This is a genomic window from Pseudomonas sp. GXZC (assembly GCF_026967615.1).
GTDB lineage: Bacteria > Pseudomonadota > Gammaproteobacteria > Pseudomonadales > Pseudomonadaceae > Aquipseudomonas > Aquipseudomonas azotoformans_A.
This window is the reverse complement of record NZ_CP114115.1, coordinates 3,881,396-3,937,202: the sequence shown is the minus strand read 5'-3', so window position 1 is coordinate 3,937,202 and position 55,807 is coordinate 3,881,396. Positions and strand designations below refer to the sequence as shown.

Genomic DNA, 55,807 nt, shown 5'->3' with positions numbered 1-55,807 from the left:
GTTGCGCAGCGCGCTGAACGCCACGTTCTTGGTGAGGATCGCCAGCGCGCCCTTGGACGCCGCATAGGCGCTGAGAAAGGATTGCCCGCCATGCCCGGTGACGCTCTGGATATTCACCACCGCGCCTTCCACACCGTTGCTGATCATCAGCTTCAGCGCTTCCTGCATCAGGAAGAACGGTGCCCGCACATTCACCGCCATCAGTCGATCAAACAGCTCCGGCGAGGTGTCAAGAATGGTGCCGCGGTCCGACATGCCAGCGCAGTTCACCAGCCCATGCAAGGTGCCGAAGTGGGTGCGTGCCGCGTCGACGATCGCGCGGCAATCCTCGACCTTCTCAAGGTCCGCCTCGACAAAAAACGCCTGGCAATCCAGCTGTGCCAGCAGCCGTACCTGCTCTTCGCCTTGGGCGCGACGGCGTCCGCAGATGATCAACCCGGCGGCGCCGCGCTCGGCCAGGGTGCGCGCCACCGCTGCGCCAAGGCCCTGGGTGCTGCCGGTGACGACAAAATATTGGCCGTTGAACGACGTGGCGAGATCGGTGTTAGGCATGCAGTTCTCCAGGATTTTTTGTTGTTGTTCATCGCCTGGCTCGACGCCGGGCAAAACTGAGACTAGCATTGCGAAACCTCAGTAACGCCCAAAAAACACCTCAAAAACACCTCAGGCGAAACCCCATGCTCGAACGCGCCAAACACTTCTCCATCAAGCAACTCGCCACCCAGGCAGGAGTGAGCAAAGCCACGGTCGACCGTGTGCTGCATTTGCGCGGCAGCGTGCACGCCCAGACCCGGCGGCGTATCGAGCAGGCGCTGGATGAGTTGGAGTCCCAGGAGAAAAACGGCCTGGCGGTGGGGCGCACCTTTCATGTCGACGTGATCATGCACACGCCCAAGCGCTTCAGCGCGGCCGTGCAGGCGGCGATTACCGCGCAACTGGGTAGCCTGGCGCCGTTCCGGATCGCCCCGCGTTTTCACCTGTTCGAAGAGATCGAGCCCCAGGCTATGCACGACCAGTTGCTGCGCTGCCTGGACACCGGCAGCCAGGGCGTGGTGCTCAAGGCGGCGGATGAGCCGGCGGTGAACCTGGCGGTCAAGCAACTGATCGCGGCGGGTATTCCGGTGGTGACGTTGGTCACGGACCTGCCGCAAAGCGAGCGCATCGGCTACGTCGGCATGGACAACCGTACTGCCGGCCAGACCGCCGCCTACCTGATGGCGCGCTGGCTGCCGGCGCTGCCCCAGGACGTGGCGGTGGTGATCGGCAGCGAGCTGTTCCGTGGCGAAGAAGAACGCGAGATGGGCTTTCGCGCCTGGCTGCGCGGGCGTGCTGCGCATTTGCGGGTGCTGGATGTCAGTGGCGGCTATGGGGTTTACGACCGCACCTTCGAGCGGGTTACCCAGGCGCTGCAACAGCATCCCGAATTGAAGGCGGTGTACAGCGTCGGCGGCGGCAATCGCGCGATTGTCGATGCCTTTGCCGCCCAGGGCCGGCCGCTGGAGGTCTTTATCGGCCACGACCTCGACGAAGAAAACCGCCAGTTGCTGCGCGAAGAAAAAGTCGCGGCGATCATCGATCACAACCTGCAGATCGATGCGCGGCACCTGTTCCTGCACATCTTGCAGTACCACCGGCTATGGAAGGCCGGGCCGATTGCGCCCTCCCAGGTGCAGATCGTCACACCGTTCAACCTGCCGGATTAAGTACTCCCTCAATAACAACATCAGGAGTTCGACCATGCTGAGAATCGCCGTTCTGGGTGCCGGGCGCATCGCCAAGATCCACGCCGCCAACGTCGCCGCCCATCCCCATGCCACGCTGGTACTGGTGGCCGACCCCTGGCGCGAAGGCGTCGATGCGCTGAGCACGCAATTGGGTTGCGAGGCCGCCTACGATTGCGCCGCCGTGCTGACGCGCAAAGACATCGACGCCGTGGTGATCGGCACGCCTACCGACACGCATATCGACCTGCTCCTGGCGGCGGTGGCCGCAGGCAAGGCGGTACTGTGCGAAAAACCCATCGACCTGGATATCGCCAAGGCTCGCAGCGCCGCCCAAGCCGTGGAGCGCCAAGGCGGCAAGGTGATGCTCGGCTTCAACCGCCGCTTCGACCCCGACATGCTGCGCCTGCGCCAAGCCCTCGACGCCGGGCAGATCGGCGCGGTGCGCCAGGTCATCATCACCAGCCGCGACCCCGGCCTGGCGCCGCGTGACTACCTGGCCCATTCCGGCGGCATCCTGCGCGACATGACCATCCACGACTTCGATACCGCCCGCCACCTGCTCGGCGAAGAACCAGTGGAAGTCAGCGCCATCGCCAGCCGCCTGGTGGACCCGAGCCTGGCCGAGATCGACGACTACGACAGCGTGATGGTGCTGCTGCGCACCGCCTCCGGCAAGCAATGCCACATCAACTGCTGCCGCCAGGCGGTGTACGGCTACGACCAGCGCGTGGAAGTGTCCGGCGCCAACGGCGTGCTGCTCACCGACAACCACCGCCCGAGCACCTTGCGCCATTGGAGCGCCGAACACACCGAGGCGCTGGAGCCGTTGCAGCACTTTTTCCTGGAACGCTATGCAGATGCGTATCGCAATGAGCTGACGCAGTTCATCGATGCATTGAACAGCGGCAAGGCACTGCCCACCAGCATGCGCGATGGGCTGTATGCGTTGCATTTGGCGGACTGTGCGTTGGAGTCGGTGAAGACCGGGCGCAGCGTGGCGGTCAGTTACGACCTTTAGCCGTAGGAACTGGCGCCGGTCCGGTCGACCAGGCGAATGCTGTCGCGCCCGCCACGCTTGGTTTCATACAGCGTGGTATCGCCTTGCTCGATCAACGCCGTGAGGCTGGGTGGCGGCTGGTCGAACAGGGTGGCGCCGATGCTCAGGGTCACCGGCGCCGGCGTGGTAAAGGTCTGCGAGGCCAGTTGATGGAACTGGTCGCGCAGGCTGCTGCCCAGTTCGACGATCTGTTCGGTGGACGCCGGGTTCAGCAGGATCACGAATTCATCCCCGCCCAGGCGTGCTGCCAGCGCGCCTTGGGGCACCACACTACGAATCATCTCGCTCAAGGCAATCAGCAAACGGTCGCCAGCGGTGTGGCCGTAGAGGTCGTTGACCGACTTGAAGTTGTCGATGTCGATCAGCAGCAACGCACCGGGTTGCGCTGGCGACACCTGGGCCAGCAGGCGCGGTGCGCGCAGGTCGAGGGCGCGGCGGTTGTACAGGGCGGTCAGTGGGTCGCGGGCAGCGAGGCGGGCGATCTGTTGTTCGCGGCGGTAGCGTTCGGAACCGGTCATCGACAATGCGATCAGCATGATCGCCATGGCGCCTTCCACCAGGGAAATCTGGATGATCTCGCCTTTGAACGCGGCGAGGTCGATCAAGGTGCCAGGGATCAGCACCGACAGCGCCTTGGCCACATAGAACGCGCCATGAATCAGCAGCACATAACGCAACTGCACCGCGCCGATGCTCAGGGATTTGCCATGGGGCCGCAGCAAAAAGCTGGCGCGCAGGGTTGGCAACGCCACCAGCAGCGACTGCACCGCCAGCATGGCTTTGGACCAGGAAGGGTCGGCCGGCAGCATCAGCATGCCCAGCCAGACCACCAGCATCAGCAACCACAGCAGCGACAGCCGCGTTTGGGTGAACCGCGCTACGCCCAGCAGAAACAGGAAGTGCGCGGTCACCAACAAGCCGTTGGCGAACCAGATGCCTATCGTCAGGTAACCATTAAGGCGCAGCAGGGCCAGGGTGGAACCGACGGTGATGGTGGCGAAACCGGCGCTCCAGCACAGCAGCGAGGGTTCGCGCACGCTGCGCCATTCAACGGCCAGGTACAGGGCGGCAGCAGCTGCCAGGGCAACGGTAAGTGCCAAAATCGTAGGAGGGTCGAGCGTCATTTCTTGCCGGGTCTGCCTGGTGTGCGTTTAGAACCGGGATTGTAAGCGCACACGCAGGTTTTTCAGAGCATTCCGTGTGATGGCACACGGCCAGGCGATGATCGGCAGGTCAGGCGCCCTTGGTCGAGGGCAGCAAGATCGTTAGGATGCCCACCAGCGGCAGGAACGAACACAGCTTGTAGACGTACTCGATACCGTGGGTATCCGCGAGCAAACCGAGCAACGCTGCACCAATCCCGCTGAACCCGAACATCAGACCGAAGAAGATCCCGGCGATCATGCCCACGTTACCCGGCACCAATTCCTGGGCATACACCACGATGGCCGAGAAGGCCGACGCGATGATGAACCCGATCACCACGCTCAACACTGCCGTCCAGAACAGGTCGACGTAGGGCAGGGCCAGGGTGAACGGCGCGGCACCGAGGATGGAGAACCAGATGACTTTCTTGCGCCCGATCTTGTCGCCGATCGGGCCACCCGCGAAGGTGCCGACGGCCACGGCGCCGAGGAACAGGAACAGGTACATCTGCGAGCTTGCAACCGACAGTTGGAATTTTTCGATCAGGTAGAAGGTGAAGTAGCTGGTCAGGCTGGTCATGTACCAGTATTTGGAGAACACCAGCACGGCCAGCACCACCAAGGCAAAGGTCACGCGGCCTTTGGACAAACCATGGGTGGCTTTGCCGCCTTGCTTGAGCTTGAACAGGTTGAGGTGGTGGCGATACCAGCGGCTCAGACCGTAGAGCACCAGGATGGCGAACACGGCGAACAGCCCAAACCAGGCGATATGGCTCTGACCGTAGGGAATGATAATCGCGGCCGCCAGCAAGGGGCCGAAAGCGCTGCCGGTGTTGCCGCCGACCTGGAAGGTCGATTGCGCCAGGCCGTAGCGACCGCCCGAAGCCAAGCGCGCAACGCGGGAGGTTTCCGGGTGGAAGGTCGACGAGCCGACGCCCACCAGGCCTGCTGCGAGCAGAATCGCCGGGAAGGTGCCGACAAACGCCAGCATCAGAATGCCGATCAAGGTGCAGACCATGCCCGCCGGCAACAGCCACGGTTTGGGATGACGGTCGGTGTGATAGCCGATCCACGGTTGCAGCAGGGATGCGGTCAGCTGGAACGTCAGGGTGATCAGGCCTACCTGGGTAAATGACAGGCCGTAGTTGGCCTTGAGCATCGGGTAGATCGACGGCAGCACGGCCTGGATCAGGTCATTGATCAAATGCGCCAGGGCGCAGGCGCCGAGGACGCGCATGACCAACGGGCTGGCTTGGGGTGTGGTGGTTGCAGCGGCGGGTGACGCGGTGAGGGTCGACATGCAGGCATTCCATACAAGGCAGCTAATCAGAGGCGGCAACTTCTTAAGGTCGCCATCCATTACAAAATGATTCGGCGTTCATGCTAGATTCGTCGCGAATGCCTGTCTCGCGTAATTCGGGCGGCAACCATCGCAAAAAGGGCGAAATGATCAAACCACTGAACGAATTCCTCCAGGAAATCAACGAAGGCGCCTGGGCGGTCATCAGTTCCGCCACGGATTACCCGGAAAACTGGGTGATCCCCGACCACAGCCACGAAAAGCACCAACTGCTCTACGCCATCGAAGGCGTGATGGTGGTGTACTCGGCGCTCAACCAATGGACGGTGCCGCCCAATCGCGGGATCTGGATGCCCGCCGGGCAGGTGCATTCCCTGCGGTGCGTGGGCACGTTGAAGATGCGCAGCGTGTTTGTGCGCCCGGATCGCTTCCCAAACATGCCGGGCGAGCCGAAAACGGTGAGTATCTCGCCGTTGCTGAGCGAGCTGATCAAGGCTTCAGTCAGCCTGAAACCACCCTATGCCGAGGATTCACGGGATGCGCGGATCATGCACCTGATCCTCGACGAACTGGCCATCCTACCGGCCCTGCCATTGTCCTTGCCGCAACCTTCCGACCCGCGCTTGCAGCGCATCTGCCTCGCGTTGCAGGAAGAGCCCGGCGATGCCTCCACGGTCGCCCACTGGAGCGAGCGCTTGAATCTGGACCAGAAAACCATCCAGCGCCTGTTCCGCAAGGAAACCGGCATGACCTTCGGCCAGTGGCGCCAGCAGGCGCGGCTGCTGCTGGCCTTGGAGAGGATTGCGGTGGGGGAGAAGGTGATCGATATCGCCCTGGAGCTGGGTTATGAAAGCCCGAGCGCCTTTACCAGCATGTTCAAGAAACAGTTCGGCAAGACGCCGAGTCATTTCTTCAGGTAGGGCTACTGATCCGTGGAGGTCAGGTTGGCGTAGAAAATACAGCCGATCAGCCGTGCGAACAGGCTGAGGGTTTCCGGCAGGTTGGGGTCGTCAAACAGCATGGCGCGCGAGTCCAGCGCACACAACGCGCCGTACAAACGGCCATCGGGCAGAAAGATTGGTGCACCGGCGTAGCTTTCGATCTCGTATTGCTTGACCACCGGGCGCGTGGCAAAACGGCCGTTCTTGCTGATTTCGGGGATGAACAGCGCCTGGGGATTGATGCAGAACTCGCTGCACAGAGTGGTTTCCAGGTCGAGTACATCGTGGACGTTGATGCCCATTTGCAGCGGGTCGTAAACTGAGCACACCACCCATTCCAGGTCGGTGAACTTGGCGATACCGGCGAAGCGCATCCCGGTCAGGCGCGTGACCAGGTGCAGGATGCTGGTGGTGGCTTCGATTTCGGCGATGGCGGCGCGTTCATCTGCGCTGAGTAACGAGGCTGCGGTAACGCTTGGAACCATACGTGAACACTCCTATGGCGTGGCGGCCTCGGCCGCCACGCAGGGTCAGGGCTTAGTTGATACGGGGATGCTGCTCGACCAGGTTTTTGCGCTTGGCTTCCAGTTCGGCAATTTCGGCATCGATGTCTTCGATCTTCTGCTCGATATTGTCGTGGTGTTCCTGCAGCAATTCCTTGGCTTCTTCCATGTCCGAAGCGGCCGGCGCTGCGCCGCGCAGTGGCTTGTTGGCGGTTTCCTTCATGGTCAGGCCGGTGATCAGGCCGACCACGGCAAACACCATCAGGTAGTAGGCGGGCATGTACAGGTCGTTGGTGCTTTCTACCAGCCAGGCCACGGCGGTCGGGGTTACGCCGGCGATCAGCACCGACACGTTGAACGCACTGGCCAACGCGCTGTAGCGCAGGTGCGTCGGGAACATGGCGGGCAACGTCGAAGCCATCACGCCGATGAAGAAGTTGAGGATCACGGCGAGGATCAGCAGGCCCGCGAAGATCAGGCCGATCTTGCCGCTGGTGATCAACATGAACGCCGGGATGGACAGGAACAGCAGGCCGATACTGCCAGCGATGATGAACGGCTTACGGCCGATCTTATCGCTGATAAAACCAATGAACGGCTGCACGAACAGCATGCCGACCATGATCGCGATGATGATCAGCACGCCGCTGTTTTCTTTGTAGTGCAGGTTGTGCGACAGGTAGCTCGGCATGTAGGTGAGCAGCATGTAGTAGGTCACGTTGGTCGCCGCCACGATGCCGATGCAGGTCAGCAGGCTGCGCCAGTGCTTGGTCGCCACTTCCTTGAACGAAACTTTCGGGCCGTGGGTCAGGCCTTCGCGGTCGCCTTGCTCCATTTTGTCCATGTGCTGCTGGAAGGCTGGGGTTTCCTCCAACGCATGACGCAGGTACAGGCCGATAATGCCCAGGGGCAGGGCGAGGAAGAACGGCAGGCGCCAGCCCCATGACTCAAAGTCGGCTTCGCCCAAAATGCTTGAGATCAGCACCACCACGCCCGCGCCCAGCACGAAGCCGGCGATGGAACCGAAGTCCAGCCAACTGCCGAGGAAGCCGCGCTTGCGGTCCGGGGCGTATTCGGCGACGAAGATCGAGGCACCGGTGTATTCGCCACCCACCGAGAAACCCTGGGCCATTTTGCACAGCAACAACAAAATCGGTGCCCATATGCCAATCGAGGCATAGGACGGGATCAGGCCGATGGCAAAAGTGCTCAAGGACATGATCACGATGGTCGCGGCGAGGACCTTTTGCCGCCCGTATTTATCGCCCAGTGCGCCGAAGAACAGGCCACCCAGGGGACGGATCAGAAATGGCACCGAGAACGTACCGAGTGCAGCGATCATTTGTACGCTGGGCGAGGCGTCGGGGAAGAACACCTTGCCGAGCACATAGGCGACAAAGCCGTAGACGCCAAAGTCGAACCACTCCATGGCATTACCCAGGGCGGCGGCGGTGATTGCCTTGCGCACCTTGGTGTCGTCGACAATGGTGATGTCTTTCAATCCGATGGGCTTGACGCTTTTCTTACGTAATTTCATGCGGGACACTCTAAAGCAGAACAGGGGAGGTGCCATCGTTGCGATGGCACCGCTCTGTCAGTTCAGATACAAGCGGACATGAAATAATTCACCACTATTTGTGTTTTTTTGCAGATGGCTTGAACTTTACAGATTCACAGGGGAGTAATTCGCATGTCCGCCGTCGCCTCACGTTTGACCTACCGCCGACCACACGCGAGTGACGTGCAGCGATTGTTCGCGATCTACGGCGATCCGCAGACCAATCTGTTCAACCCCGCCGGCCCGCTGGCCAGCCTGGAGGTTGCGCAACGCCTGCTCGATCACTGGCTTGCACAGTGGGCATCCCAAGGCTACGGCTGGTGGGCGATCGCACGCGTCGAAGCGCCGGATCACATCATCGGCTTTGGCGGCATCGCGCCGATGGACTACCTGACCCAAAGACGCATCAACCTGGGTTACCGGTTTGCGGTGCAAGCCTGGGGGCAGGGCTACGCCACCGAGTTGGGCCGTGATGCATTAAAGCTGGCCTTCGAAACACTTGGCTTGCCCGAAGTGTTCGGGTTGGTACGGCCGGATCACGCGGCATCCATTCGCGTGCTGGAAAAGATTGGCATGCAGCCTTTCGGTACGCTCGATGATGTGCCGGGCAAGGCACCCAGCCTGGTACTACGCGCCCGTCATCCTACAACTACTTTTGCCTGACACTTCACATACCCGTGCAATACCTCGATAAACGGCAATCTTTCAGATTGACAGCGTTCTGGCGTCCCGATATAAAAGTGACAGTTGTACGACGACATATGACGTTACATATGTCCTACCTAACAAAAATAAAAAGTGATGCCATGAACTTGAACGAGCCCATCAACGCACACCGCGTTGGCCAAGCGGTAGGCAACTATCGCTGGACCATCTGCGCGATGCTGTTTTTCGCGACCACCGTCAACTACCTTGATCGCCAGGTGCTCAGCTTGCTGGCGCCGCAGCTGTCTACGCAATTTGGCTGGAGCAACACCGACTACGCGAACATTGCGGCGGTGTTCCAGTTTGTCTACGCGATCTCCATGTTGTTTGCCGGGCGCTTTGTCGACAAGATCGGCACCAAGGCGGCCTATGTAGTGGCGATTGGCATTTGGTCCACGGGCGCCATCATGCATGCGTTCTCGGTGCCGATGGGCGAGGGCATCGCGGCCATCAGCGGGGCGATTGGCCTGGCGGTGATCCCGGTGTCGATTGCCGGCTTCATGCTGTCCCGTGCGGTACTGGCGATTGGTGAGGCGGGCAACTTCCCGATTGCGATCAAGGCGACCGCCGAATACTTCCCGAAGAAAGAGCGCTCGCTGGCCACCGGTATCTTCAACTCCGGCGCCAACGTCGGTGCAATCCTGGCACCGATCTGCGTGCCGTTGATTGCCGGTTTGTGGGGGTGGGAAGCGGCGTTTATCGTGATTGGCGGGTTGGGTTTCGTGTGGGTGGCGGTGTGGATCGCGCTCTACAAGAAACCGGATGAGCAAAAACGCCTGTCGCCTGAAGAACTGGCGTATATCCGCAGCGACCAGACGGTGCAGCCTTTCACCCCTGCACCTGCTGGCGCCGTGGAGAAGAAAGTTTCGTGGTTCAAGCTGCTCACTTATCCCCAGACCTGGGCGTTTGCCTTCGGCAAGTTCATGACCGACGGCGTGTGGTGGTTCTTCCTGTTCTGGCTGCCCACTTACTTGGCGGCGCAATACGGCATGAAAGGCGCCGATATCGTCATGCCGCTGGCGGTGCTGTACAGCATGACCATGGTGGGCAGTATCGGCGGCGGCTGGTTCCCCAGCTACTTCATGGCACGCGGCGATGCGCCCTACGATGGCCGCATGAAAGCCATGCTGGTGATCGCGCTGTTCCCGCTGGTGGTGTTGCTGGCGCAGCCATTGGGCTATATCAGCTTCTGGGTGCCGGTATTGCTGATCGGCGTGGGCGCCTCGGCGCACCAGGCGTGGTCATGCAACATCTTCACCACCGTGTCGGACATGTTCCCGCAGAAAACCGTGGCCTCGGTGGTCGGTATCGGCGGCATGGCCGGCGGCCTGGGTGGCGTGGTCATGACCAAGATCGGCGGTTGGGTGTTCGACTACTACAAGTCCGTCGGCGACATCCACACCGGCTACATGATCATGTTCGCCATCTGCGCGCTGGCGTACCTGGTGGCCTGGAGCGTGATGAAGACGCTGGTGCCGCGTCACAAGGAAATCACTGACCTGTAAGGTCCAACGTCCCGCGCCGCAACGGCGCGGGACCGCTTTACAGCGTGAGCGCCCAGGTCTGGCTGACCAGGGATTTGCCGAAGCTGTCTATGGTTTCTTCCTCGATCAACTCGAACCCGGCTTTCTGATAAAGCCTGCGCGCATCGCTGAGGATGTCCACTGTCCACAGCTGCATGCGTTGGTAGCCGACCTGCCGGGCAAAACGTACGCACTCATCCACCAGCCGTTGGCCGATGCCCATGCCGCGCGCACTGGCGTCCACGTAGAGCATGCGCAGCTGGGCCGTGTTGTCGCCGTGGCGGATCACGAACACCGAGCCCACCACGTCGCCGTCCTTTTCCGCGATCCAGCAACGCTCGCAGGTTGGATCAAACGCCCTCAGGTACTTGGCGACCGTCTCCGCTACTAATGCTTCGAACTCCCAGTTCCAACCATATTCACGGGCATACAACGCGGTCTGTTGTTGCACCACCACGCCCATGTCGCCTGGCTGCGGGTCGCGTAGCAGATAGCTGGGCGTCGTGCCTTGCAGCAGGGCCTGGATGCGCTTCATGGCGTCGGTGAGTTGCCGCTGTTGGGGTTCCGGCAGGTTGTCGAGCAGGGCGATGACTTCGCTTTGGGTCTGCTGTTCCAGGGGCGCCAGCACTGCACGGCCATGGTCGGTGAGGTGCAGTTGCACCGCGCGGGCGTCGGTGGCGGAGCGGACTTTCTGGATCAGGCCCTTCTTTTCGAAACCACTGGTCAATCGGCTCAGGTAACCCGCGTCGAGGCTGAGCATCTGGCACAGGTCGGCGCTGGTGAGATCGCCACGGGTAGACAACTCGTACATCACGCGGATTTCGGTGAGCGAGTAGTCGCTTTGCAGCAGGTGTTCCTGCAGCACGCCGATCTGGTGGGTGTAGAAGCGATTGAAGCCGCGCACGATGCCAGCGCGTTCGACAAGCAGGGGAGTGGACATGCGGGAATGCTCGAATGGTTGCCTGAAGCAATTATATTGTTGCTTCAGGCAACCATGTCAAACATTTTGCTTAGCGGTTACGCGTCACCCGCCAAAGGGTATTGGCCAGGTCATCGGCAATGATCAGCGCACCTTTGGGGTCCACCGTTACACCGACTGGGCGCCCACGGGTCTTGCCGTCGTCACCCCGAAAGCCGGTGGCAAAGTCGATCGGCTCACCGGACGGCTTGCCATTGCTGAACGGCACGAAGATCACCTTGTAGCCCACCGGGTTGTCGCGGTTCCAACTGCCGTGCTCACCGACGAATACGCCATCAGCGAACTGCTCGCCCATTTCGGGGATGGAGAAGTCCACGCCGAGCGCTGCCACATGGGAGCCCAGGCTGTAATCCGGCTTGATCGCGGCGGCGACCTTGGCCGGGTTCTGCGGTTGGGCGCGCGGGTCGACATTCTGGCCCCAGTAGCTGTAGGGCCAGCCGTAGAACGCACCTTCACGCACCGAGGTCAGGTAGTCCGGCACCAGGTCGGGGCCCAGTTCGTCGCGTTCGTTGACCACGGTCCACAGTTGCCCGGTGTCCGGTTGGATGGTCAGCGCCGTCGGGTTACGCAGGCCTGTGGCATACGGCTTGTGCGCGCCGGTGGCGGCGTCGATCTGCCAGACCATCGCGCGGTCGATCTCCACTTCCATGCCCCGTTCGGTCACGTTGCTGTTGGAGCCGATACCCACGTAAAGCTGGCTGCCGTCGGCACTCACCGCCAGGGACTTGGTCCAGTGGTGGTTGATCTGCGCCGGCAGGTCCGTGACTTTGGTGGGCGGGCCAGCGGCCTTGGTCTGGCCGTCGGCGTAGTCGAAACTCACCAGCGCATCCTGGTTGGCCACGTAGAGCTTGCCGTTGGCAAACGCCAGGCCGTACGGCGCGTTGAGGTTGTCGGCGAACACCGTCTTGAGTTCATAGGTGCCGTCGCCGTCGGCGTCACGCAGCAAGGTCAGGCGGTTGCCGCCCTTGACCTTGGTGTTGCCCTCGGCCTTGATCAGGCTGGCGATCACATCCTTGGGTTTGAGCTTGGCCGCGCTGCCGCCACGGCCTTCGGCGACGAGGATGTCACCGTTGGGCAGCACCAGGGTCTGGCGCGGGATCGCGAGGTCAGTGGCAATCGCCGTGACGCTGTAGCCTTGCGGCACCTTAGGTTTCTGATCGCCCCAGGGTGCGGGCTCGGCAATCTTCATGCTCGGCAACAGGCTGCTTTGTTGTTCCGGCAGCTTGGGGTCGGGGCCACGGGCCTGGGTCTTGTCGCCTTCACCGCCGCAGGCGGTGAGCAGCAGGGCGGCGCTCAATAGCGTCAATGTGCTCGACGTTTTCATTTAACACCTCCCGCGCGCAGGCCGGTCCAAGTGGCCGCCAGCGTCAGCAGCAAGACAATCGCCGACAGGATCAAGCCGCCGGGCATCGACGCGTAGGCGTCCTTGGCGTGTTGGAAGGCATTGACCAGGCCGAGTATCCAGGTGGCCAACAGCAGTAGGACATAACGCGTGGGTTGCCCGGCCTTGCGCTCGGCACGGAGCAGGTTGACCAGCGCAAACAAAAACGCGAAGCCGGCGAACACCAGCGCGCCGGCAATCAGCCAGGCCGAGAAGTTGGCCCATTGAATCTGGTAGGTCTGGGTGTAGGCAATGTCGCTGAGCAAGGCACCGAGAAACAACGGCACGGTGCCGGCGAGCAAGGTCGCATGCAGCGGCCCTGGGCCGTATCGGTAGACGGGAAGGGTAGTCATGGGGTGGCGGCTCCTTGTTGTATAACGCCCCTGGACGGGACAGCGCATAGGAAGTGAACGCGTTGCGTGTGAGAAAGTTCAGCGTGAAACGTTTCGAAATAGTGGGAACCCTCTAGGGTCGCCTCGGCCTAACGCCGTATCATCCCGTCCTTTTCTCTCTCCAGGCGCCTCCATGACTCAACCTCGCATCGGCTTTGCGTGTCAGTACAAACATCCTGAGCGCCTGCTGTCCGCCAGTGCCTTGAAGCTGATCGAAGGCCCGTTTAACCCACGCACCACCACGTTGCGCTGGATGGACAGCGTCACCCCGCAAGTGGCCCGCGAAAAATTGATGGAAGTGGTTACGCATAACCTGGCCGCCCAGTTGCGCCTGTTGGCGTATGTGGCCGAGTTACCGCCGACCCTGCGCATGCTGCGTCTGAGCAGTGACCTGCTGCCGTTCTACAGCCACCCGAAAGTGGCCGCCGTGTACCAAGACCCGGCGCTCGAGCGCCAATTGGTAGAAGGGTTCGCCGCCATCGGCGAGTTGGCGCGTGCGTCGGATATCCGCCTGTCCTTCCACCCCGGCCAATACTGCGTGCTCGGGTCGGAGAACCCCGGCGTGGTGGAGAACAGCCTGGCCGAGTTCGAATACCACGCCGACATGATCCGCATGATGGGCTACGGCCGTCGCTTCCAGGACCTCAAGTGCAACGTGCACATCGCCGGCCGCCTTGGCGTGGAAGGCACCCGTGCGGTGTGGTCGCGCCTGTCGGAGGTGGCGCGCAACTGCATCACGTTCGAGAACGACGAGAAAACCTACGGCCTCGACCATTGCCTGCAAGTCGCTGACCTGGCGCCAGTGGTGTTGGACATCCATCACTGCTGGATCAACGAAAACGACTATATCGACCCCCACTCGGAACGCGTCGCCCGCGTGATTGAAAGCTGGCGCGGCGTGCGTCCGACTATGCATTACTCCCAGCCCCAGGGGAACTTGCAGGAGCTGGGTTTCGACGCCGAGCACAAGCTTGAAATGGATGCGTTGTTGCAGGTGGTGTCCAAGCGCGACCTCTACGCCCACAGCGCCCAGATGTGGAACCGCTGGACCAACGACTACGCACTGCAGTTTCTCGACCGCTTCGACATCATGCTTGAAGCCAAGGACAAGAACGTCGCCAGCCTGGCGTTCTATGAACACTGGAAGCGGCACAGTGCCTGAGTCGCGTCAGCCTTTGCCGGCCAGCGGAATGACCAGGGACAGCCACATGTTCCAGCCGTCCGGGCGGTTCTTGGCGTCGAATTCGTAGTAGCCCTTGATATTGGCGTACCACAGCTCATCACCCACCTTGAAGAAGTGCCCGGCCTGGGGCCCGATCCCGGCCACGCGCGACTTGAAATCCCCCAGCACCGCGCCGCTGCCACTGTCGCCGGTGACTTGTCGGAAGTAATAACCCACCAGTCCGGCGTGGGTCTGCGCGGTGAAGAAGTGCGAGGCGCTGAGGTCGATGTGTGCATCGATGCCGTTCTGGTAGTGGGTGTCGCGGTTTTCCCAGTTATAGGTCACGCCCGCCACGGCGGAGAACTCGTTGGTCTTGTCAAAAAAGGTGTAGCCGCCGCCGGCATCCAGGGCGGCATGGCCCAGGCCGATATTGACCAGGCGATCCGGGTCATAGGCGCCCACGGGCAGGTTGCCCATGGAATAAGCCATGAAGTTGTGCACGCCGTGGTTCCACTTCAGCGTTCCGAGCAGATACAGATCGCTGGCACCTTTGAGGGCATCGTTGGTACCGCCGGAAAACGAGCGCCCGCGTGGGCCGGTCACGGTGGCATCGACACTCGCCTCGGAACGCCCCACGGCCGCCACCGCCGAAATCGCCGCCTGGGCACCGCCCAATACCGGCGTGGCGAAGGTGTAGGTCGGGCTGGCAAACAACAGGTCGGCCTTGGCATCCAGCCCCACCACCGTGCGCCCGCCGCGCGGGGTGGCTGAGTGCCGACCGTCGCTGGCATTCACATGGTAGTAAACCAGCGGCAGGCTCCAGCCCGGCGTGGTCGGCGCAGCGGCGAGGGCACCGAACTGGCCGGGCAGCCAGAAGCTGATACCGCCGTCGTCGGCCTGCGCCATCGCGATGGGCAGCAGGGTGAGCAGGCTTAAAACGCGGGTCGTTGGGTTCATAGGACTTCCTATCCAATTGGCCATACTGTGCGTGCTGTCAGGGGCCGCTTGAGCATAGTCCAAGGATTGAAGGTCGTTGCGCCGTCAGCCCCTTGCCCGTCATGCTTGCCGGTCTGACTCAAGGAAACAGTGCCCCGTGAATTCATCGCAACCTACTGGTGTCGACGCCCAAGGATTTGTCCTGGCCGTAACCGATTTTCCTCTGCAGCCTGAGTTTCAGCCGTTGCTCAGCGATGTTTGCGCCACCCTTTCACCGGCGCAGTGGGGGCTGGACGGCATTTATGTGTATGGCAGTGTCGCCAGGGCGCAGGCCATTTCTGGTGAATCCGACCTGGATCTCACGCTGGTATTTCGTGAACCGCCTCAACCTGAATTGCTTGAACCGCTGGAACTGACGCGCCTGGCCCTGGAACAGCGGCATCCGGAAGTGACGAAGATCGACTTCGATATCGGTCATTGCGCGCAGGTGCTGTCACCTGAGAACAAAGATCGTTGGGGTTTCTGGCTCAAACACCATTGCCGTTGCGTGTGGGGCAATGATCTTTCGGCGTATTTCGACGCGTTCCGCCCATCCCGTGAGATTGTCTGGGCGCTGAACGGTGACTTCGAAGCGGTGCTCAAGGGCTATCTCTTGCGCATCGAGCTAGCCGGCGCTGATGAAGCGCGTCTGCGTTTGCAGCGTGAAGCATCGCGCAAGCTGGTGCGCTCAACGCAGCTGTTTTGCCCGGTCCAGGCTTTGATGTGGCCGCAATCGCTTGAGGACTACGTCAAGCTGTTCCTCCAGCATTACCCGGCGATGGTTGCCCAACTCGCGTTCTTTTTGTTCGAGGCACGCAACCCCAGCGCGGAGGGCGAGAAATTCTCCGTTCGACTTCACGCCTTTCTCGACTGGATGGTTTCCCAACAAAAATAGATAGGTATATTGGCGCTAAACTGCTGATTGCATACGCCAAGCCTATGGAAACGCCATGATCAACTTCCGCCTCATCCGCCACCTCTGGCTGTTCCTCGCCGTCGCCGAAGAACAGAACTTCGGCCGCGCCGCCAAGCGCCTTGGCATGTCGCAGCCGCCGTTGAGCGAGCAGATCCAGGTGCTGGAACAAGCGCTCAAGGTCCAGCTGTTCGAACGCTCCCGGCGGGGCGCCAAGTTGACCCCGGTGGGCGCGGCGATCCTGCCAGCGGTGCGCAAGTTCGCCGAGCAGCTTGAGCGCCTGGAACTGGCGGTGGAAGAGGCGGTGGCGGGGCAGTCGGGCATGCTGACCATCGGCGCGATTTCAACGGCGATGTTTGATGTGTTGCCGGGCCTGATCGATCAACTTAAGCAGCAGTATCCGCACCTCACCGTGTCGGTGCGCGAGATCGACAGCGTCGAGGCGCTGCCGGCGCTGGAAGCGGGGGATATCGACCTGGCCTTCGCCCGGTTGGACGGCGACTTGGGCCCGGCGATCCAGTCGTTGCCGGTGCGCGAAGATCGCTTGATGGTGGCGTTGCCAAGCGATCATCCGTTGGTTGCACGTTCGCGCATCAGCCTGTCGAGCCTGGCCAGCGAGCCGCTGGTGATGTTTTCGCGCAAGGTCAGCCCGGTGTATTTCGACAACCTGATCGCCACTTGCCGCGCCAGCGGGTTCTCGCCACGGGTGCTGCATGAAGTGCGCTCGGTGGCCTCGCAGATTGCGTTCGTCAGCTGTGGCCAGGGCATTGCGCTGGTGCCGGCGTCGCTGAAGAAGCTCGCGCCGGACAACGTGGTGCTGCGGCCGCTGACCCAGAAACTCAATGTGGTCACCACGGCGGTGGCCTGGAACAGTGAGCGGCCTAATCCCTTGGTGACCGAGTTGGTCGCGCAGTTCCAGGCTCATACGATTGGCGTATGACAACCTTCCGCTATCGGTCATTTACACCCTCGCCGCTAACCGCTGAAATTGGCACCTTTTCGGCCAAGGAACTCTTGCATGTCGTTCGTTCATTCCTTCATTCCACTGACCGTAGACGGCACCGCTGTGGAGATAGCGGCGATCCACCGCGACGGCGAGCGGATGCCCATCCTGTTCCTGCACGGGTTCGGCTCGACCAAGGAAGACTATGCCGATATCGTCCTGCACCCGGCGTTCGACGGGCATGCCTTTATCGCCTATGACGCGCCAGGCTGCGGTGAGAGCCAATGTGCCGACCTGGCGAGCATCAATATCCCGTTCCTGTTGGAAACCGCCTTGCAGGTGCTGGCGCAGTTCAAGGTCGAACGCTTCCACCTGGTCGGCCACTCCATGGGCGGCCTGACCGCCTTGATGTTGGCCCATCGTTTTCCGGAGCGCGTGCTGAGCTTTACCGACATTGAAGGCAATATCGCCCCCGAAGACTGCTTTCTCAGCCGCCAGATCGTGGATTTCCCGGCAGAGGATCCCGAGGCGTTTTTCAGCGCCTTCATCGCACGCACCCGCCAGGCACCCGCGTATGCCAGCGCGCTTTACTCGGCAAGCCTGCGCCACAAGGTGCGTGCCGGTGCCGTGCGCGGGATCTTCCAGTCGATGGTCGAACTCTCTGATAGCGCCGACCTGATGGGCAAGTTCCTCGGGCTACCGTGCCCCAAGATGTTCATGTACGGCGAGCAGAACGCCGGGCTTTCCTACTTGCCGCACATCCAGGCCAACGGCGTGCGCCTGGCGCCGATTGCCCAGTGCGGGCATTTCCCGATGTATTCCAACCCGGTCGCGATGTGGCAGCTGCTCGCTGACTTCCAACAGGGTGCTGTTCATCAGGGTGCGACCACGGCGGCGGTGATCTCTGTATGATCGGTTGATCAACGTATGAGAAGCCCCCATGGACACCACTCCCCACCTCATGGGGCAATCCCCTTTATGGCAACGCCTGCTGTCGGCCCAACGCGAAGCGCTGGAAATGGCGCTTGCGCGCAAAAGTCTGGATGAACTGTTGGGCTTCCTGGCACGGGCCGGGAGTGAACACCTGGGCGGGCGTTCGGCGGTGTTCCTGGTCGACCAGAACCGCGAAACCCTGCTGTACGGTGCCTCTTCCGGCCTGGATGCCGGTTACATCACCGCGATTCATGGCTTCGAGATCGGCCCCCATTCGCCTTCCTGTGGCACGGCCGCCTATACCGGCGACCTGGTGATTGTCGGTGATGTGGCCAGCGACCAACTGTGGGCGCCGTTCCTGGCATTGGCCAATCAGCACGGGATTGCGGCGTGCTGGTCCAAGCCGCTCAAGGATGCCAACGGCGTGGTCCTGGGGACTTACGCGATCTACCATAACGCCCCACGTCTTCCCTCTGAGGACGACCTGGAAGCCATCGAGTTGCTGGCCCACACCGCTGCGCTGATGATCGAGCGCTCGGTGGCCGACGCCACGCTGCAAAAGACCCTAGACGCGCTGCAACGCAGTGAGTTGGCCACCCGCGAACTCAGCCATCGCGTGATGAACACTTTCCATGTGTTCGAAGGCCTGCTGTCGGCCAAGGTGCGCTCGCTGCTTGATCCCGAGGCCAGGGCCGCCACCGCTGAAGCCTTGGAGCGGATCCGCGCGATGTCCCTGGTGCATCAGAAGTTGTTCGCCCTGACCCAGCACAGCGCAGTCGACCTGGATGCATCAGGCTTCCTCGACGACCTGGTCAATGAGCTGGCCCGCGCCTTCGCCGGTGACAAGAACATGCGCCTGATCATGTCCAAGGAAGTCGGGATCACGCTGTCCGCCGAGCGTTGTGCCTCCCTGGGCCTGCTCGCGGTGGAGCTGGTGCTCAATGCCATCAAGCATGCGTTCGAGGACGGGCAGGCCGGCATCATCACGGTGACCTTGCACCGTGATGTGGAGTCAGTGGTGTTCTCGGTGCGTGACAACGGCAAGGGCTTGCCCGAAGGGACATTGGTCGGCAAACACAAGCGCTTGGGCACACGGCTTATTCATTCGTTCGTGGCCGACCTGAAGGCCGATTTGCAGGTGCAAAACCTGGCGAAGGGCGCCGAGTTTTCGGTGCGCTTCCCTTGTTCTGCCTGACCCTTAGGACTTGAAGCGTCCTACCAATCCATTCAACTCATCCGACAGGTTCGACAGCCGCCCCGAATCGTCCTGCGCCGAGTTGGCCAGGCTTTCCACCAGGCGCGCCTCGTCGTAGATCTGTTGGATATGCCGGTTGATCTCTTCGGCCACGCTGTGTTGCTCCTCTGCGGCGGCGGAGATCTGCAGGTTCTGGTCGCGGATCTCGTTGACCGAGGTCTGGATCCCTTCAAAGCTGTCCCGCGCGCTTTCGATGGAGGACACACTGGCTTTCGACAGGTCCAGGCAACTGCCCATTTTCTGCGTGACTTCCTGGGTCTTGTTTTCCAGGGTGCCGAGCAGTAGCTCGATCTCGCCGGTGGAGTCGGACGTGCGCTTGGCCAGTGCGCGCACTTCGTCGGCCACCACCGCAAAACCACGGCCTTGGTCACCGGCACGGGCAGCTTCGATGGCGGCGTTGAGCGCCAGCAGGTTGGTTTGCTCGGCAATTGCGCGGATGGTGCCGAGGATCTGGTTGATACTGCGGCTACCGGCTTCCAGTTCGACCATGGCCTGGGATGACTCGGTCAGGCGGCGTCCCAGGCGGTTGACGTTGTCGGTGGTGACTTCGATCTGCTGCTTGCCCTCGGCCACGCGGCGGTGCCCGTTCTCGGCGGACTCCGCCGCGCCGCTGCAGGAGCGTGCGACTTCGTTGGCGGTGGCGACCATTTCGTTGAACGCCGTAGAGACCAGCTCGACCGCCTCACGCTGGCGTCCGGCCGCCTCGTTCATGTTGTGCGCCACCTCGCTGTTGACCTTGGAGGCGTTCTGCAAATTGGCCGAGGCTGCGCCGATGTGCTGGATCAGTTGGCGGATCGCCGCCAGGAACTTGTTGAACCAGCCGGCCAGTTCGGCGGTTTCATCCTTGCCCTGGACCTGCAGTTCGTGGCGCAAGTCACCTTCGCCCTGGGCGATGGACTGCAAGCCGGTGCTGACCTGGCCGATGGGTTTGACGATGACCTTGGAGAACGCCGCCGCGATCAGCCCGAAGATCAGCACCAGCACCGCGACGATGATGGCGGTGAGGTAGGTCATGCGCGTGGCTTCGGCCATCACCTCACGGTGTTCGATCAGCCCGATATAGCGCCACCCCAGGCCGGGGGAGGTCCACACGTTGGCCATGTAGCGCACGCCGTCGATCACCACTTCAGTGGAGCCCTGTGCGGTGTCGGCCAACTGTGCATAGGCTGTGCCCAGGTCCTTGAGCGGCTTGAAGCTGTGGGCGGCGTTGCGCGGATCCACCAGCACCACGCCGTCCTCGACCAGCATCACGTAGCCGCTTTCGCCCAGCTTGATGCTCTTGACCAGTTCGGTGAGGTTTTTCAGCGAGACGCTGACCACGAACACGCCCTTGGCCTTGCCGTTTTCCAGCAATGCGCGTGCGGTGCCCACCAGGGCGACGTCGTCTTTGTCGTAGTAATACGCGGGGGTGCGCACGGTCTTGCCGGGGCTGGCCATGGCCGCTTTGTACCAGGGGCGGGTGCGCGGGTCGTACTTGGCCAGTTGCGGGTCATCCGGCCATTTGGCGTAGGTGCCGTCTTCCAGGCCGATGGACAGGATCGCCGCCGCCGGGTGTGTGGCGCCAAAGCGCGCGAAGCGGTCGATCACGGTTTGCGCCTCGGCGGGCATGGGCTGGCTAGCCGCGTCGGCAGGCTGGTAGTTCTTCAGCGTGTTCACGGAGGTGTATACAGGATCGGTGGCCATTTGATCGACGTTTTGCAGCGTGCCGTCGAAGAACTGGCGGATGTTGCCATCAATCTGACGGATTTCCCGGGTGCTGCCGTCGATGAACTGCTCCACCGCCTGGGTCCGCGTGTTCATGACCGAAATCACGGCCACCAGGCTTACCGGGATGAAAGCAACAGAGACAAATGCGAGTACCAGCTTATTTTTTATTTTCATCGAGACGACCATCAGCGTGAAGGGCGGCCAAATCGTCGCGCCTCTCTATCAGGATTGCGGCGATTTGCTATCACTGCTGTTTCTGCCCGGCTTCGATAAATCTTTAAGGTTTTTTGTACACAATACAAAGTGCTTATTGTTCTGTATCCAATCAATACACATCACGCAGATAACGCTTCTGCTCACTCAGCTGCCGCCAGTACTCCACGGCACCCTCGACGCCAAGCCCGCCGTGGGTTTGCGCGACTTGGCGCAAGGCCTGGTCGACATCTTTGGCCATGTGGCTGGCGTCGCCGCAGATGTACAGCCTCGCGCCGTCCTGCAACCAGCGCCACAGTTCGTCGCCCTGTTCGCGGATGCGGTCCTGCACGTAGACCTTTTGCGCCTGGTCGCGCGAGAACGCCAGGCTCAAGTGGTTGAGCAGGCCGTCGCGCTGCATGCCTTGCAGTTCGTCTTGATAGTAGAAATCGCTGGCGGCGTGCTGTTCACCGAAGAACAGCCAGTTGCGGCCCTGATGACCCAGCGCGCGACGTTCCTGCAAGAACGCGCGAAAGGGCGCGATACCGGTGCCGGGCCCGACCATGATCATCGGCACGTCGCCGTCAGTGGGCGTGCGGAAGTGTTTGGACGGCTGGATGAACAACGGCACCTCGCCGTCGCCGACCCGGTCAGCCAGGAAGGTCGAGGACACGCCTTTACGTTTGCCGTAACGCACGGCGGCCACTGTGAGGTGCACTTCCTGTGGATAGGCCTTGGCGCTGGACGCGATTGAATACAGGCGCGGTTGCAGGCGCTTGAGAGTGCCCAGCAGCTCATCCGCTGAACACTCGACGGGGTACTCCAGCAACACATCCGCCAGTTGCCGGCCCCAGAGCCAGTCATTCAGTTCGGCCTTATGTTCGGGGTTGAGCAAGTGCTTGAGGCCAGGATTGGCGCTGCGCTCCGCGATGAAAGCCAGGGTGTCGCTGCTGGGCCGGGCGATTTCGAAGTGCTGGGTCAGGGCCTGTTGCAGCGGCACATCGCCGAAGGTGTCGATGTTTACGCTGGTATGGGCGTTCAGGCGGGTGAGGTCGAGCAACTCGCTGACCAGTTCGGGGCAGTTGCGCGGCCGCACACCCAGGGCATCACCGGCTTCGTAGGTCAGCCCGGAGTCGGTCAGGTCCAGGGCAAATTGGCGGGTTTCCTTGTGGACGCTGTGCGGGTTCAGGTGTCGGTTGAGCAGCAGGCGTGAGCCGTACAGCTTGGTTTTCCCGGCGGGGGTGGCGGGCGCGACGGGCTTTGCCGGGGCCAGGGTTTGCTGGAAACGCACCAGCCAGGCATCGGCCAGTGCTTCGAATTCGGTATCGCAGTCAACGCGCTCCAGCAGGCGAGTGGCGCCCAGTTCCGACAGGCGCTGGTCGAGTTTTTTACCGTGGTTGCAGAACTGGTCGTAGTTCGGGTCGCCCAGGGCCAGCACTGCGAAGCGCAAGGATTCCAGGCGCGTCTCGGCGGTGCTGAGGCTGTGCCAGAACCCTTCGCCATTGTCCGGTGGGTCGCCGTCGCCAAAGGTGCTGCTGATCAGCGCCAGGGTGTGGGTGCTTGCCAGTTTGCTTGCCGGGAAATCCGCCATCGCGCTCAGTTCCACGGTGATGCCGGCGTCGCGCAGGCGCTGGGCAAATCGTTCGGCCAAGGCTTCGGCGTTGCCGGTTTGCGAGGCCCATAACAAGGTGACGGCTGGGGAGGGCGCTGCGTGGGATTGCGTATGGCTGTACAAACCGCCGAGCAAGCCGTTCAGCCACAGCCGCGACGCATCGGCCAGCGGTGCATTCGCGGGCAGGGTCGGCACGTCTACGGCCTGGCGTGCGGTATTGGCTTGCAAGCCGCTGAGGAAGCCGGCGAGGTAGGTACGCTCACCCTCACTCAGTGGCGGCGCGGGGAGGTTGCGGATGCCGGCGATTTCGGCGAAGGCGTCGAGGCGCGACATGGGAGTGTCCTCAGCTACGGGGGAAGGGCGGTCCAGGAATTGATGGTCGATCAGCTCGACGCGGGTCAGGGCGACAGCGCAGTGCTTGAACTCCGGCTGCAAGGAAATCGGGTCTACCGCGTCGTTGGTCACGGCGTTGATGGCCAGGTGTTCGCCGAACACATCGTTCCAGTGGAACGGCGCAAAGCAGTTGCCTGGCCGTACACGGTCGGTGACCACGGCGGGCAGTACGGCGCGGCCGCGTTGGGAGCGTATCTCGACCTGATCCTTGTGTTTGATGCCCAGCGTTGCTGCGTCTTCGGGGTGTAATTCCACGAAGGGGCCGGGGTTGAGTTTGTTCAGGGTCGCGACCTTGCCGGTCTTGGTCAGGGTGTGCCATTGGTGCTGCACGCGGCCGGTGTTGAGCACGAAGGGGAATGCGTCATCCGGCATTTCTGCGGGTGGCATATAGGGGCGGGCGAAGAACTGGGCTTTGCCGGTTTCGGTGGCGAAGACGAGGGTGCCTGTGCCCAGGTAGCGGATCGGGTTGCGGTCCGCGCCATCCTCCGATGCGCAGGGCCATTGCAGCGGCTGCTCACGCAGGCGCGGGTAGCTCGCGCCACGAATGTCGTAGCCGGTCTTGGGGTTCCAGGCGCGTTTGATTTCTTCAAACACGTCGGCGGCGGATGCATAGGTGAACGCATCGGCAAAGCCCATTTCACAGGCGACCCTGGCGATGATCTGCCAGTCGGGCAGGGTCTCGCCGGGCGCGTCGACGGCTTTTTGCATCAAGGTCAGGTTGCGCTCGGAGTTGATCATCACCCCCTCGGCCTCAGCCCACAGCGCGCCGGGCAACAGGATGTCGGCGTAGCGGTTGGTCTCGGTGTCGAGGAAGGCATCCTGGGTGATCACCAGTTCGGCGGTTTGCAGGCCTTTGATCACGGTCTGGCGGTTGGGCACGCTGGCGACCGGGTTGGTGCAGATGATCCAGCAGGCCTTGATCTGCCCGGCGGCCATCTGTTCGAACATCGCCACGGTGCCGTTGCCGGCCTGGCGCGGCAGGCTGTCGTGGGGGATCTGCCACAGCTCTTCGATAAAGGCGCGGTCGGCCTCGACCAACATCGAGCGTTGCCCCGGCAGCCCAGGGCCCATGTAACCCATTTCGCGCCCGCCCATGGCATTGGGTTGACCCGTGAGGGAAAACGGCCCGCTGCCCGGCCGGCAAATGGCGCCGGTCGCCAGGTGCAGGTTGCACAGGGCGTTGGTGTGCCAGGTGCCGTGGGTGCTCTGGTTGAGGCCCATGGTCCAGCAACTCATCCACTCGGCGGCCTGGCCGATCCAGTCGGCGGCTTGGCGGATATCGGCTTCGGCCAGGCCGGTGATGGCGGCGACGTGCTCTGGCGAATAGTCCTCCAGGAATTCCGGCATCGCCTCCCAGCCTTCGGTGAAGGCGGCGATAAAGGCTGGGTCGGTATGGCCGTTTTTGACCAGCAGGTGCAGCAGGCCATTGAGCAACGCCAGGTCGGTGCCGGGTTTGATCGGCAGGAACAGGTTGGCCTTGTCCGCCGTGGCGCTGCGCCTGGGGTCGACCACGATCAGCTTCGCCCCGGCCTTGACCCGGTCCATCAGGCGCAGGAACAGGATCGGGTGACAGTCAGCCATGTTCGCGCCGATCACGAAGAACAGCTCGGCGCGATCAAAGTCTTCATAGGACCCCGGCGGGCCGTCGGCGCCGAGGGAGAGTTTGTAGCCACTGCCGGCGCTGGCCATGCACAGCCGAGAGTTGGACTCGATGTTGGCGGTGCGGACGAAGCCCTTGGCCAATTTGTTGATCAGGTACTGGGACTCCAGCGACATCTGCCCGGACACATAGAAAGCCAATGCGTCCGGGCCGTGGGTGTCGAGGGTGTGACGCAGGCGGCGCGCGGTTTCGCGGAGGGCGTTGTCCATGCCGATGCGCACCGGGTCATTCTGCCGGGCCTGGCGTACATAGGCGTTTTCCATGCGCCCGGACTCGGCGATGGCTTGCCCGCAGGTGGTGCCCTTGGTGCACAGGCGGCCAAAGTTGGTGGGATGGGCCTTGTCGCCGATCACCTTGACCACTTTATTGTCTTGCACCTGCATGACGATGCCGCAGCCCACGCCACAATAGGGACACACACTGCGTATGCTTTGGTTGGCCATCTGAAACCTGCGTAAACAAAAAAGGCGCCTTGCAACCCTCCGTTCAGAACGGGGATTACACGGCGCCTTTGTCGTGAGAGGGCAGTCAGCGTTGACTGCTTGGTTGATGTGTTCCTAGCAAGTCACGCGCCAGGTTTTGCACGGCGGGGTTTGTTAGGTGAACTGGCGTTTTTTGGTGAATGGGCTGCTGTGGTGAAGCTTGTTGTGGTGAGCGGGCTTGCCCCGCGCTGGGCTGCGCAGCAGCCCTCTTGAGACCGAGGTGACCTGGGCGCGGGGCAAGCCCGCTCACCACAATAAAATGTTCAGCAGAGGGTGGGGCGTGCACATTTATGAAGCGGAGCGCACCAGTTGGAGGCGCTGAACAATGCGTTTGGCGGGGGTAAGCGACGACATTGGCTGTTGTAACGGGCTATCAGATGGCTTGGCACAGACCCTGCAAGCTCCCCCTCAACCCACTTCGGTCAACGACGATCGACACCAGGGGCAATAGCGGTGAATCCGGCGCAGTCGCCCGATCCGAACCCGCATAAGAACAGGCAAAGACGCCTGGAACCGCAAGGTTTCAGGCGTTTTTTTTTGCTTTTTTAAAACCGTGATGAGCGTTGTCGGGTGCTAACTATGAACCATCTCAAAACCTTGATCGTCGTCGGCAATGGCATGGTCGGCCACCACTGTGTGGCGCAATTGATCGAGCGCGGCGCGCTGGATCACTACCGTTTGCACGTGTTCAGCGAAGAGCCGATGCGCGCCTATGACCGGGTGCACCTGTCTGAATACTTCACCGGTCGCGATGCCGAGTCGCTGGCCTTGTCCGACGCCGCGTTGTACCAGACGCCAGGTGTGACCCTGCACCTCGGCGTACCGGTGCTGGAGATCGACCGCGCGCGCTGCGAAGTGATCACCGCCGACGGCTGCGTCGCCTATGACAAGCTGGTGTTGGCCACCGGTTCGTATCCGTTCGTGCCGCCTATCGAAGGCGCCGAAGGCGATTCGCGGTTGGTGTATCGCACCCTTGAGGACCTGGACGCGATTCGCAAAGCCGCCGCCAATGCACGACGCGGCGTGGTAGTGGGCGGTGGCCTGTTGGGCCTGGAAGCCGCCAACGCCCTGAAAAGCCTCGGCCTTGAAGCCCATGTGGTGGAATTCGCGCCGCGCCTGATGCCGGTGCAACTCGACGACTTTGGCGGCCTGGCGCTCAAGGCGCAGATCGAGCGGCTGGGCGTGGGCGTGCATTTGTCGCGCGCCACCCAATCCATCAGCGCGGGTGAGCAGTACCGCTACCGCATGAATTTTGCCAATGACGAGTTCCTTGAAACCGACCTGATCGTGTTCTCCGCCGGTATTCGCGCCCAGGATGCACTGGCCCGCCAGGCCGGCCTGGACATCGGCCCGCGTGGCGGCGTGGTGATCAATGACGAATGCCTGAGCATCGACCCGAACATCTACGCGATTGGCGAATGCGCGTCCTGGAACGGCAGCCTGTTCGGCCTGGTCGCGCCGGGCTATCAGATGGCCCGTGGCGTTGCCGCACTGCTGTGCGCGCAAACCGCCGAGCCGTTTGTGGGCGCCGACATGTCGACCAAACTCAAGTTGCTCGGCGTCGACGTGGGCTCCATCGGCGACGCCCATGCCCACACGCCGGGCGCACGCAGCTACCAGTTCATCGACGAAGCCAGCGCCAGCTACCGGCGCCTGGTGGTGGATGCCTCGGGCAAGCACGTGATCGGCGCCGTCTTGGTGGGCGACAACAGCTACTACGACACGCTGCTGCAATACATGCAAAACAGCATCACGCTGCCGTCCGAGCCGGCCAGCCTGATCCTGCCATCCTCCAGCGGCGCACCGACCCTCGGCCCTGGCGCGCTGCCTGAATCGGCCACCGTCTGCTCCTGCCACAACGTGACCAAGGGCGCGATCTGCTCGGCCATCGACGGCGGCTGCAGCGACCTCGGCCTGCTCAAGTCTCAGACCAAGGCCTGCACCGGATGCGGCGGCTGCGCTGGCTTGCTCAAGCAGGTGTTCGAGCATGAGCTGATCGCCCGTGGCGTCAGCGTCGACAAGAGCCTGTGCGAACACTTCGCCTACACCCGGCAGGAGTTGTACGCCCTGGTGCGCGTGGAAGGCATCCTCACCTTTGACGAACTGCTGGCCAAACACGGCCGTGGTCACACCGGCTGCGACGTGTGCAAGCCGGCGGTGGGCTCGATCCTCGCGTCGTGCTGGAACCAGCCGATCATGGACGCGTCCCTGGTGCCGTTGCAGGACACCAACGATACGTTCATGGCCAACATGCAGAAGAACGGTACCTACTCGGTGGTACCGCGTATTCCAGGCGGCGAAATCACCGCGGATAAACTCATCGTGATCGGTGAGGTCGCGAAGAAATACGACCTCTACACCAAGATCACCGGCGGCCAGCGCATCGACCTGTTTGGCGCGCAACTGCACGAACTGCCGGATATCTGGAGCGAACTGATCGCCGCCGGGTTTGAAACCGGACACGCCTACGGCAAATCCACGCGTACGGTGAAGTCCTGCGTGGGCAGCACCTGGTGCCGTTACGGCGTGCAGGACAGCGTGAAAATGGCGCTGTTGATCGAGGATCGCTACAAGGGCCTGCGCTCGCCGCACAAGCTCAAGTTCGCAGTGTCCGGCTGTACCCGTGAATGCGCCGAAGCCCAGAGCAAGGACGTCGGCGTGATCGCCACCGAGAAGGGCTGGAACCTCTACATCGCCGGCAACGGCGGCATGCGCCCACGCCATGCGGAGCTGTTCGCCACTGACCTGGATGACGCCACGCTGATCCGCTACATCGACCGCTTCCTGATGTTCTACATCCGCACCGCCGACAAGCTGCAACGCACCTCGGTCTGGCGCGAAAGCCTCGAAGGCGGCCTGGACTTCCTCAAGGACGTGATCCTGCACGACAGCCTGGGCCTCGGCGCAGAGCTGGAAGCGCAGATGCAACTGGTGGTCGACCGCTACGAATGCGAATGGGCCAACGCCCTCGCAGACCCGGAAAAACTCAAGCGCTTTCGCACCTTCGTCAACGACAAACGCCCCGACCCGGACATCCACTTCGTCCAGGAACGCGGGCAACGCCGGCCGATCATGGCCGCCGAACTCAACCTTATTCCCGTCACCGAGGAGATTGCCTGATGAGCCAAGCCAACCCGCAACGCAACCTGGCCACTTGGAAAAGTGTGTGCAGCGAGACCGATTTGGTGAGCAATTCCGGCGTAGTGGTGTGGCTGGACGGCGCGCAAGTGGCGCTGTTCTACCTGCCGGGTGCGCAGGACCAGACGTTGTTCGCCATCGACAACCATGACCCGGAATCCGGCGCGAATGTGATCGGACGCGGCTTGATCGGGAGTATCAAGGGCGACCTGGTGGTGGCGGCGCCGATCTACAAGCAGCATTACCGGCTCGAGGATGGGCAGTGCCTGGAGGCGCCTGATCAGAGATTGCGGGTTTGGCCGGTGCGGTTGAATGCTGGGGTGGTGGAATTGGCATTGGATTGATGCTGTGTGCAGGATTGTGCGCCGAGCCGATTGACTGTGATGAGCGGGCTTTCTTGTGGTGAACGGGCTTGCCCCGCGTTGGGGTGCGAAGCAGCCCCTCTCAGAATCACTGCGGTGTTTCAGGTGATCCGAGGTGTCGGGTTTTGGGGCCGCTTCGCAGCCCAGCGCGGGGCAAGCCCGCTCACCACAACAAGCGCGCCAGTTGCTGAAGTCGCGTTAAGATGCCGCCTGGACTCCACTCAGATCATGGACACTGCATGCCGCTTATCACGGAACGCGTCGCGCTGGCCCGCAATGGCGCCAACGACAAAGTCATCTGCCGCATGGCCTCGGGCTGGGCGGTCATGGGCGATGTACAGTTCCTGCCCGGTTACTGCCTGCTGCTGCCGGACCCGGTCGTTGCCAGCCTGAACGACCTCGATACCGAGGCCCGTACTGCCTACCTGCTGGACATGGCCCTCCTGGGCGATGCGGTGTTGAAGGCCACTGGTGCGCTGCGTATGAACTACGAGATTTTAGGCAATTCCGAGCCGGAACTGCATTGTCACCTCTTCCCGCGCTACGCCTCGGAGCCGGACGACAAACGCACGATGCCGGCGTGGTTTTATGACTGGAAAAACGCGGTGCAGTATGCGGAAAGTGAGCATGGGGAGTTGCGTAAAAAGATTGCGGCTCTGTTAAGCGAGCATCAGCCCGTCGTGAGGTGAACGAGGATCTCGTCAGTCTCTACGACACGGGCATAGTCCATCGCCAGGTTGCTCAGCGACAGCGCATGCACGTCTTCAGCAGGCCACAGGCGCCCGGACAAATCGGTTTGATCGAAGGTGTAGCAGGCATCTGAAACTACCGTCACCGCAAAACCCAGGTTGCCGCCGGAGCGTGCCGTGGCCTCGACCGAGTTGTTGGTGATCACGCCGACGATCACCAACTGTCGGATGCCGCGTGCATGCAGCCAGCGTTCCAGCCCTGAGGCGACGAAGGCATCCGGGACGTTCTTTTCGACCACATGTTCATGCGCCAGCGGTTGCAGCGCCGGCTGGAATTCGCAGCCCGGCTGGCCCGGCCAGAACACCGAGTCGGGCGAGCGGGACATGTGACGGATGTGAACAACAGGGCGGCTGGATTGACGCCAGGCAGTCAGCAGACGCTGTATCTGCACTTCGGCGTCGGGGTTGTTGCGTCGCCCCAGCTTGAGCTGGTTCATGCCTTGCTGCATGTCGATGATCAGCAGTGCAGCGTTGATGGCAAACGGTTGCATGGCACCTCCTTTTGCGGGTGAGGGTCGAAACATACCATGAGGGTAAACGGTCATGAAGGTTGGGTTTACTTGAAGGAGATTGACTGAGTAAGGAATCGATCAATGATCCGTAAAGCGTTACCTGGCGACGCCAACGCCATCGCCCAGGTGCATATCCGCAGTTGGCAGGAAGCCTATCGCGACCTGATGCCTGCCGAGTTCTTGAAGGGGTTGGACGCAACGCTGGCTCGGCGTGAATCCTTTTGGGTTCGCTCGATTGAGTCGGGCGAGTCAGATGTGTGGGTCGCCGAGCTGGATGGGCAAGTCGTCGGTTGGATATCGGTCGGTGCCAGTCGAGACGAAGAAGCTGCCGGAGCAAACACTGGTGAGGTCATGGCCATTTATGTTTTAGCCAAGTGTTGGCAAGCCGGCGTGGGGCTGGCGTTGTGGAATGCGGGCCTGCAGTTCTTGATCGAGCAAGGGTATGAGTGTTTGACGCTTTGGGTCTTGAGCCGTAATGAAAGGGCTGTCCGGTTTTATCGCAGGGTGGGCTGCGTTGAGGACCCGGGGAGTGAACGTCATCTTCAGAGGGGAGGTGTCACTCTGGAAGAAATGAGGTATCGGTTGTCCTTTGGACCAAGTTGAGCGCATTCACATACGCACGAAACATATCAGCCATCCCCTCGGAGTACACCGCAATTTCTTCAGCCGTTCGCGGACTGTTGGAAAACTCCTTCCCCACTGAACTGAGCGTGGTCAGGATCAAATCACTGGCCAGGATCCGCTTGTCAACCGACACCTCAGGCAACAACTCCAGCATGAACCCCTTGAACGCCTGCCGTCCCGCCGCGCGCACTTCCAGGGCCTCCGGCGCATCGCGATAGATCGGCGCCGCATCGTTCAGCGCCCCGCGCATCTGCGCTTCTTCGCATTCTGACTGGATAAAGGCGTGCACCACGCTACGCAAACGTTCCAGCGGCGTCTCGTCGTGGTTTTCCAGTACGCCGCGCAGCATCTGGGTGGTCTGCTGCCACTCATCACTCTGCAACCGGAACAGAATCGCTGCTTTGTTGGGGAAGTATTGGTACACCGACCCCACGCTCACGCCGGCCTTTTCCGCGACCCGTGCGGTGGTGAAACGGGTGGCGCCTTCCTTGGCCAAAACCTGAATAGCCGCTTGCAGAATCGCCGCCACCAACTCGGTGGAACGGGCCTGTTGCGGCTGTTTGCGCGTGGAAATACGCGGGGTCTGGCGGTTGGTCATACAGGGCTCCTGAAGCAGGGCTAATGCGAATAGCGAAGGATGCGAATCACTCGCATACTTTTAATGCGACGAATTAGTCGCATCTTAGTCCCAACTCACTGGAAATCAATTATGTCGAGCCTGACCACCGCGCCTCTGGCGCCCCTGATTGAACGTCTTTACGCACAGGCCGATGCGGCCACCAGCCCGCTGCTGAACTCGGTCTCTCAGGCAGAACGCGAACGGCTGATGCACAGCAAAACCGAGTACGTGGCGCTGTATTCGATGCTCAAGGACCTGTGGCTACCCGTGTCCCAGGACACCGGCAAGCTGCTCTACATGCTGGCTCGCAGCAACAAGGCGCGGGCGATTGTCGAGTTTGGTACTTCGTTTGGGCTGTCGACCTTGTTCCTGGCTGCCGCACTGCGCGACAACGGCGGCGGTGTGCTGATCGGCAGCGAATTCGAAGCCTCGAAGATCGCCCTGGCGCGCGAGCATTTCATCGAGGGCGGCGTGAGCGACTTGATCCACATTCGTGAAGGTGACGCGCTGGTGACCCTGGCCAGCGACTTGCCAGAGGTTGTCGATCTGTTGCTGCTGGACGGCGCCAAAACACTGTATGGCGACGTGCTGAACCTGGTGGAACGCCACCTGCGCCCCGGCGCACTGGTGGTGGCAGACAACACCGATTATTGCCCTGAATACCTGGCCTACGTACGCGCCCCGGAGAACGGCTACTTGTCGGTGCCCTTTACCGATGACATCGAACTTTCAATGCGCCTGGGCTAATCGAGGACTCAACTCATGCACGTATTTGTCACGGGAGCCACCGGTTGGGTTGGCTCCGAAGTGGTCAAGGACCTGCTCAATGCCGGCTACCTGGTGACCGGCCTGGCTCGCGCCGACGACAAGGCGCAGGCGCTTGCCGCCACCGGCGCCAAGGTGCTGCGCGGCACCCTGGATGACTTGGACACCTTGCGCCGCGCCGCCTGGACGGCGGATGCGGTGATTCACACCGCGTTTAATCACGACTTCTCGCGCTTTATCGAAAACTGCGAACAGGACCGCCGGGTGATTGAGGCGTTCGAGTCGGTGTTGAGAGGTTCGGACACGCCGCTGATCGTCACTTCGGGTTTGTCCGGCCTGCCATGCGGTGCGGTCGAGGCAGACCTGCCTAATGCCGCATCGCCACGCCAGTCCGAAGCCGCCGCGAGGGCACTGGCTGCACGCGGCGTGCGGGCGGCAACGGTGCGCCTGGCGCCGTCGGTGCATGGCGTGGGCGACCACGGTTTCTTGCCGATCCTGATCCGCCTGGCCCGCGAGACCGGCGTGTCGGCGTATATCGGCGACGGGCAGAACTGCTGGTCGGGGGTGTACCGCACCGATGCGGCGCGGGTCTATCGCCGGGTGCTGGATGATGACCTTAGCCAGCCTGCGTATCACGCAGTCGCGGACCAGGCGGTGCCATTCAAGGCGATTGCCGAGGTGATCGGACGGCGACTGGGCGTGCCGGTTGAATCCCGACCACGCGAACATTTTGGCTGGTTCGCCAATATGGCCGGCGCTGATATGGCCGTTTCCAGTGAGCAGACCCGCGAGCGGCTGCGGTGGACACCGACGGGCCCAAGCTTGTTGGCAGACCTTGATCACGCCGATTACTTCAGGCGCTGAGCGGAGAGTTTTGATGACACAACACAGAACCGTGCTGATGAGTATGTTGCCGATTACGTTGGCGGTGTTCGTCGGTTTCCTGATTATCGGCATGCAGTTGCCCGTGTTGCCTTTGCACCTGAATCAGACATTGGGCATGGGCACGCTGGTGGTGGGCGTGGTGATTGGCGCGCAGTTCGCGGCAGCGTTGCTGTCGCGGGCTTGGGCCGGCAATTTTGCCGATATGCGTGGCCCCAAGCGTGCCCTGTTGCTGGGCATGCTGGTGGCCGCCAGTTCGGGGCTGCTGTACCTGGCTTCCCTGGCGTTTATCGATGTACCGGTGCTGTCGGTTTGGTTGCTGCTGGCCGGGCGTGTGGTGTTGGCGCTGGGCGAAAGCCTGGTCATCACCGGCTCCATGGGCTGGGGCATGGGGCGGGTAGGGCCACAGAATACCGGTAAGGTGATGGCCTGGATCGGTATCGCGATCTACGCCGCCTTCGCGCTGGGTGCGCCGTTGGGTGTGGCAATCAACAACCAATGGGGGTTCAGTGGGCTGTCCATTGCCAGCTTGATCATGCCGTTGTTGGCGGTTGGCATCGTGATCGGTGCGAAGGGCGTTGCACCGACCAGTCAGCGGCGTACGTCCTTCTACTCGGTACTCGGGGCCGTCTGGCTGCCGGGCTTGGGGCTGGCATTTTCCAGCATCGGTTCTGGCGTGATTGCCGCATTTGTCGCGCTGCTGTTTGCGTCCAAGGATTGGGGCAATGCGTCGTTTGCCTTTACCACATTCGGGCTGGCGTTTATCGGTGCGCGGATTTTCTTCGGGCATCTGCCGGACAAGCTCGGTGGTGCGAAGGTGGCGCTGGTCTGCGTGCTGATCGAGGCGGCGGGGCAGTTGTTGATCTGGGGCGCGAATGATCCGTTGATGGCGTATCTGGGCGCGGCATTTACGGGCTTTGGTTATTCGCTGGCGTTTCCGGGGTTTGGAGTGGAAGCGATCAAGCGCGCGCCGCCGCACACCCGTGGGCTGGCGATGGGGGCCTATGTGGCGTTCCTGGATATTTCCCTGGGCATCGCCAGCCCATTGGCGGGGGCTTTGGCTGGGGCGGCAGGGGTGGCGTCGGTGTATTTGGCAGGCGCGGTCGCGGTGGCGCTGTCGGGGGTGGTCGCTTGGGCGTTGCTGGCGAGAAAGCCGCTGCTCAACGCTTGCTGAACGCCAGCCGTGCAGCGAACAACACAAAGATCAGGCCGGTGGTGCGGTCCATCCACTGGATGACCTTTTCGCGGCGTAGGAAGCCGGAAAGCGGCTGCGTAGCACCGATCAGCACGAGTGCCCAGATCACGCCAAGCAGCACGTGGATACTGACCAGACCGAACGTCCAGAGGATCAACGGCTGACCCTGGGGGATGAATTGCGGCAGGAACGACACATAGAAAATGCCCACTTTGGGGTTGAGCACGTTGCCCAGCATGCCCTTGATAAACCAGTTGCCGGCAGGTTTGCCTTGCACCTCGGCGCTCGCCAATGAGCGACGCGGACGCAGCAACATGTTCAAGCCCAGCCAGACCAGGTACGCGGCGCCGCAGTACTTGAGCAGGTTGAAGGCGACTTCCGACACCGCAATCAACGCACCCAGGCCGAAGGCAACCGCCGCGCCCCACAGCAGGCAACCGGCATTGATCCCCAACGTGGCTTGCAACGCCTGGCGCTTGCCTTCCACCGTGGCGGTCCGGAGTACCAACGCCGTATCGAGGCCGGGCGTGAGCGTCAGCAGCGTGGCGGCGAAGGTGAAGGCGAGGAGGTTGTCGGTGATGGACATGGGGGGATTCATGCAAGGGGCGTGGGAGAACGTTAACCCAAGCCGGGTCGCCCCGCAAAGAGGCGAACCTGCTTAAGGGGTATCAGCGATTGAACCGCTCCACCAACGCATATTGGGTAGATGCGGTGTTCGTCAGCTCCTTGCTCAGGTCCGTGGATTGATGGGCTTGTATCGACGTCTGGTCAGCCAGTTCGGCGATGGTGGTGATGTTGCGGCTGATTTCCTCGGCGACCGCGCTCTGTTCCTCGGTGGCGGCGGCGATCTGGGTGGTCATGTCAGTGATATGGGACACCGCTTCGCTGATGCCGACCAGCGCCTGGTCCGCCTCCAGCACCCAGGCCACGCCTTCCTGGGCCTGGCGTTGGCCGTGTTCCATGCTTTGCACGGCATTGTTGGAGGACGCTTGCAGCTGGGTGATCAACCCATGGATCTGGGTGGTGGACTGGGACGTGCGCTGTGCCAGTTGCCGCACTTCGTCGGCCACCACGGCAAAACCACGGCCTTGTTCGCCGGCACGCGCTGCTTCGATGGCGGCGTTGAGGGCCAGCAGGTTGGTCTGGTCGGCAATGCCTTTGATCACGTCCACCACGCTGCCGATTTCGTCGCTGTCCTTGGCCAGTTGCGCCACGGTCGCACCGGTTTCGCTGACCACCGCAGACAGGCGTTCGATCGCCTCACGGGTGTCACGTGCCACTTCGCGGCCGCGCCCGGTCAGGACGTTGGCCTGCTGGGTGGCGTCGGCGGTGCGTTGCACATGGCTGGCGACTTCCTGGGTGGTGGCGGCCATCTGGTTGACAGCGGCCGAGACCTGTTCGGTTTCGACGCGCTGGCGGTCCAGGCCCTTGGAGCTGGCGGTGGCCAACTGATCGGATTGCCCGGCCAGGGCGCTCAGTTGCTCGGCGCTGTCTTGCAGGCGGGTGAGGCAGGTTTTCAGGCGTGCGTTCTGGCTGAGAAACGCCGTTTCCAGACGTGCCTGTGGCCCGCTGGCGTCGCTGTACATCTGCGCGATCAAGGCATCCGAGGTCGAGGGCTCCACCCCTTGCAACAGGCGCAACGTGCTGCCCTGACGCCAGCGTGAGCAGAGCACGCCCACCGGTACTGCGACTGCAACGGCCACAGCAACGGCGACGGGCGCACTCAGGAAGATACCGGCGAAGCTGCCGACAAGCCCGGTTGCCACGTACGGCACGCAGCTGATGGCGGCCGGCAGCCAGGTGTCCTGGCGTGGAACGCCCGGCTTACCCTGGCTGATGCGCCGGTACAGGGCCTGGGCCCGACGGATCTCATCGGCCGTGGGCTTGACCCGCACAGACTCGAAGCCCACCACTTTGCTGCCATCGAATATGGGCGTGACATAGGCGTTGACCCAATAATGGTCACCGTTTTTCGAGCGGTTCTTGACGATGCCCATCCAGGGCAGACCTTGCTTGAGCGCACTCCACATGTGCGCAAACACGGCGGGGGGCACATCGGGGTGACGCACGATGTTCTGCGGTGCGCCAATCAAATCGGCGCGTTCAAAGCCGCTGATGTCGACGAAGGCGTCGTTGCAGTAAGTAATGACACCTCGGACATCCGTGGCGGAGATGAGTTTTTGCGAAGGCGCGAGGGAAATCTCACGCTGTGTTACAGGCTGGTTATTGCGCATTCCGACTACTCCCTGGTTGCCCACAGTCCATCGGCGCCATCTGCGAAAAGGTTAATCCACATTGGCCAATTCGCCAGCCACTGGTCAAAAGCCTGAAACTTCCCGGTGAAACCCCTCATAATGGCGGCCATTTTTGTTTAGCCGTTATTCTGGTGTGCCCCCATGGAAATCAAGGTCAACTTTCTCGACAACCTCCGGCTTGAAGCCAAGTTCGACGACTTCACGGTGATTGCCGACCAGCCCATCCGCTATAAAGGCGATGGCTCGGCACCGGGGCCGTTCGATTACTTCCTGGCGTCGTCGGCGTTGTGCGCGGCGTACTTCGTGAAGTTGTACTGCCAGACGCGCAATATCCCCACCGAGAATATTCGCCTGTCGCAGAACAACATCGTCGACCCGGAAAACCGCTATAACCAGATCTTCAAGATCCAGGTCGAGCTGCCGGCGGACATCTCCGACAAAGACCGCCAAGGCATCCTGCGTTCCATCGACCGTTGCACGGTCAAGAAAGTGGTGCAGGCCGGACCTGAGTTCGTCATCGAAGAAGTCGAAAACCTGGACGCCGACGCCCAGGCCTTGTTGATGCCTAATTCCACCTCCGAGGGCGGCACCTACATCGCTGGCAAGGACCTGCCGCTGGAGCAGACCATCGCCAACATGTCCGGCATCCTGGCCGGCCTGGGCATGAAGATTGAAATCGCGTCGTGGCGCAATATCGTGCCCAACGTGTGGTCGCTGCATATCCGCGATGCGCATTCTCCGATGTGCTTCACCAACGGCAAGGGCGCGACCAAAGAGGGCGCCCTGGCGTCGGCACTCGGTGAGTTCATCGAACGGCTCAACTGCAACTTTTTCTACAACGATCAGTTCTGGGGTGAGGAACTGGCCAATGCACCGTTTGTGCATTACCCGGATGAGCGCTGGTTCCAGCCAGGCCCCAACGACGAGCTGCCTGGTGAAATCCTCGACGCCTACTGCCTGAAGGTCTACAACCGCGAGGGCGAACTGCGCGGCTCGCACCTGTTCGACACCAACTCCGGCAATGAAGAACGTGGCATTGTTTCGCTGCCGTTCGTGCGCCAATCGGACGATGAGGTGGTGTACTTCCCGTCCAACCTGATCGAAAACCTCTACCTCAGCAACGGCATGAGCGCTGGCAACACCTTGGCTGAAGCCCAGGTGCAGTGCCTGTCGGAGATCTTCGAGCGCGCCGTGAAGCGTGAAATCATCGAAGGCGAGTTCGCGTTGCCGGACGTACCGGCCGAGGTGTTGGCCAAGTACCCTGGCATTCTCGCCGGTATCCAGGGCCTCGAAGCCCAAGGCTTTCCCGTACTGGTGAAAGACGCGTCCCTGGGCGGCGAATTCCCGGTGATGTGCGTGACCCTGATGAACCCGCGCACCGGCGGTGTGTTCGCCTCGTTCGGCGCGCACCCAAGCCTGGAAGTGGCGCTGGAGCGCAGTCTCACCGAGCTGTTGCAAGGTCGCAGTTTCGAGGGCCTAAACGATTTGCCGCAGCCGACCTTCGAAGGTCAGGCGGTGACCGAACCGAACAACTTCGTGGAGCACTTCATCGACTCAAGCGGCGTGGTGTCGTGGCGCTTCTTCAGTTCGCAGTCGGACTACGAGTTTGTCGAGTGGGACTTCTCAGGCGAAGGCGAAGACTCCAATGCCCAGGAAGCCGCGACCTTGTTCGGCATTCTGGAGGGTATGGGTAAAGAGTCCTACATGGCGGTGTACGAACACCTCGGCGCCACTGCGTGCCGCATCCTGGTACCGGATTATTCGGAAATCTACCCGGTGGACGACCTGATCTGGGACAACACCAACAAGGCGCTGTTTTTCCGCGAGGACATTCTCAACCTGCACCGCCTCGACGAGGAAGCGTTGCAAGCCTTGGTCGAGCGCCTGATCGAAAGCGAGCTTGACGACTACACCGATATCACCACCCTGATCGGCATCGAGTTCGATGACAACACCGCCTGGGGTCAACTGACCATCCTGGAGTTGAAACTGCTGATCTTCCTGGCCTTGCAGCAATATGAAGAGGCCAAGGAGTGCGTGGAGATGTTCCTGCAGTACAACGACAACACTGCTGAACGTGGCCTGTTCTACCAGGCGATGAATGCGGTGCTGGAGATGGAGTTGGACGACGACCTGGAACTGGCCGACTACGAAGCCAACTTCCGTCGCATGTTTGGTAATGAGCGGATGGATGCAGTGATTGGCTCGGTGCGGGGTGATGTGCGCTTTTATGGCTTGACGCCGACCAGCATGAAGCTGGAAGGGCTGGACCGGCATTTGCGCTTGATTGACAGCTACAAGAAGCTGCATGCGGCGCGGGCCAATATCACCATCAGTTGACCTTCGCCAGCACCGGGTCGGGCTTGCTGTGGTTGTGGTGAGCGGGCTGTTGTGGTGAGCGGGCTTGCCCCGCGCTGGGCTGCGAAGCAGCCCTAAAACCAGACGCCGCATCCTGCCTGACAGAGTGCGGCGTTTTTATTGGGGCGGCTTCGCCACCCAGCGCGGGGCAAGCCCGCTCACCACAACAGCCCGCTCACCACAACAGCCTAATCACAACACTAGGCCCAATCACCACAGCAAGCCCGCCCACCACACAGGCCAAGCCAACCTGTTTAGATACGTGCCAGGGCTTGTGCCAAATCCGCCCGCAGATCCTCCACATCCTCAACCCCCACCGACAACCGCACCAACCCATCCCCAATCCCCAGCTGCGCCCGCGTTGCCGCCGGGATGCTCGCATGGGTCATGATCGCCGGGTGTTCGATCAGGCTTTCCACACCGCCGAGACTTTCGGCCAGGGCGAAGATCTTGACGTTTTCCAGGAAGCGCGTGGCGCCGGCCAGGTCGCTGTTCAGGTCAATCGAAATCATCCCGCCAAACCCACGCATCTGTTTGCGCGCCAGGTCATGCTGCGGATGGGACTTGAGGCCTGGGTAATAAACCCGTGCCACTTGCGGTTGTTGCTCCAACCAGGTGGCCAGGTCGAGGGCGTTGCTGCAATGGCGTTCCATGCGCAACGCCAGGGTCTTCACGCCGCGCAGGGTGAGGAACGCGTCGAAGGGCCCGGCGATGGCGCCCACCGAGTTTTGCAAAAAGCCCAGGCGCTCCGCCAGTTCGGGGTTGTCGCCGACAATGGCGATGCCGCCGATGACATCGGAGTGGCCATTGAGGTATTTGGTGGTGGAATGCACCACTACATCAAAGCCCAGTTCCAGAGGACGCTGGATCCACGGGCTGGCGAAGGTGTTGTCGGCCACGCAAATGATGCCGCGATCGCGGCAGATTCGGGCGATGGCGCTCAGGTCTGTGAGGCTCAGCAGCGGGTTGCTGGGGGTCTCGACCCAGACCATGCGCGTGTCGTCCTGCAGGCTCGCTTCAAAGGCCGACAAGTCACTCAGGTCGACAAAGCTGAAGCGGTGCCCGGCGCTGCGTTGGCGCACTTTGTCGAACAGCCGGAAGGTGCCGCCATACAAATCATTGCCGGAGACGATATGGGCGCCGGCATCCAACAACTCCAGTACTGTCGAAATCGCCGCCAGCCCGGAAGCGAAGGCAAACGCCTGGCTACCGCCTTCCAGGTCCGCCACGCAGCGCTCCAGGGCAAACCGCGTGGGGTTGTGGGAGCGGCCGTAGTCGAAGCCTTTGTGTACGCCGGGGCTGTCTTGCAGGTAGGTGGAGTTGGCGTAGATCGGCGGCATCAGCGCGCCCGTGGTCGGGTCGGGGGACTGTCCTGCATGGATCACACGGGTGGCAAAGGCGCTTTTGTCGGATGGGCTCATGCAAGGGATCTCCGTAGGTGGTTGAGCAGGTCGACGCGGGTAATCAGGCCGTGGAAGCCTGTGGCGTCGGCGATAATGGCGACCAGGCCGCGATCCAGCTCCGCCTGCAATTGCGCAAGGCTGGCGCTGGGGGACAGGGTTTGCAGGGTATCGGTCATGGCGCTGGAGACAATCATGGAGAAATGCGTGGCGTCCTGGTGCAGGCCCAGGAGGATGTCGGATTCATCGATCACTCCCACCAGCTGTTGACCATCCACCAGCACTGGCAACTGCGACACATCCGCCAGGCGCATGCGCTGGAAGGCGGTGAGCAAGGTGTCGTCGGGGCTCACGCTGATCACACGACCGTCTTCGAAGCGCCGCGCGATCAGGTCGCGCAGGTCGCCGTAGTGCTTGTAGTGCAAAAGGCCTGCGTCGTTCATCCATTGGTCGTTGTAGACCTTCGACAGGTAACGGGTGCCGGTGTCACAGACAAAAGTCACCACGCGCTTGGGCTCGGTCTGTTCGCGACAGTATCGCAGGGCCGCAGCCAGCAGGGTGCCGGTGGATGAACCGCCGAGAATGCCTTCGGCCTTGAGCAACTGCCGGGCGTGATCGAAGCTTTCTTCGTCGCTGATGGAGTAGGCCTGACGCACGCTGGACAGGTCGGCAATCGACGGAATGAAGTCTTCGCCAATGCCTTCCACCGCCCAGGACCCCGGCGTTTCCATTTTGCCACTGCGGCTGTATTCGGCCATCACCGAGCCCACCGGGTCGGCCAGCACCATCGCCAGTTCGGGTTGTACGCGCTTGAAGAAGCGCGTCAGGCCGGTGAGGGTACCGGCAGAGCCGACGCCTACGACGATGGCGTCCAGATCATGCTGGGTCTGTGCCCAGATTTCCGGCGCGGTGCTGGTTTCATGGGCCAGGGGGTTGGATGGGTTGTTGAATTGGTCGGCGAAGAACGAGCCCGGAATGTCCTTGGCCAGGCGCGCGGCCACGTCCTGATAATACTCGGGGTGGCCCTTGCCCACGTCGGAGCGGGTGATATGTACCTCGGCGCCCATGGCCTTGAGGTGCAGTACTTTTTCCGTGGACATCTTGTCGGGCACCACCAGCACCACCCGGTAGCCCTTGGCCCGACCGACCAGCGCCAGGCCCAGGCCGGTGTTGCCAGCGGTGGCTTCAATAATGGTGCCGCCGGGGCGCAAACGGCCGTCGCGTTCGGCGGCGTCGATCATGGCCAGGCCGATGCGGTCCTTGATTGAACCACCGGGGTTCTGGGATTCAAGCTTGAGAAACAATGTGCAGGGGCCGGTATCGAACCGGCTGACCCGAACCAGCGGCGTATTGCCGATCAGTTCGAGGACGGCGGGGCGGGAAGGGCTGGGCATGGTGTCACCTGGTGCGAGTTGGCGTCGGGGTGGACCGCAAAATGCAACAAAATGCAAAGTGTGCCTTCGACCATAGGCCTGGAACGCGGCACTCGCAACCGGGGAGTCCGCTGTTTATCTTTTTTTGGCGCATTGGCCTTCAGGGTTGCTTTTGCCGCTGGGTCAATGCCGGTGACGAGGCTTGCATCACCTGGTCCATGACCTGGGCCTGCCAATCGAAATACGGGTTGAAGGTAAGCCGCGCATGCACTTTGCCCGGCTCGCGATAGCCCCAGTCCGAGTACCACACGGATTCGCCTGCGCGGCAACGCGCAAAGTCCTCATCGGTCTGGCCGTTCAGGCACACGCGCTGGCTGCCGCCGGGCCCGTACAGGGGGTTGTCGGGTGCGAACAGCACGCCCATGTGGGAGAACCGACTGACCTGTTGGGCCGGGAGGTGGTCAGTGCGCACCAGCAAACGCGGGAGTTGCGGCGACGTGGCGGGCTCGCCGTACCAGATCATGCGTGAGGCCGGGTGGGTGAAGCGCCCAGCGAAGCTCTCCCGTACAAACTCCACATCCACCACTGAGTCATGGGCCGCGCTGACGATCAGCACGGGTCGATCAAACGGTCGCTCTTCCAGCTTGTCGATGACCGACTTGCTGGTCTGGTAGAACTGGGCAAAGCCATTGGTAGGCACATTCTGGTAGCGCAGCGGTGTTTGTTGCTGGCGCGGACCGTCCGGGTCACGTAGCCATGGCTTGATGTGGGCCAGCCAGGGCAGCAGCCAGATATAGCGATTACGGGCCTTGAACGCCGGGGAAAACATCAACAGCCCGGCAATGTCAGGATTGTCCATGGCGTACTCCAGCACCAGGTTGGCGCCGGTGGAGAAACCACCCAGGTAGACCTGGTCCGTCTCTCGACGCAGCAGCTCCACTTGTTGGGCCACGGTTCGGCGCCAATCCTCAATGTCGACGTCCAGCATGTCCGACGGTTGTGTGCCATGCCCTGGCAGCAACAGCGTGCGTACTCGATAGCCCCGCGAGGCCAGATGCGCGCCAATATCGCTGAAAGAGCCCGCCGAATCGCCCAAACCGTGCACCAGCAAAACGCCGTGGCCATTGGGCGTTTGCGCGACCCATTCACGCGGCGCATTCCAGTCCAGCTCCAAGCTGTGGTCGGTGTCTTGAAAGCGTCGGTCGCGCTCAAGGTCCGCCAGCGTCTGCTGGCGGTAGCGTTCAAAACTGTCGGGCGCGGGTGACGGCAGTACTGCTGAGTGGGCAGAGCAACCCGCCAGGCTGAGCAGTATCAGAAAACGCAGTGATTTCATCCAGATCCCCGGACCGATGCAATGTGCAGCCGACCTTACGCGGCCGTCTGCGCTATCGCCAACCAAAAATATGACCAATAGTAACGGCTGTGTGAGGCGATCAGATCGCCTCTGTCAGCCGGTTCCTATAACTGCGTCAGCCGGGTGACAACCGCATCGCTGGCGCGCTGCATTGGCGCGCGCAACTCGCTGCTGATCAACCCCTGCAACGCCAGGGCCGCTTTTACCGGCGCCGGGTTGGGCTCCATGAACAGCGTGTTGATCAAGGGCAGCAACTGGAAAAACGTCTCCCGCGCCTCCGACAGCTGGTTGTCACGCACCTGCTGCCACAGCGCCACAAACCGTTCGGTGTGTACATGGGCCGAAGCCGCAATCGCCCCGGTCGCGCCCAGGCACAAGGCGTTGAAGATCTGGATATCCTCGCCGCACAACACCGCCACATTGCCACTCGCCAGCAGCGCCAGGGTATTGCCCAGGTTGCCGCCACAGTCCTTGATCGCGACGATCCGCTCATGGGCGACGATGTTGAGCAAGGTGGCCTGCTCGAAGGTCGACCCGGTGCGGTAAGGAATGTCATACAGGATGATCGGCACGCTGGACGCATCGGCCACGGTGCGGAAGAACGCTTCCAGGCCAGCCTGGGACGGGCGGATGTAGCTGGGCGCCGGCACCAGCAAACCAGCGACCGGGCGTTGCAGGATTTCGCGCTGGAAGTGCAACAGCTCAATCTGGTTGTTGCCCGCCAGGCCCATCACCACACGGTTTGCCGGCACCCATTGCAACACCGCATCGAGCACCGCCAACTGTTCCTGGCGACTCAGCGACGCCGCTTCTCCAGTGGTGGTGCACACCATGATCCCGGCCACGTGCTTGTCCAGCAGATGGCTGACCAGGCGATGCAGACTGATGAAATCGATAGCGCCGTCCTGGAACGGCGTGACCACGGGAACCCAGATACCTTGAAACGCTGACATGCACTTTCTCCTGATGATTGACCGCTGGAGTCACCGTCAGAAGGGCAGAGGGAATTGTGCAAGGGAGGAAGGCCGTCGCGCTCAATGTCCTGTCAGCTCATCTGACGGGACAGCGCGCCCCGGTCACATGAGCGACTGTTTCTTCGATTTGAGGGCGTGCGCAACGCAACCTTGCGCCTTGGCAACGGAGCCAATGACGGAAAGGTTAACGGAAGACGTTGCAGTCATGAGATGACACACCCTGAATAAGGCCTCCATCTTCATGGAAGATTACAGAGTGTGTCAACGGGGCTTACTCGAACGGGGCTTACTCGAATTTATCGATACGCGAGTCGGAGTAGAAAAACTCGTTCTTGTCGGTGCTCGATTCAAAGAAGTAGGCGTAGTCGGTCAGGAAGTACAGGTGGTTCACACGGTTGTACTTGTCACCGTCGCTGCGGCAGGACAAGGCCTTGGCGGTGCCCGACAGTTTCGCGTTGAGTTCACTGGCTTGCAGTTCACGTTCAACCTGGCAACGCGTGGTGAGTGACGAATTGCTGCTGCCAATCAGGCTATTGAGGCTGGAGCGTGTGGTGGTATAGGTCACCGTTTCGCCCAGGGGCAAGGCCTTCCAGTTACCGGTGAAACTCAGCTGGGTCAGGGTCGAGCTTTCTGCCATGCCTGAGCCGCCGTAGGTGGCTTTCGACACCAAGTGGAACAAGTTACGCCAGCTCACCGCCTGGCTTTCATAGCCGTCGCCACGCGTCGCCAGGGCCAGTTGCCCGCTCGGCGCATCCTGGCTGACGAACTGAGTGCTTTTGTTATCGCTGGTCTTGCCGCGGTAGTTGCTGGTGCCGACAAACTGTACGTACTTGAACGAATGGGCGGGCTTGTCCAGGTTCAACTGCGTGATGGCCGCCAGCACTGCGGGTTGCACCGACGTCAGGGCGATGGTGGTCGGTGCCTTCATGCGGGGCTTGAAAGCAGGCAATGTGGCGACCTTTTCCGGGCTGGTACAAACGTTGTTGAACAGCAACGCATAGTCGGCATTGCTGCCGGCGATGTTCTGTGGCGTGGGGAAGCTGTCGACACGGCCGTCGCTGACGCGGTTGTTGGCGTCGATGTCGTAGCCGGCCAATTCCATGTAGGTGCCGTCCTTGCACGACACCGCGAAGCGTTCGCGTTTTTGCGCGTAAGGGGCGTTGTACGGCAGGTCGTTGAGCACTGTCGGGTTATCGAAGGCCGCCCAAAAGCGTGTGTCGCCGTTGACGGTCTTGATGCTGTTGGCGTCGATCAACACCTGATCGCCACGCTCATTAGCCTGTACCAGGCGCCAGTCGGGCTTTGGCGTTTCGGCACAGGCGCGTACGAACGTCTGGTTGGTGGCCAGGGTTGCGTGCAACTTCGGCGACAGCTTTTGCGCGCTAGCGTAGCGGCCTACGCTGCCTGGATACAGACGCTTGACCGCGTCCATGTACAGCAGATGCAACTGTGTGGAAGAACAAGCAGCCTCAAATTGCAGGGTGCGACGCACGGGGTTGTTTGGGAGCGTGGGCATCAGCACCTCGAAGCTCAACGTATCGCCTTCGCGCACGATGCTGTTCTCAACCAGCGGTTGGCTCAGGGCCAGGGCAAACATTTGATCGATCTTGGCTTTCTGGGTGGCGCAACCGGCCAGGGTGGCGATGCCACCGATCAGCAAAAGGGGAGTGATAAAGCGCACAGGAGCCTCATTGAGTCCATTCAGGGATTTAAGGGTGACGGCAGGCGCGGCCGGATCTTTAGCCGGATGTTGCTGGTGGAGCGCCAAACCTGGCCGCAAGCCCCGGCACAGCAAGGGTGTAGCCGTCGCCGGATATGTGCGCGTCGCAATCGTCCTGTCGTGCTTTCAGCCAGCCGGTAGTCTATTCGCACCTTCCGGGAGAACCTCGATGATCCGACGCGCGTGTTTGGCCGCCTTGCTGACCCTGTCTGTGTCGACCGCCTTTGGCGCCTCGACCTACGATCACTTGTATGCCTTTGGCGACAGCTACTCCGACAATGGCGCGGGCGACGTGCTCACCACAAGGCTTGCCGCGCAGAAGGTCAAGGACGCCCAGGCACTGCCCGGCCCGCTGTACTGGAAGGGGCGCTGGAGCAATGGCCCAACCGCCGTTGAAGGCCTGGCCCAGGCATTAAAGACACCGCTGACCGACTACGCGGTGGGCGGCGCCAAAAGTGGCCACGGCAACTACTACACGTGGATGATGCCGACCCAGGACACCGGCGTACTCGGCCAGGTTGCCGAGCATTTGCAGGCCGCCAAGTCCCACAAGGCCGATCCCAAGGCGCTGTATTTCATCTTCATCTCGGCCAACGATTTTTTCGAATGGGCCGACTTCTCCCATCCTGAAACCATCGAAGCCTTGAGCGAGTCCAGCCTGGCCAACATCCGCAATGCCACCGAGCAACTGGTGGCAGCGGGGGCCAGGCACGTGATGGTGGTGGGCACCACGGACCTCAGCCACGTGCCCGCCGTGGTGCAGGGCAGCCAGGTCGAAAACGCCAAGCACTACCAGCAGTTGCTCGCACAGAAGCTACCGGCCCTGTTGGCGCAGATCGGCGGGGCGAAGGTCACTTACTTCGACCATTTGGCGTTCAGCGACGCGCTACGCGCCAATCCGCAATCCAATGGGTTCACGGAGATGGACACGCCCTGCCAGCCCACCTACCCGGACGTGAAACCGGCGTGCGCCAACCCCGATGGGCATTACTACTGGGACGAGTGGCACCCCACCCGCAAGGTCCACGCCCTGGCGGCAAAGGCCATGCTCAAGGCGTTGCCTTAGCCTGCGGCCACCGCCGCTTCAATGGCGGCGATGTCGATCTTCTTCATGGTCATCATCGCGTCAAAGGCGCGCTTGGCGACGGCCGGGTCGGGGTGGGTGACTGCGTCGGTCAGCACGCGCGGTGAGATCTGCCACGACAACCCCCATTTGTCCTTGCACCAGCCGCAGGCGCTTTCCTGGCCGCCGTTGCCGACGATGGCGTTCCAGTAACGATCCGTCTCGGCCTGGTCATCGGTGGCTACCTGAAATGAAAACGCCTCGGTATGGGGGAAGATCGGTCCACCGTTGAGGCCGATGCAAGGGATGCCCAACACGGTGAAGTCCACGGTCAACACGTCGCCTTGTTTGCCGGACGGGTAATCACCGGGCGCCAGGTGCACGGCGTTTACCTTGCTGTCGGGGAAGGTCATGGCGTAGAAGGTGGCGGCCTCCAGGGCGGTGCCGTTGTACCAGAGGCAGAGGGTGTTCTTGCTTTTCATGGTCGGTCTCCACAGGAAAATGGCTGTGTGGAGTCTAGACGGCCAGTTGCTGCTCGATGGCCCCCTTGTCGATAACCGACCACACGTGGACAAATTTACCGTCCAGCACTTCGTAGAACACATTTTCGTCGAACGTCACCGTGCGCCCATTGATCGGCAGCCCGAAGAACTCGCCCCTGGGCGTCACAGTGAAATTCAGGCGGCTGGCAACCGTCGGCGGATCGGCCACCAGCAGCTGGATGCGGAACACCAGGTCCGGTATCTCGCGAAAATCCCGTTCCAGCATGGCGCGGTAGCCGGCGAGGCCGACCCGTTCGGCGTTGTAGGTTACGTCGGGGTGCACGAAGTCGCCCAAGCGCTGCCAATCCTGACGGTTCAGACAGTCGATATAACCTTGGTAAAAGGCAGCGAGTTCGTCTCTAGTCATGTCTCAAGCCCTGCGCGCCATCAACAACACCGTCGCCGCCGCCGACAACAACCCTGCGCAGCACCGATTGAAAATCCGCTTGCCCCGCGGCTCGGCAAACCAGCGCCGCATATGCAGGCCCATATAGGCGTAGGCACTGATGGCGATCCACTCCAACGCCAGGAACATCGCGCCGAGCAGGGCGAATTGCGGAGTGATGGGCTCGCCGGGCACCACGAATTGGGGGAGGAAGGCGGTGAAGATCAGGATTGCCTTCGGATTGCCGGCCGCCACCAAAAACTCCTGCCGCGCCAACGCCCACAATCCCACCCTGGCCGTCGCGGACTGCGCCTCTGCCTCCGAATTGGCCCGCCACAACTGAAACGCCAGATAAAACAGATACGCCGCTCCCAGGATCTTGATCCCATAGAACAACAACTCAGACGTTTGCAGCACCACTGCCAAACCCGCAGAGGCGAGGGCGATCATGCCGGCGAAGGCCAGCAAGCGGCCGATGCCGGCCAGGCATGACGTGCGGTAGCCGTAGCGGGTGGAGTTGCTGACGGACAGCAGGTTATTGGGACCCGGCGCCATGTTCAGGGCGAAGCAGGCGGGGAGGAAAAGGGCGAGGGTGGCGAGGTCCATGGCGGCTCCGGGTTCGCGGGGGCGGGGAGTTGTGAGGATAAGGGGAGTGGAGGTCGTTGGACAGCCTCAGTCGTTCGTGTTTTGAGCTATCGCGGCATTTGCGACATCAGCGGCCATCTGTTCAGCACTGCGCATCCCGTCAATCCTTAAGACCGGAGCCGTCTGCTGTGATAACCACGCCTCATGCCACGCCCGGTTGCGTCCTGAGAAATTCGGGTCGTCATACTGCAAAGCCCATTCCCGGAAGCCCACGTGTATCGCGTGCATGTCACCACCGGGTGCAATCCGCTCGCCAAAACGCGCCATCTCGCGGGCGACCAGACGTTCGAGGCGAACGGGCGTAGGTGTGACCACAAAGACAATCAAGTCAGCATCAGCAATCAGCGCATCGCCCCACACCATGCAGGAACCACTTAGCACCCAGCCGTCGTCACCGAGTGCTTGTTGCATCAGGGAAACGCGGTCGCTGGGAGGTCGCTTGGTTGTGAAGGGAGGGTTTGTGGGCATCCAGTAAAAGTCATCGACGTCGACTTGTCGTAGACCCAGCCGCGTGGCGAGGTTGTGACCCAGCGTGGTGACGCCTACGCAGGATGCACCTGTGATGTAGATCCGCATTTTTCCTCCATGAACACACGCCGGGTCTCAGGTCAGGGAGATGTCCTGCCCAGCATTTCAGGGCAAAGGTTGCGGGGTGACGGTGTACCAACCCGATGGGGTTTTGGCACACACCTGCGGTCTCAGCGGTGTTTCAACCGTGTTGTGGCCCTGAACGGAGAGTTGGCGAACGGCAATCACGCAACCGGCCTTGAACGTGCTGATTTTGACCATCTGCAGTTCCATTTCATAATCTTTGCCGGGCTCGGGGATGAGTGTGACAGGCGCGGGAAAGCAGGACATTTGCGAACCGCCCATGGCGAACCCTGCAATAAAGGGTTTACCCGCCGCAATAACGTGCTCGTCAAACACTTTAGGCGACTGGTTGATGGCTTTGCTCGCCTTGCTGGCAGGCATACCAATCACGCTGTTCTGGCTGTCGGTGGCTCTGAAGGGGTAGAGGCCCGCCGAGTCGATATGCGCTTTTTGCCATCCGGCTTCTTCAGGCGTTTTGGTCAGCAGGGACCCGTTGTAAAACGCTTCGCAGGTCTGGCCACTGAGGAATCCCGCATTGGTGGTGTCACCCGTGATCAGGCGGATTCGGGCCGAGTTGGCCGGGTCGTATTGGCTGATCTGGGCCTCGTTGCGCACGTCGGTTTTGGTGGTGGCGCAGCCGATAAGCGTCAAGCTGAGCGCCAGGGGAAAGAGAGAACGCATGGGTAACCTTCATATCCTGTGAGGGTGGGGCTTGAGGGGGAGACCTATTGATCAGCGTTCCAAACCGCCAGTTCATAGCCATCCGGATCGGTGAAGTGGAACCTGCGTCCACCCGGGAATGAAAATGTCTCGCGGGTGATGAGAGCCCCCAGGGCTTTGAGTCGCTGCTGCGTGGCATCGAGATCATCGGCGTACAAAATAACTAACGGGCCACCCGGCCGAACCGGCTCCCCCGTGGTGAACCCGCCAGTCAGACGCCCATCGCTGAACTCGGTATAGGTGGGGCCGTAATCGACAAACGTCCAGCCGAACGCGCCGCCGTAGAAGGCTTTGCTGCGGGCAATATCGCTGACGTTGAATTCGATGTTGTCGATTTGCCGGTCTTTACCTTGAGCACTCATATTTGCCTTCCTGGCTGATCTTTTCGAGCGGCGAGTGTAGCGTGAACGGCTGCCTGCATGAAGACAGGAATAATGCCTATGATGCAGCCGACTACAGAATTGATTGGAGTGGAGCGCGTGCTGAACATTGGAATCCTGGGCGTCGGTGAACTGACGGAAAAGGTGGTGATCGGCCTGCGGCGCAGTGGGTTTAGCGGACGGGTGCTGCTGTCCCCGCGCAACCACGAACGTGCGCAGCACCTCAGTGCGCAATGGGACTGCGAGGTGATGGCTGACAATCAACAGGTGGTCGATGGGGCGGACTTGTTGGTGCTGGGCGTGCGCCCGGAGGTGGTCGGTCAGCTCTGCGATGAAGTGCAGCTCAGACCTGAGCAAACGCTGGTATCGCTGGTGGCGGGATTGCCGCTGGCTGAGTTGCAACGCCGGTTCCCGCAGGCACGTGTGGTGCGCGCCATGTTGTCCTATGCCGCGCAGATCAACCAGACAACCGTGGTGGTCACACCAGGCGGCGAACCCCATGCAACGCTGCTGGGCGCGCTTGGATCATTGGTTGTGTTGGATCAGGAAGAGGCGTTCGAACTGGCCACCGTCGCGGCTTGCATGAACGGTTGGTTCTATTTCTTCCTGAGTGATCTTCAGCAGTGGTTCACCGATAAAGGCCTGTCCAAGGATCAGGCCGCCCAACTAGTGATGGGCAACCTGCAAGACTGCCTGGCCAGCGCCCGCCATCAGCCAACGGCCAGTCTCGAAGCGTTGGGTAGCGCCATTGCCACGCCCGGCACCTTTACGGCGGCCGGGCTGGAGGTGCTCAGGAATAACGGAGCGTCCCAGGCATGGACAGCGGCGGCTGATGAAGTGCTTGAACGCCTGCACAAGCCGCTGCCGACAGGCTTGGCGAAGAAACAGTGAGCGGGGATGAAGCATCGCGCGAGCGTCGCTTCATCCCCGTTCTAATTACCCCGCGACAGCCGGCACGGGTGTATTGAGCAATTGCTGCTCCCACAGGTACGCAATGCCGCTACCCGCGGCATGCTGCTGAAGCACCTCCGTCAGTGCGCCGGCTGTTTCGCTGCGCGCCCAGTCGCGCTGCCATTCTGCGGCAATCGCCAGCCAGGTCATCATGTTCGCGCCGGCCGCAATCATGCGCTGGATCGCTACCTGATGGGCCTCGACGGAAACAGCGCCCGAGGCGTCGGTGATCACGGTCACGTCCCAGCCTTCGCCGAGGGCTTGGATCACCGGCATGGCCACGCAGATTTCAGTCCACAGGCCCGCGATGACCAGTTGCTTGCGGCCAGTGGCTTTTACCGCGTCCACCACGGCCTGATCTTCCCAGGTGTTGATGAACGTGCGGTCGATGACGGTTTGGCCGGGAAACACATCGGTGATTTGCGGGAAGATGAAACCGCCACGTTCGGCGATTACGCTGGTCAGGATGGTGGGTACGTTGAAGGCCTTGGCGGCTTTGGCCAGCGCCGTGGCATTGTTGACCACCATCTGCGGCTCATGGCTGTTCAGGTTGGTGAGTTGGTAAGGCTGATGGTCAATCAGAACGAGTACCGAATCTTCCGGGCGAAGCAGCGAGTCAATGCCGTTACGAAAAGTCATTCATACATCCTTTGTTGTCGTTGTGAGCGGGATCAGCTATCAAGCAGTGCGCAGGTCGCCGCATTGCTTGTGGACAGCACTGTGCTTTTCCCACACTCATTGCGGTAGTCGCGTGCGGTGGTTAGCTGTGTCGCTCAAAGAGGAACACTGATTTGGATATCGAAGAACTTCAGACCTTCGTGGCGGTTGCCGATGCGGGGGGCGTTTCGCCTGCTGCGGTGAGGCTTGGCGTGTCCAAGTCAATCGTCAGTCGCAGGCTGGCGCGCCTGGAAGCAGAACTTGGCGTGCAGTTACTGGCCCGGTCTACGCGCGGGGCCGCGCTGACTGAGGCCGGCGCTACGTTTCGCGACTATGCCGCCAGGGTCTGTGCGGAAATAGACGTTGCCAGGGAAGCGATCCTGCCCGCCGGTGCGTTGCGAGGCCGCCTGCGAGTGGCCGCGCCGCTGTCTTTCGGCCCCACCCATTTCGCCCCCGTGCTGGCAGAAATGGCACGACGACACCCGCAACTGCATATCCAGACCTGCTACAGCGATCGCTTTGTTGACCTGATCGCGGAGGGTTACGACTGTGCGATACGGGTCGGCTACCTGCAGGACTCCAATCTGATTGCACGCTGCATTGGCCCGATCAAGGGCAAACTGGTTGCGAGTCCGGGCTATATCAAAACCCATGGTGCCCCGCAGAAGCCGGAGGAACTGATCGCCCATCAAGCCCTGATGCAGAGCACGGAAGCCTGGCAATTTCTGGATGGCGACAAGGTCGTTGCAGTGCGTCCCCAGGGGCGCTTCAAGGCGGACAGCGGTGTGGCGTTGGTGGCTGCCGCTGTAGCCGGGCTGGGCGTCGCGTACCTGCCCGATTGCCTCACCCATGACAGCCTGGCCAGCGGTGCGCTGGTGCCGATCATGACGGCGTATCCACCCCCGTCGGCGGGTGCCTACATGGTCCGTCCTGCAGGTCAGCATCCGGCCCAGAAGATTCGGGTTCTCACCGAACTTTTGATCGAGTATTTCGGTACGTCTCCGCACTTTGCGGGTGACGTCGCCAGGTGACAACGCTGGCGCCAGGCGTGGTTTACAGCCGATGGTGCTCCAGCAAAAAGTCTACAAACACGCGGATCCGCGCCGGCATGCTCGCACCGCCGACAAACACCACGTGGATCGGCTCCCTGTCGCCGGGGTTCCAGGATTCCAGCAGGCGCACCAGGTCACCGCGATGCAGGTCTTCTGCCACCGTGAACTCGCCGATGCGTGCGATACCGGCGCCCAGGCGCGCCAGTTGCGCGAGCGCTTCGCCACTGCTGCATTCGATATTGCCGTTGATCTTCAGCGAAAACTCGCGGCCATTACGGGCGAAGGGCCAGTCGGATTGGGCACGGCGGAAGTTGAAGCGCAGGCAGTTGTGCCGTAGCAAGTCGTTCGGTTCCAGCGGTGTGCCGTGTTGCTGGAAGTACGCAGGCGACGCCACCAGCGCCTGGCCGGTGTCACCGATGCGGCGCGCTGTCAGCGGGCTGTCTGGCAGGTCGCCAAAGCGGATCGCCACGTCCGCTTGGCCGCCGAGGATGTCGACCACTTCGTCGCCCAAGGTCAGGTCCACCACAATGTTCGGGTAGCGGGCGCTGAATGCCGCCACCAAGGGCACGATGGTCATGCGACCGTGGCCCAGGGCCGCACTGACCCGTAGCCGGCCTTTGGGCGCGCCCTGGTCGGCGATGGCTTCCTCGACTTCGTCCATGTCGGCCAGGATGCGCCGGGCGCCGCGAAGGTACACCTCGCCTTCGGCCGTGAAGGCGAGGGCGCGGGTCGTGCGAATCAGCAGGCGGGTGCCCAGGCGCTGTTCCGTACGTGCGATGACCCGGCTGACGGCCGAGGGCGTCAATCGTAATGCCCGTGCCGCCGCCGACAGGCTGCCTTCCTGCGCCACCATCGCGAATACCGCCATCTCGCCCGACCTGCCGTTGAAATCCATTTTTGCCTCGTGCGCAAAGGTGATTGCCAATTAAACGGTCTAGTGCCGTTAAAGCGTTGATCGTAGCATTTGCGGCATAAATGAGGAGTCTTCCATGCGTATCAATCCACCCCTTGTAGCCCTTGCCGTCGGTGCCTTTGGCATTGGCGTCACTGAGTTCGCGCCCATGGGCATGTTGCCCACCATCGCCAATGACCTTGGCGTGTCTATTCCCACCGCAGGGCTGTTGGTCAGCGCCTATGCCCTGGGGGTGCTGCTCGGCGCGCCCCTGATGATCTTGACCACCGGCAAGATTCCCCGGCGTTACCTGCTGGTGGGGCTCATGGCCATTTTCACCCTGGGTAACGTGATGTCGGCGCTTGCCACCGGCTATTACGACCTGTTGATCGCCCGCGTCATCACTTCGCTTAACCACGGCGCGTTTTTTGGCGTCGGCTCCATCGTCGCCGCCAGCGTGGTCGCGCCGGACAAGCGCGCCGGAGCCGTCGCCGCAATGTTTATGGGCCTGACCCTGGCGACCATTGGCGGTGTGCCGTTGGCGACCTGGTTTGGTGAGCTGCTTGGCTGGCGTACGGCGTTCTGGGGCATTGGCGGGTTGGGCCTGGTGACCATGGTCGCGCTGTGGTTTGCGCTGCCTAACCTGCCACTGCCAAAAAGCGACGGCGTGCTGGCCGAGATCAAGGTGTTGGGGCGTGGTTCGGTACTGGCGGCGCTGGCCCTGACCGTGGTCGGTTCGGGTGCGATGTTCACCGTGTTTACCTATATCGCGCCGATCCTGAGCAATGAGACCCACGCGTCTACCCCCTTTATCACGGCCATGCTGGTGCTGTTTGGCGTCGGACTGACCCTGGGCAATATGTGGGGCGGCAAGGCGGCGGACCGCTCGATTGACCGGACCCTGATCGTCTCGTTGAGCGCACTGATCCTGGTCCTGCTGGCCTTTGCATTCTTGATGCGCTGGCCGATTCCGGCTGCGGTGAGCATCCTCATCTGGGGCATCGCCAGCTTTGCCGTCGTGCCGCCGTTGCAGATGCGCGTGATGGAAGCGGCCAAGGATGCGCCAAACCTGGCCTCGGCCGTAAATATCGGCGCTTTCAACTTCGGTAACGCGATTGGCGCCGCAGTGGGCGGCGCGGTGATCAACGCAGGGCTGGGCTACCCGGCGATTTCCCTGGCCGGCGCCGCGATGGCGGGCTTGGGGCTGCTGATGGTCGTGAGCTTTGCCTGGAGTTCCAGAACCCGCATGGCTGCGGCGGTTTAGGAAATCGAGTATCGTTGGCCCCCTCAGCTGCCAGCCTGTTGCAGGCGCAGCATACGATCGATGGTTCAGGGAAGACGGGCATGGCACTCAGGGTGATGGTGATCGGCGGCTACGGCAATTTCGGCAGCATCGTGTGCCGACATCTGGCCGTAGCACCGGGCATTGAGTTGGTGATCTCGGGCCGTGATCCACACAAGTTGCAGCGCAAGCTCGACGCGTTGAACGCGCAGCCCGGTACGGCGTGCGAGGGCTGGTGCGGCGACGCGATGGGGGCGGGATTCGCGGGTGTTTTACAGTCCAAGCGCATCCAGTTAGTGATTCATACCGGCGGCCCGTTCCAGGGGCAGTCCTATGCGGTAGCCCTGAGTTGCATCGAGGCGGGTGTTAACTACTGCGACCTGTCCGACTGCCGCACCTTCGTCAATGGCGTGGGCGTGCTGGATGCGCAGGCCAAGCAGGCGGGCGTGGCCATTCTCAGTGGTTGCAGTTCGGTGCCGACATTGTCATCGGCGCTCATCGACCAGTACAGGTCGCGCTTTACGCGCATCGACTCGATCGAGCATGGCATTTCCTCTTCGGCCAAAATGCCGGGCCTGTCGACGATCGAAGGGGTGCTGGCCTACGCGGGCAAACCGATCAAGCAACTCAGGAATGGCCAGGTACACGAAGTGCTGGGTTGGCAGGACCTGACGCTGCGCAAAATGCCTGGGCTGGGCACGCGGGTGCTGGCCAACGTGGACGTGCCGGACATGGATATTTTCGCCAGCCGCTACGGCGCCCACACCTTGCGCTTCAAGGCGGGCGCGGGGCTCAAGCTGGGTGGTGTCGCCAACGGTTTGCTGGCCCAGGCTCGGCGGCTTGGGGTCGTGCGCGATCATGTCGCCTGGGCCGCGCGCCTGCATCGGTTGGGCACCTGGTTCGAGCGATTTGGCGATGGTAAAAGCGCGATG

Annotated in this window: 51 protein-coding genes and 2 pseudogenes (2 of these 53 cut by a window edge); 23 read left to right on the top strand and 30 right to left on the bottom strand. The window is 61.8% G+C overall.

Going from position 1 to position 55,807, the window contains the following annotated elements; all coding sequences use genetic code 11:
• Positions 1–552, bottom strand: the 5' portion of a protein-coding gene (locus OZ428_RS18295) for an SDR family oxidoreductase (RefSeq protein WP_269130790.1). It extends 285 nt beyond the left edge of the window; only the first 552 of its 837 coding nucleotides appear in the window; its start codon is at positions 550–552; its stop codon lies beyond the left edge, outside the window.
• A 125-nt stretch (positions 553–677) separates the two neighbouring features.
• On the opposite strand from OZ428_RS18295, the gene OZ428_RS18290 reads away from it, so the two are divergent.
• A complete protein-coding gene (locus tag OZ428_RS18290; protein ID WP_269130789.1) occupies positions 678–1,703 on the top strand; it encodes a LacI family DNA-binding transcriptional regulator in 1,026 nt (341 codons plus the stop codon).
• A gap of 34 nt (positions 1,704–1,737) precedes the next feature.
• Entirely contained in the window at positions 1,738–2,742 is a 1,005-nt protein-coding gene (iolG, locus tag OZ428_RS18285; RefSeq protein ID WP_269130788.1) for an inositol 2-dehydrogenase, read from the top strand.
• Here the strand turns inward: iolG and OZ428_RS18280 are convergent.
• Both OZ428_RS18280 and OZ428_RS18275 read right to left on the bottom strand, forming a co-directional pair.
• Entirely contained in the window at positions 2,739–3,905 is a 1,167-nt protein-coding gene (locus OZ428_RS18280; RefSeq protein ID WP_038849585.1) for a GGDEF domain-containing protein, read from the bottom strand. The genes iolG and OZ428_RS18280 overlap by 4 nt on opposite strands.
• A gap of 109 nt (positions 3,906–4,014) precedes the next feature.
• Entirely contained in the window at positions 4,015–5,226 is a 1,212-nt protein-coding gene (locus OZ428_RS18275; protein WP_016979981.1) for an MFS transporter, read from the bottom strand.
• Between the two features lie 98 nt (positions 5,227–5,324).
• Between OZ428_RS18275 and OZ428_RS18270 the strand changes: the two genes are divergently transcribed.
• Positions 5,325–6,146, top strand: coding sequence for an AraC family transcriptional regulator (locus OZ428_RS18270; RefSeq protein WP_269130787.1), 822 nt, complete (start codon positions 5,325–5,327; stop codon positions 6,144–6,146).
• A gap of 2 nt (positions 6,147–6,148) precedes the next feature.
• On the opposite strand, the gene OZ428_RS18265 is transcribed toward OZ428_RS18270, so the two are convergent.
• Together OZ428_RS18265 and proP are read right to left on the bottom strand one after the other, a co-directional pair.
• Entirely contained in the window at positions 6,149–6,652 is a 504-nt protein-coding gene (locus OZ428_RS18265; protein WP_269130786.1) for a GAF domain-containing protein, read from the bottom strand.
• A 52-nt stretch (positions 6,653–6,704) separates the two neighbouring features.
• Positions 6,705–8,207, bottom strand: coding sequence for a glycine betaine/L-proline transporter ProP (gene proP, locus OZ428_RS18260; RefSeq protein ID WP_033896594.1), 1,503 nt, complete (start codon positions 8,205–8,207; stop codon positions 6,705–6,707).
• A 153-nt stretch (positions 8,208–8,360) separates the two neighbouring features.
• On the opposite strand from proP, the gene OZ428_RS18255 reads away from it, so the two are divergent.
• Positions 8,361–8,891, top strand: coding sequence for a GNAT family N-acetyltransferase (locus tag OZ428_RS18255; protein WP_269130785.1), 531 nt, complete (start codon positions 8,361–8,363; stop codon positions 8,889–8,891).
• Between the two features lie 143 nt (positions 8,892–9,034).
• Positions 9,035–10,438, top strand: coding sequence for an MFS transporter (locus OZ428_RS18250; protein WP_269130784.1), 1,404 nt, complete (start codon positions 9,035–9,037; stop codon positions 10,436–10,438).
• Positions 10,439–10,475: 37 nt separating this feature from the next.
• On the opposite strand, the gene OZ428_RS18245 is transcribed toward OZ428_RS18250, so the two are convergent.
• The 3 genes from OZ428_RS18245 to OZ428_RS18235 form a co-directional block, all read right to left on the bottom strand.
• Complete coding sequence (locus OZ428_RS18245) at positions 10,476–11,396, bottom strand: bifunctional helix-turn-helix transcriptional regulator/GNAT family N-acetyltransferase (protein ID WP_269130783.1); 921 nt, start codon at positions 11,394–11,396, stop codon at positions 10,476–10,478.
• A 70-nt stretch (positions 11,397–11,466) separates the two neighbouring features.
• Positions 11,467–12,759 (bottom strand): PQQ-dependent sugar dehydrogenase, encoded by a 1,293-nt coding sequence (locus OZ428_RS18240; RefSeq protein ID WP_033896589.1) that lies wholly within the window; start codon positions 12,757–12,759, stop codon positions 11,467–11,469.
• A complete protein-coding gene (locus tag OZ428_RS18235) occupies positions 12,756–13,169 on the bottom strand; it encodes a DUF2231 domain-containing protein (RefSeq protein WP_177003632.1) in 414 nt (137 codons plus the stop codon). Before OZ428_RS18235 ends, OZ428_RS18240 begins: the two co-directional genes overlap by 4 nt.
• 172 nt (positions 13,170–13,341) lie before the next feature.
• Between OZ428_RS18235 and OZ428_RS18230 the strand changes: the two genes are divergently transcribed.
• Positions 13,342–14,370, top strand: coding sequence for a UV damage endonuclease UvsE (locus tag OZ428_RS18230; RefSeq protein ID WP_269130782.1), 1,029 nt, complete (start codon positions 13,342–13,344; stop codon positions 14,368–14,370).
• Positions 14,371–14,376: 6 nt separating this feature from the next.
• On the opposite strand, the gene OZ428_RS18225 is transcribed toward OZ428_RS18230, so the two are convergent.
• Entirely contained in the window at positions 14,377–15,327 is a 951-nt protein-coding gene (locus OZ428_RS18225; RefSeq protein ID WP_269130781.1) for a SphA family protein, read from the bottom strand.
• Between the two features lie 136 nt (positions 15,328–15,463).
• Here OZ428_RS18225 and OZ428_RS18220 point away from each other — a divergent pair, with 136 nt between their 5' ends.
• The 4 genes from OZ428_RS18220 (at position 15,464) to OZ428_RS18205 (ending at position 19,329) form a co-directional block, all read left to right on the top strand.
• Positions 15,464–16,240: a nucleotidyltransferase domain-containing protein gene (locus OZ428_RS18220; RefSeq protein WP_269134197.1), complete on the top strand. Its 777-nt coding sequence runs from the start codon at positions 15,464–15,466 to the stop codon at positions 16,238–16,240.
• Positions 16,241–16,295: 55 nt separating this feature from the next.
• The gene (locus OZ428_RS18215; RefSeq protein ID WP_269130780.1) at positions 16,296–17,198 is read left to right on the top strand and encodes a LysR family transcriptional regulator; all 903 of its coding nucleotides are present in this window, start codon (positions 16,296–16,298) and stop codon (positions 17,196–17,198) included.
• Between the two features lie 78 nt (positions 17,199–17,276).
• Complete coding sequence (locus OZ428_RS18210; RefSeq protein WP_269130779.1) at positions 17,277–18,113, top strand: alpha/beta fold hydrolase; 837 nt, start codon at positions 17,277–17,279, stop codon at positions 18,111–18,113.
• Positions 18,114–18,141: 28 nt separating this feature from the next.
• Positions 18,142–19,329 (top strand): sensor histidine kinase, encoded by a 1,188-nt coding sequence (locus OZ428_RS18205; RefSeq protein ID WP_269130778.1) that lies wholly within the window; start codon positions 18,142–18,144, stop codon positions 19,327–19,329.
• A gap of 3 nt (positions 19,330–19,332) precedes the next feature.
• Here the strand turns inward: OZ428_RS18205 and OZ428_RS34750 are convergent, their stop codons facing one another.
• From OZ428_RS34750 to OZ428_RS18195, 3 genes and pseudogenes are all read right to left on the bottom strand, one after another.
• On the bottom strand, positions 19,333–20,037 hold the full coding sequence (locus OZ428_RS34750; RefSeq protein ID WP_442964844.1) for a methyl-accepting chemotaxis protein: 705 nt from the start codon (positions 20,035–20,037) through the stop codon (positions 19,333–19,335).
• Between the two features lie 198 nt (positions 20,038–20,235).
• Positions 20,236–21,189, bottom strand: a pseudogene (locus OZ428_RS34745) (cache domain-containing protein); the annotation flags it as partial.
• Between the two features lie 232 nt (positions 21,190–21,421).
• Positions 21,422–25,396, bottom strand: coding sequence for a bifunctional nitrate reductase/sulfite reductase flavoprotein subunit alpha (locus OZ428_RS18195; RefSeq protein WP_269130776.1), 3,975 nt, complete (start codon positions 25,394–25,396; stop codon positions 21,422–21,424).
• A 618-nt stretch (positions 25,397–26,014) separates the two neighbouring features.
• On the opposite strand from OZ428_RS18195, the gene nirB reads away from it, so the two are divergent.
• From nirB to OZ428_RS18180, 3 genes are all read left to right on the top strand, one after another.
• Positions 26,015–28,555, top strand: a complete 2,541-nt coding sequence (nirB, locus tag OZ428_RS18190) for a nitrite reductase large subunit NirB (RefSeq protein ID WP_269130775.1) — start codon at positions 26,015–26,017, stop codon at positions 28,553–28,555.
• The gene (nirD, locus tag OZ428_RS18185) at positions 28,555–28,917 is read left to right on the top strand and encodes a nitrite reductase small subunit NirD (protein WP_269130774.1); all 363 of its coding nucleotides are present in this window, start codon (positions 28,555–28,557) and stop codon (positions 28,915–28,917) included. Before nirB ends, nirD begins: the two co-directional genes overlap by 1 nt.
• Positions 28,918–29,174: 257 nt before the next feature.
• Positions 29,175–29,624 (top strand): HIT family protein, encoded by a 450-nt coding sequence (locus OZ428_RS18180; protein ID WP_269130773.1) that lies wholly within the window; start codon positions 29,175–29,177, stop codon positions 29,622–29,624.
• On the opposite strand, the gene OZ428_RS18175 is transcribed toward OZ428_RS18180, so the two are convergent.
• On the bottom strand, positions 29,606–30,175 hold the full coding sequence (locus OZ428_RS18175; RefSeq protein WP_269130772.1) for a cysteine hydrolase family protein: 570 nt from the start codon (positions 30,173–30,175) through the stop codon (positions 29,606–29,608). The genes OZ428_RS18180 and OZ428_RS18175 overlap by 19 nt on opposite strands.
• Before the next feature lie 102 nt (positions 30,176–30,277).
• Here OZ428_RS18175 and OZ428_RS18170 point away from each other — a divergent pair, with 102 nt between their 5' ends.
• Positions 30,278–30,799 (top strand): GNAT family N-acetyltransferase, encoded by a 522-nt coding sequence (locus tag OZ428_RS18170; RefSeq protein WP_269130771.1) that lies wholly within the window; start codon positions 30,278–30,280, stop codon positions 30,797–30,799.
• On the opposite strand, the gene OZ428_RS18165 is transcribed toward OZ428_RS18170, so the two are convergent.
• A complete protein-coding gene (locus OZ428_RS18165) occupies positions 30,753–31,418 on the bottom strand; it encodes a TetR family transcriptional regulator (RefSeq protein WP_269130770.1) in 666 nt (221 codons plus the stop codon). The two genes, OZ428_RS18170 and OZ428_RS18165, sit on opposite strands and share 47 nt — an antisense overlap.
• Positions 31,419–31,529: 111 nt before the next feature.
• On the opposite strand from OZ428_RS18165, the gene OZ428_RS18160 reads away from it, so the two are divergent.
• From OZ428_RS18160 to OZ428_RS18150, 3 genes are read left to right on the top strand one after another with little or no spacing between them, the layout of a single operon-like run.
• Positions 31,530–32,186, top strand: coding sequence for an O-methyltransferase (locus OZ428_RS18160; protein ID WP_033896570.1), 657 nt, complete (start codon positions 31,530–31,532; stop codon positions 32,184–32,186).
• 15 nt (positions 32,187–32,201) lie between these two features.
• Positions 32,202–33,068 carry an SDR family oxidoreductase gene (locus OZ428_RS18155; RefSeq protein ID WP_269130769.1) on the top strand — a complete coding sequence of 289 codons (867 nt, stop codon included), beginning with the start codon at positions 32,202–32,204 and terminating at the stop codon, positions 33,066–33,068.
• A 13-nt stretch (positions 33,069–33,081) separates the two neighbouring features.
• Positions 33,082–34,260 carry an arabinose transporter gene (locus OZ428_RS18150; protein ID WP_269130768.1) on the top strand — a complete coding sequence of 393 codons (1,179 nt, stop codon included), beginning with the start codon at positions 33,082–33,084 and terminating at the stop codon, positions 34,258–34,260.
• Here OZ428_RS18150 and OZ428_RS18145 read toward each other — a convergent pair.
• The 3 genes and pseudogenes from OZ428_RS18145 to OZ428_RS34740 form a co-directional block, all read right to left on the bottom strand.
• On the bottom strand, positions 34,247–34,867 hold the full coding sequence (locus tag OZ428_RS18145) for a LysE family translocator (RefSeq protein WP_269130767.1): 621 nt from the start codon (positions 34,865–34,867) through the stop codon (positions 34,247–34,249). The genes OZ428_RS18150 and OZ428_RS18145 overlap by 14 nt on opposite strands.
• Positions 34,868–34,949: 82 nt before the next feature.
• Complete coding sequence (locus OZ428_RS18140; RefSeq protein WP_442964843.1) at positions 34,950–35,984, bottom strand: methyl-accepting chemotaxis protein; 1,035 nt, start codon at positions 35,982–35,984, stop codon at positions 34,950–34,952.
• A gap of 258 nt (positions 35,985–36,242) precedes the next feature.
• Positions 36,243–36,515, bottom strand: a pseudogene (locus OZ428_RS34740) (PAS domain-containing protein); the annotation flags it as partial.
• A 162-nt stretch (positions 36,516–36,677) separates the two neighbouring features.
• Between OZ428_RS34740 and OZ428_RS18135 the strand changes: the two are divergent.
• Positions 36,678–38,876: an OsmC domain/YcaO domain-containing protein gene (locus tag OZ428_RS18135; protein WP_269130765.1), complete on the top strand. Its 2,199-nt coding sequence runs from the start codon at positions 36,678–36,680 to the stop codon at positions 38,874–38,876.
• 272 nt (positions 38,877–39,148) lie between these two features.
• Here OZ428_RS18135 and OZ428_RS18130 read toward each other — a convergent pair whose 3' ends face one another.
• The 5 genes from OZ428_RS18130 to OZ428_RS18110 all read right to left on the bottom strand — a co-directional run bounded on the left by OZ428_RS18130 (position 39,149) and on the right by OZ428_RS18110 (position 45,676).
• On the bottom strand, positions 39,149–40,315 hold the full coding sequence (locus OZ428_RS18130) for a cystathionine gamma-synthase (protein WP_269130764.1): 1,167 nt from the start codon (positions 40,313–40,315) through the stop codon (positions 39,149–39,151).
• Entirely contained in the window at positions 40,312–41,688 is a 1,377-nt protein-coding gene (locus tag OZ428_RS18125; RefSeq protein WP_269130763.1) for a cystathionine beta-synthase, read from the bottom strand. Before OZ428_RS18125 ends, OZ428_RS18130 begins: the two co-directional genes overlap by 4 nt.
• Before the next feature lie 139 nt (positions 41,689–41,827).
• Positions 41,828–43,000, bottom strand: a complete 1,173-nt coding sequence (locus OZ428_RS18120; protein WP_269130762.1) for an alpha/beta hydrolase — start codon at positions 42,998–43,000, stop codon at positions 41,828–41,830.
• 125 nt (positions 43,001–43,125) lie between these two features.
• Positions 43,126–43,974, bottom strand: a complete 849-nt coding sequence (gene dapA, locus OZ428_RS18115; RefSeq protein ID WP_269130761.1) for a 4-hydroxy-tetrahydrodipicolinate synthase — start codon at positions 43,972–43,974, stop codon at positions 43,126–43,128.
• 307 nt (positions 43,975–44,281) lie between these two features.
• On the bottom strand, positions 44,282–45,676 hold the full coding sequence (locus tag OZ428_RS18110; protein ID WP_269130760.1) for a hypothetical protein: 1,395 nt from the start codon (positions 45,674–45,676) through the stop codon (positions 44,282–44,284).
• Between the two features lie 208 nt (positions 45,677–45,884).
• Here OZ428_RS18110 and OZ428_RS18105 point away from each other — a divergent pair, with 208 nt between their 5' ends.
• Positions 45,885–46,781: an SGNH/GDSL hydrolase family protein gene (locus OZ428_RS18105; RefSeq protein ID WP_269130759.1), complete on the top strand. Its 897-nt coding sequence runs from the start codon at positions 45,885–45,887 to the stop codon at positions 46,779–46,781.
• On the opposite strand, the gene OZ428_RS18100 is transcribed toward OZ428_RS18105, so the two are convergent.
• The 6 genes from OZ428_RS18100 to OZ428_RS18075 form a co-directional block, all read right to left on the bottom strand.
• The gene (locus tag OZ428_RS18100) at positions 46,778–47,260 is read right to left on the bottom strand and encodes a VOC family protein (protein ID WP_068932877.1); all 483 of its coding nucleotides are present in this window, start codon (positions 47,258–47,260) and stop codon (positions 46,778–46,780) included. The genes OZ428_RS18105 and OZ428_RS18100 overlap by 4 nt on opposite strands.
• 34 nt (positions 47,261–47,294) lie before the next feature.
• Positions 47,295–47,687 (bottom strand): ester cyclase, encoded by a 393-nt coding sequence (locus tag OZ428_RS18095; RefSeq protein ID WP_269130758.1) that lies wholly within the window; start codon positions 47,685–47,687, stop codon positions 47,295–47,297.
• A 3-nt stretch (positions 47,688–47,690) separates the two neighbouring features.
• Positions 47,691–48,311, bottom strand: coding sequence for a LysE family translocator (locus OZ428_RS18090; protein ID WP_269130757.1), 621 nt, complete (start codon positions 48,309–48,311; stop codon positions 47,691–47,693).
• Positions 48,312–48,377: 66 nt separating this feature from the next.
• Positions 48,378–48,926, bottom strand: coding sequence for an ATP-binding protein (locus tag OZ428_RS18085; protein ID WP_269130756.1), 549 nt, complete (start codon positions 48,924–48,926; stop codon positions 48,378–48,380).
• Positions 48,927–48,983: 57 nt separating this feature from the next.
• A complete protein-coding gene (locus tag OZ428_RS18080; RefSeq protein ID WP_269130755.1) occupies positions 48,984–49,622 on the bottom strand; it encodes a hypothetical protein in 639 nt (212 codons plus the stop codon).
• 44 nt (positions 49,623–49,666) lie between these two features.
• Positions 49,667–50,023, bottom strand: coding sequence for a VOC family protein (locus OZ428_RS18075; RefSeq protein ID WP_269130754.1), 357 nt, complete (start codon positions 50,021–50,023; stop codon positions 49,667–49,669).
• 78 nt (positions 50,024–50,101) lie between these two features.
• On the opposite strand from OZ428_RS18075, the gene OZ428_RS18070 reads away from it, so the two are divergent.
• Positions 50,102–50,932 carry an NAD(P)-binding domain-containing protein gene (locus OZ428_RS18070; RefSeq protein WP_269130753.1) on the top strand — a complete coding sequence of 277 codons (831 nt, stop codon included), beginning with the start codon at positions 50,102–50,104 and terminating at the stop codon, positions 50,930–50,932.
• 45 nt (positions 50,933–50,977) lie between these two features.
• Here OZ428_RS18070 and OZ428_RS18065 read toward each other — a convergent pair whose 3' ends face one another.
• Positions 50,978–51,631: a hydrolase gene (locus tag OZ428_RS18065; protein ID WP_033896550.1), complete on the bottom strand. Its 654-nt coding sequence runs from the start codon at positions 51,629–51,631 to the stop codon at positions 50,978–50,980.
• 152 nt (positions 51,632–51,783) lie between these two features.
• Here OZ428_RS18065 and OZ428_RS18060 point away from each other — a divergent pair, with 152 nt between their 5' ends.
• Positions 51,784–52,680, top strand: a complete 897-nt coding sequence (locus OZ428_RS18060; protein ID WP_269130752.1) for a LysR family transcriptional regulator — start codon at positions 51,784–51,786, stop codon at positions 52,678–52,680.
• Between the two features lie 22 nt (positions 52,681–52,702).
• Here the strand turns inward: OZ428_RS18060 and OZ428_RS18055 are convergent, their stop codons facing one another.
• Positions 52,703–53,596 carry a LysR family transcriptional regulator gene (locus OZ428_RS18055; protein ID WP_269130751.1) on the bottom strand — a complete coding sequence of 298 codons (894 nt, stop codon included), beginning with the start codon at positions 53,594–53,596 and terminating at the stop codon, positions 52,703–52,705.
• Between the two features lie 94 nt (positions 53,597–53,690).
• On the opposite strand from OZ428_RS18055, the gene OZ428_RS18050 reads away from it, so the two are divergent.
• Positions 53,691–54,857, top strand: coding sequence for an MFS transporter (locus tag OZ428_RS18050; protein ID WP_177049883.1), 1,167 nt, complete (start codon positions 53,691–53,693; stop codon positions 54,855–54,857).
• Between the two features lie 80 nt (positions 54,858–54,937).
• Positions 54,938–55,807 carry the 5' portion of a saccharopine dehydrogenase family protein gene (locus OZ428_RS18045; protein WP_269130750.1) on the top strand. The gene runs 249 nt beyond the window's last position, so only the first 870 of its 1,119 coding nucleotides appear in the window; the start codon lies at positions 54,938–54,940; its stop codon lies off the right edge, out of view.

Excerpts from the sequence above, each read along its gene's own strand:
- OZ428_RS18240 (WP_033896589.1), bottom strand. The coding sequence starts at position 12,759 with ATGAAAACGTCGAGCACATTGACGCTATTGAGCGCCGCCCTGCTGCTC.
- OZ428_RS18075 (WP_269130754.1), bottom strand. The coding sequence starts at position 50,023 with ATGAGTGCTCAAGGTAAAGACCGGCAAATCGACAACATCGAATTCAAC.
- OZ428_RS18195 (WP_269130776.1), bottom strand. The coding sequence starts at position 25,396 with ATGGCCAACCAAAGCATACGCAGTGTGTGTCCCTATTGTGGCGTGGGC.
- nirB (WP_269130775.1), top strand. The coding sequence starts at position 26,015 with ATGAACCATCTCAAAACCTTGATCGTCGTCGGCAATGGCATGGTCGGC.
- OZ428_RS18255 (WP_269130785.1), top strand. The coding sequence starts at position 8,361 with ATGTCCGCCGTCGCCTCACGTTTGACCTACCGCCGACCACACGCGAGT.
- OZ428_RS18290 (WP_269130789.1), top strand. The coding sequence starts at position 678 with ATGCTCGAACGCGCCAAACACTTCTCCATCAAGCAACTCGCCACCCAG.
- OZ428_RS18120 (WP_269130762.1), bottom strand. The coding sequence starts at position 43,000 with ATGAAATCACTGCGTTTTCTGATACTGCTCAGCCTGGCGGGTTGCTCT.
- proP (WP_033896594.1), bottom strand. The coding sequence starts at position 8,207 with ATGAAATTACGTAAGAAAAGCGTCAAGCCCATCGGATTGAAAGACATC.
- OZ428_RS18215 (WP_269130780.1), top strand. The coding sequence starts at position 16,296 with ATGATCAACTTCCGCCTCATCCGCCACCTCTGGCTGTTCCTCGCCGTC.
- OZ428_RS18070 (WP_269130753.1), top strand. The coding sequence starts at position 50,102 with ATGATGCAGCCGACTACAGAATTGATTGGAGTGGAGCGCGTGCTGAAC.
- OZ428_RS18085 (WP_269130756.1), bottom strand. The coding sequence starts at position 48,926 with ATGCGGATCTACATCACAGGTGCATCCTGCGTAGGCGTCACCACGCTG.
- OZ428_RS18280 (WP_038849585.1), bottom strand. The coding sequence starts at position 3,905 with ATGACGCTCGACCCTCCTACGATTTTGGCACTTACCGTTGCCCTGGCA.
- OZ428_RS18150 (WP_269130768.1), top strand. The coding sequence starts at position 33,082 with ATGACACAACACAGAACCGTGCTGATGAGTATGTTGCCGATTACGTTG.
- OZ428_RS18205 (WP_269130778.1), top strand. The coding sequence starts at position 18,142 with ATGGACACCACTCCCCACCTCATGGGGCAATCCCCTTTATGGCAACGC.
- OZ428_RS18095 (WP_269130758.1), bottom strand. The coding sequence starts at position 47,687 with ATGACTAGAGACGAACTCGCTGCCTTTTACCAAGGTTATATCGACTGT.
- OZ428_RS18165 (WP_269130770.1), bottom strand. The coding sequence starts at position 31,418 with ATGACCAACCGCCAGACCCCGCGTATTTCCACGCGCAAACAGCCGCAA.
- iolG (WP_269130788.1), top strand. The coding sequence starts at position 1,738 with ATGCTGAGAATCGCCGTTCTGGGTGCCGGGCGCATCGCCAAGATCCAC.
- OZ428_RS18105 (WP_269130759.1), top strand. The coding sequence starts at position 45,885 with ATGATCCGACGCGCGTGTTTGGCCGCCTTGCTGACCCTGTCTGTGTCG.
- OZ428_RS18050 (WP_177049883.1), top strand. The coding sequence starts at position 53,691 with ATGCGTATCAATCCACCCCTTGTAGCCCTTGCCGTCGGTGCCTTTGGC.
- OZ428_RS18145 (WP_269130767.1), bottom strand. The coding sequence starts at position 34,867 with ATGTCCATCACCGACAACCTCCTCGCCTTCACCTTCGCCGCCACGCTG.
- OZ428_RS18160 (WP_033896570.1), top strand. The coding sequence starts at position 31,530 with ATGTCGAGCCTGACCACCGCGCCTCTGGCGCCCCTGATTGAACGTCTT.
- OZ428_RS18270 (WP_269130787.1), top strand. The coding sequence starts at position 5,325 with ATGCCTGTCTCGCGTAATTCGGGCGGCAACCATCGCAAAAAGGGCGAA.
- OZ428_RS18175 (WP_269130772.1), bottom strand. The coding sequence starts at position 30,175 with ATGCAACCGTTTGCCATCAACGCTGCACTGCTGATCATCGACATGCAG.
- OZ428_RS18170 (WP_269130771.1), top strand. The coding sequence starts at position 30,278 with ATGATCCGTAAAGCGTTACCTGGCGACGCCAACGCCATCGCCCAGGTG.
- OZ428_RS18265 (WP_269130786.1), bottom strand. The coding sequence starts at position 6,652 with ATGGTTCCAAGCGTTACCGCAGCCTCGTTACTCAGCGCAGATGAACGC.
- OZ428_RS18135 (WP_269130765.1), top strand. The coding sequence starts at position 36,678 with ATGGAAATCAAGGTCAACTTTCTCGACAACCTCCGGCTTGAAGCCAAG.
- OZ428_RS18245 (WP_269130783.1), bottom strand. The coding sequence starts at position 11,396 with ATGTCCACTCCCCTGCTTGTCGAACGCGCTGGCATCGTGCGCGGCTTC.
- dapA (WP_269130761.1), bottom strand. The coding sequence starts at position 43,974 with ATGTCAGCGTTTCAAGGTATCTGGGTTCCCGTGGTCACGCCGTTCCAG.
- OZ428_RS34750 (WP_442964844.1), bottom strand. The coding sequence starts at position 20,037 with ATGGTCGCCACCGCCAACGAAGTCGCACGCTCCTGCAGCGGCGCGGCG.
- OZ428_RS18275 (WP_016979981.1), bottom strand. The coding sequence starts at position 5,226 with ATGTCGACCCTCACCGCGTCACCCGCCGCTGCAACCACCACACCCCAA.
- OZ428_RS18235 (WP_177003632.1), bottom strand. The coding sequence starts at position 13,169 with ATGACTACCCTTCCCGTCTACCGATACGGCCCAGGGCCGCTGCATGCG.
- OZ428_RS18090 (WP_269130757.1), bottom strand. The coding sequence starts at position 48,311 with ATGGACCTCGCCACCCTCGCCCTTTTCCTCCCCGCCTGCTTCGCCCTG.
- OZ428_RS18055 (WP_269130751.1), bottom strand. The coding sequence starts at position 53,596 with ATGGATTTCAACGGCAGGTCGGGCGAGATGGCGGTATTCGCGATGGTG.
- OZ428_RS18210 (WP_269130779.1), top strand. The coding sequence starts at position 17,277 with ATGTCGTTCGTTCATTCCTTCATTCCACTGACCGTAGACGGCACCGCT.
- OZ428_RS18100 (WP_068932877.1), bottom strand. The coding sequence starts at position 47,260 with ATGAAAAGCAAGAACACCCTCTGCCTCTGGTACAACGGCACCGCCCTG.
- OZ428_RS18225 (WP_269130781.1), bottom strand. The coding sequence starts at position 15,327 with ATGAACCCAACGACCCGCGTTTTAAGCCTGCTCACCCTGCTGCCCATC.
- OZ428_RS18155 (WP_269130769.1), top strand. The coding sequence starts at position 32,202 with ATGCACGTATTTGTCACGGGAGCCACCGGTTGGGTTGGCTCCGAAGTG.
- OZ428_RS18230 (WP_269130782.1), top strand. The coding sequence starts at position 13,342 with ATGACTCAACCTCGCATCGGCTTTGCGTGTCAGTACAAACATCCTGAG.
- OZ428_RS18065 (WP_033896550.1), bottom strand. The coding sequence starts at position 51,631 with ATGACTTTTCGTAACGGCATTGACTCGCTGCTTCGCCCGGAAGATTCG.
- OZ428_RS18250 (WP_269130784.1), top strand. The coding sequence starts at position 9,035 with ATGAACTTGAACGAGCCCATCAACGCACACCGCGTTGGCCAAGCGGTA.
- OZ428_RS18080 (WP_269130755.1), bottom strand. The coding sequence starts at position 49,622 with ATGCGTTCTCTCTTTCCCCTGGCGCTCAGCTTGACGCTTATCGGCTGC.
- nirD (WP_269130774.1), top strand. The coding sequence starts at position 28,555 with ATGAGCCAAGCCAACCCGCAACGCAACCTGGCCACTTGGAAAAGTGTG.
- OZ428_RS18180 (WP_269130773.1), top strand. The coding sequence starts at position 29,175 with ATGCCGCTTATCACGGAACGCGTCGCGCTGGCCCGCAATGGCGCCAAC.
- OZ428_RS18130 (WP_269130764.1), bottom strand. The coding sequence starts at position 40,315 with ATGAGCCCATCCGACAAAAGCGCCTTTGCCACCCGTGTGATCCATGCA.
- OZ428_RS18125 (WP_269130763.1), bottom strand. The coding sequence starts at position 41,688 with ATGCCCAGCCCTTCCCGCCCCGCCGTCCTCGAACTGATCGGCAATACG.